Source organism: Citrobacter sp. CK206, from assembly GCF_030333125.1.
Lineage (GTDB): Bacteria > Pseudomonadota > Gammaproteobacteria > Enterobacterales > Enterobacteriaceae > Citrobacter_B > Citrobacter_B koseri.
In genome coordinates, this window is record NZ_JAOWGM010000031.1 from 1 (window position 1) to 57,671 (window position 57,671).

A 57,671-nucleotide genomic window follows, 5' to 3' on the forward strand; every position below is an offset into this window, starting at 1 on the left:
ACTCAGAAGTGAAACGCCGTAGCGCCGATGGTAGTGTGGGGTCTCCCCATGCGAGAGTAGGGAACTGCCAGGCATCAAATAAAGCAAAAGGCTCAGTCGAAAGACTGAGCCTTTTTGCGTTCATGCGTCCGGGCGCAGCCGGATGGCGGCTGCGCCTTATCCGGCCTACGTATGAACCAGATTCAATAACGGATACGGTCTGCCAAGATCGTCTACCTCTGAACGTCCTGTCACTTTAAATCCCATCTTTTTGTAGAACCCAACCGCTTGTTCATTCTGTTCGTTAACGTTGGTTGTTAACTCGGGGGCCAGCGTAAACGCATGCTCAACCAGCAATTTCCCTACGCCGCAGCCACGAACGTCGGGATCGACAAACAGGGCATCCATGTGCTGCCCGGTCAGCAGCATAAACGCGACGGGCTCATCCTGCTCTGTCACTGCCACCCATAACGGCGCTTCTGGTAAAAAAGAACGCACCAGCTCTTCCAGCTCGCTCCGATAGGATGCAGACAGAAAATGGTGCGTAGCATCAACAGAACGACACCAGATAGCAATCAGTTTTTCCCCTTCATCCTGCCGCGATCGGCGAATGCTAATAACCATATTATCTCCTTTTCTTTGTGCTTATATTCTATCGTAAACACCGCCGTGAAACTTTCTCACCTTCAACATGCAGGCTCGACATTAGAAGAATTTCTGGGTATCTTCAGCTATCTGGATGTCTAAACGTTTAAACGTATGTAGTGAGGTTATCAGGTTATGCCAATTCGCGTGCTGGACGAGCTACCCGCCGTCAATTTCTTACGTGAGGAAAACGTCTTTGTTATGACGACATCCCGCGCTTCTGGCCAGGAAATTCGTCCGCTGAAGGTGCTTATCCTCAACCTGATGCCGAAGAAGATTGAAACGGAAAACCAGTTCCTGCGCCTGCTGTCAAACTCACCGCTTCAGGTCGATGTTCAACTCTTGCGGATTGATGCTCGTGAATCGCGTAATACACCGGCAGAGCATCTGAACAACTTCTACTGTAACTTCGAGGATATCTGCGATCAGAACTTCGATGGGCTGATTGTCACCGGCGCGCCTCTGGGTCTGGTGGAATTTAATGATGTTGCGTATTGGCCGCAGATTAAGCAGGTGCTGGAGTGGGCAAAAGATCACGTCACCTCAACGCTGTTTGTCTGTTGGGCGGTACAGGCCGCGCTTAATATTCTCTATGGCATTCCGAAGCAAACCCGCACAGATAAACTTTCCGGCGTCTACGAACATCACATCCTTCATCCTCATGCTTTACTGACTCGTGGTTTTGATGATTCATTCCTTGCTCCGCACTCACGCTATGCCGACTTCCCGGCGGCGCTGATTCGGGACTATACCGACCTTGAGATCCTCGCAGAAACTGAAGATGGAGATGCCTACCTGTTTGCCAGCAAAGATAAACGAATCGCGTTTGTAACCGGTCACCCGGAGTACGATGCCCATACGCTGGCCAGTGAATATTTCCGGGATGTTGAAGCAGGTTTAAGTCCGAATGTACCGTACAACTATTTCCCGAAAAACGATCCGCAAAACAAACCTCGCGCGACCTGGCGCAGCCACGGTAATTTGCTGTTTACCAACTGGCTCAACTATTACGTCTACCAGATCACGCCATATGATCTGCGTCACATGAATCCAACGCTGGATTAATCTTCTGTAGCGCACGATCCTAAAGCGTTTCAGCATGTTGAAACAGGCACCTTCGGGTGCCTTTTTTATTTCTGAAATGCCGCTCATCTTGTAATTAAACTTTATTTTTATTGTTATCAATAAGTTAATTGATAATTAAATTAAAAATGGAAATTGTTTTTGATTTTGGAATTTAATTGAGTAGTCTTAGTTGTGCTGAACGAAAACCACACAACGATCCTTCGTTCGCATTGGGGATGTATTCGGATCAATGACGAGGAGCTGCATAATGAATCAACAGGCAACGACAACCGATGAACTGACCTTTACCAGGCCGCATGGTGAGCAGGAGAAGCAAATTCTGACCGCAGAAGCGGTAGAGTTTCTGACCGAACTGGTGACGCGTTTTACGCCAAAGCGTAACAAACTCCTCGCTGCTCGTATTCAGCAACAGCAGGATATTGATGACGGTAAGTTGCCTGATTTTATTTCGGAAACCGATTCCATTCGTGAGGGTGACTGGAAAATTCGCGGCATTCCTGACGATTTACAGGATCGTCGTGTGGAAATCACCGGCCCGGTAGAACGTAAAATGGTGATTAACGCGCTGAATGCTAACGTGAAAGTGTTCATGGCCGACTTTGAGGATTCACTGGCGCCGGAGTGGAGCAAAGTGATTGATGGCCAGATCAACCTGCGTGATGCGGTGAACGGCACCATCAGCTACACCAACGAAGCCGGGAAAATCTATCAACTCAAGCCGGACCCGGCGTTACTGATTTGTCGCGTACGCGGTTTACACCTGCCGGAAAAACATGTGACCTGGCGTGGTGAAGCCATTCCTGGCAGCCTGTTTGATTTCGCTCTCTACTTTTTCCACAACTATAAAGCGTTGCTGGCAAAAGGCAGCGGCCCGTATTTCTACCTGCCGAAAACTCAGGCCTGGCAGGAGGCAGCCTGGTGGAGCGAAGTCTTCAGCTATGCCGAAGACCGTTTTAATCTGCCGCGCGGCACCATCAAAGCCACCTTGCTGATTGAAACGCTGCCTGCCGTCTTCCAGATGGATGAGATCCTGCACGCGCTGCGTGACCATATTGTTGGTCTTAACTGCGGCCGCTGGGATTACATTTTCAGCTATATCAAAACACTGAAAAATCACCCGGATCGCGTCCTGCCGGACCGTCAGGTGGTGACGATGGATAAACCGTTCCTCAGCGCCTATTCACGGCTGTTGATCAAAACCTGCCATAAGCGCGGCGCATTTGCGATGGGCGGCATGGCGGCGTTTATCCCGAGCAAAGACGCCGAGCGCAACAATCAAGTGCTCAACAAAGTGAAAGCGGACAAAGCGCTGGAAGCCAATAACGGTCATGACGGCACCTGGATCGCGCACCCGGGGCTGGCGGACACCGCGATGACGGTCTTTAACGAGGCGCTGGGCGAAAACCAGAACCAGCTGTTTGTTACCCGTGATGAAGATGCGCCCATTACTGCCGAACAGCTGCTGGCGCCCTGTGAGGGCGATCGTACCGAAGAGGGGATGCGCGCCAATATTCGCGTGGCGGTGCAGTACATCGAAGCATGGATTTCCGGTAATGGCTGCGTACCGATTTATGGCCTGATGGAAGATGCGGCAACGGCTGAAATCTCCCGTACCTCTATCTGGCAATGGATTCATCACGAGAAAACCCTGAGCAACGGCAAACCCGTCACGAAAGCGCTATTCCGCCAGATGCTGGCCGAAGAGATGCTGGTGATCCAGGACGAGTTGGGCGAACACCGCTTCAGCAGCGGGCGCTTTGATGAAGCCGCGCGCCTGATGGAGCAGATCACTACCTCTGATGAACTGATCGATTTCTTGACCCTGCCAGGCTACCGCCTGCTGGCTTAACTCACCACATAACAATATGGAGCATCTGCACATGAAAACCCGTACCCAACAAATCGAAGAGTTACAGAAAGAATGGACGCAACCGCGCTGGGAAGGCATCCGTCGCCCGTATAGCGCGGAGGAAGTGGTGAAATTACGCGGCTCGGTCAACCCGGAATGTACGCTGGCGCAGCTTGGCGCGGCCAAAATGTGGCGTCTGCTGCATGGCGACGCGAAAAAAGGCTACATCAACAGCCTCGGCGCACTGACCGGCGGCCAGGCGCTGCAACAGGCGAAAGCGGGCATTGAGGCGGTCTATCTGTCCGGCTGGCAGGTGGCGGCGGACGCTAACCTGGCCTCCAGCATGTACCCGGATCAGTCGCTGTACCCGGCAAATTCTGTTCCGGCGGTCGTGGATCGGATCAACAACACTTTCCGTCGTGCGGATCAGATCCAGTGGGCATCCGGCATTGAGCCTGGCGATCCGCGCTTTGTCGATTACTTCCTGCCGATCGTTGCCGATGCGGAGGCCGGTTTTGGCGGCGTACTAAACGCGTTTGAACTGATGAAATCGATGATCGAAGCCGGTGCAGCGGCTGTTCACTTCGAAGATCAGCTTGCATCGGTGAAGAAGTGCGGTCATATGGGCGGCAAAGTTCTGGTGCCGACGCAGGAAGCCATTCAGAAACTGGTGGCTGCGCGTCTGGCGGCTGACGTGATGGGCGTACCGACGTTGCTGATTGCCCGTACCGATGCGGATGCGGCAGATCTGATAACCTCCGATTGCGACGCGTACGACAGTGAATTTATTACCGGCGAACGCACCAGCGAAGGCTTCTTCCGCACGCGTGCCGGTATTGAACAGGCGATCAGCCGTGGGCTGGCGTATGCGCCTTACGCAGACCTGGTGTGGTGCGAAACCTCCACGCCGGACCTTGAACTGGCGAAGCGCTTTGCCGATGCCATCCACGCGAAATACCCGGGTAAACTGCTGGCCTACAACTGTTCGCCGTCGTTCAACTGGCAGAAGAACCTGGACGATAAAACCATCGCCAGCTTCCAGCAGCAGCTGTCGGACATGGGCTACAAGTACCAGTTCATCACCCTGGCGGGCATCCACAGCATGTGGTTCAACATGTTCGACCTGGCACATTCCTATGCGCAGGGTGAAGGCATGCGCCACTACGTTGAGAAGGTTCAGCAGCCAGAATTTGCGGCGGCCAAAGACGGTTACACCTTCGTCTCCCATCAGCAGGAAGTGGGGACAGGCTACTTCGACAAAGTGACCACCATTATTCAGGGCGGCACCTCCTCAGTGACGGCATTAACGGGTTCCACTGAAGAATCGCAGTTCTGATCCATGCCGGATGGCGCTTACGCTTATCCGGCCTACCCCGAACCGTAGGCCGGATAAGGCGCTTGCTCCGCCATCCGGCAACCGATGAGGACAAACCATGTCGCGTGGCCTGGAATTACTGATTGCTCAAACCATCCTGCAAGGCTTTGACGCGCAGTATGGTCGATTTCTGGAAGTGACTTCCGGCGCGCAGCAGCGCTTTGAACAGGCCGACTGGCATGCCGTGCAGCAGGCGATGAAAAGCCGTATCCACCTCTACGATCATCACGTTGGTCTGGTGGTGGAACAGTTGCGCTGCATTACTGACGGCAAAAGCACCGATGCGGCCTTTTTACTGCGTGTCAAAGAGCATTACACCCGGCTGTTGCCGGATTACCCGCGCTTCGAGATTGCGGAGAGCTTTTTTAACTCCGTCTACTGTCGGTTATTTGACCACCGCTCGCTCACTCCCGAGCGGCTTTTTATCTTTAGCTCCCAGCCTGAACGCCGGTTTCGCACGATCCCGCGCCCGCTGGCGAAAGATTTCTTCCCCGATCACGGCTGGGAACCGCTGTTGACGCGTATTCTCAGCGATCTACCGCTGCGTTTGCCCTGGCAAAACAAAAGCCGTGATATTCATTATATCATTGCTCACCTGACGGAAACGTTCGGAGCGGAGGCTTTGCACCGCAGCCATTTGCAGGTGGCGAATGAGCTGTTTTATCGCAATAAAGCCGCCTGGCTGGTGGGGAAATTGCTGACCCCAGCCGGCACGTTGCCGTTTTTGCTGCCGATTCATCGCACCGATGAAGGCGAACTGTTTGTCGATACCTGCCTGACCACCACGGCTGAGGCCAGTATCGTGTTTGGTTTTGCCCGTTCCTACTTCATGGTGTACGCGCCGTTGCCCGCCGCGCTGGTTGAGTGGCTGCGTGAGATCTTGCCAGGTAAAACCACCGCCGAGCTGTACATGGCGATTGGCTGTCAGAAGCATGCGAAAACCGAGAGCTATCGCGAGTATTTACTGTATCTGGCGAACAGCGATGAGCAGTTTATTGAAGCGCCCGGTATTCGTGGCATGGTGATGCTGGTGTTTACGCTGCCGGGCTTTGACCGGGTGTTTAAGATCATCAAGGATAGGTTTGCCCCACAAAAAGAGATGTCGGCCGCCCATGTGCGCGCTTGCTATCAACTCGTTAAAGAACACGATCGCGTCGGGCGGATGGCCGATACGCAGGAGTTCGAGAACTTTGTGCTGGAGAAGCGGCGAATCGCGCCAGCGCTGATGACGCTGTTGCGCCAGGAGGCGCCGGAGAAAATCATCGACCTTGGCGATCAGATAGTGATTCGCCATCTCTACATTGAGCGTCGTATGGTGCCGCTGAATATCTGGCTGGAGCAGGTGGAGGGCCAGCAACTGCGTGACGCGATTGAAGAGTACGGCAATGCGATTCGCCAGCTTGCCGCCGCCAACATTTTCCCCGGCGACATGCTGTTTAAAAACTTTGGCGTCACCCGCCACGGGCGCGTGGTGTTCTACGATTACGATGAAATTTGCTACATGACGGAAGTGAATTTCCGCGATATTCCGCAAGCGCGCTACCCGGAAGATGAGCTGGCCAGCGAGCCCTGGTACAGCGTTTCGCCAGGGGATGTTTTCCCGGAAGAGTTTCGCCACTGGCTGTGCGCTGACCCAAGAATTGGGCCGTTATTTGAGGAGATGCACGCCGACCTGTTCCGCGCCGACTACTGGCGGGCGTTACAGACGCGTATCCGCGAAGGGCACGTGGAAGATGTTTACGCCTATCGGCGCAAACAGCGGTTTTGCTTCAGATTTGCGGCTTGACGCCCGGTGGCGCTGCGCTTACCGGGCCTACACGTGACTGTAGGCTGGATAAGGCGCTTGCGCCGCCATCCGGCAAGCCTTGCTTATCTAAACCCGCCGTATGCCAGCGTGACTTCTTTCGCTGCTTTAATCACCATCGCGCCAAACTCGGTGACGCGATCGTCAGTGATGCGGGAAATCGGCCCGGAAATTGAGATCGCGGCAAACGGCTCGCGGTGCTCGTCGTAAATGCACGACGCAACGCAACGCAGGCCAAGCGCGTGCTCTTCATCATCAAAGGAATAACCGCGCTTGCGCGTCTGGGCGAGGTCGTCTTTCAGATGTACCGGCGACACCAGCGTGGCGTGGGTATAGGCATGCAGCCCTTTACGGTGCAGCAGGCCAGTCACCTGCTCTTCGCTGAGTTGCGCCAGAAACGCTTTCCCGGCGCCGGAAGCGTGCATTGGCAGTTTGCCGCCGATGGGCGCAGACATGCGCATCAGCTGTGTGCACTGTACCTGGTCGATAATAATCGCCTGGTGATCGCTCTGATCCAGCACCGCCAGATTGACCGTCTCACCGGAGTCTTCCATCAGTTTGCGCAGGATAGGGTGGACAATCGCCAGCAGATTACGGCTCTGCAAAAAACTGCTGCCGACGATAAACGCATGGGCGCCCACGGCCCAGTGGCCCAGCTCTCCCACCTGTCGCACAAAGCCCTGCTGCTGCATGGTGGTCAACAAACGGTGAGTCGTGGAGTTCGGCAGGCCCGCCTGCTGCGCCAGTTCGGTCAGCGCGACGCTGCCGTTGGATTCGGCAATCCACTCCAGCAGCTTCAGGCCACGGGTCAGCGACTGAACCTGCCCGGTTGCGGGCGCAGTGGCAGCGGCGGGTTTTCTACCGCGTTTCGCGGGGACAGGGGCAACCATGGCGGACTCCTTTTCTGTATCGTGGAAATCATTTTCGTTTTATTAAAATATAATGCAAGAATTCCTGCACTGATCGGAGGAGTGAAGCTGAACATGTCTCATGTTGCCTGTTGTTCTCTTTTCCGCCTGTCGTGTTTATGCCAGTATGGTTTGTTGGCCTTTTTTCGGTCCAGGTTGAGTGTTGTCGGGAGCAAGTCGTGAGCAGCAAAGTTGAACAACTGCGTGCGCAGTTAGATGAACGTATTCTGGTTCTGGATGGTGGCATGGGGACAATGATCCAGAGCTATCGCCTGAGTGAAGAGGATTTTCGCGGCGAGCGTTTTGCTGACTGGCCCTGCGATTTGAAAGGCAACAACGACCTGTTGGTACTCAGCAAGCCGGAGGTGATTACCGCGATTCATCACGCTTACTTTGAGGCGGGTGCGGATATCATCGAAACCAACACGTTTAACTCCACGACGATTGCGATGGCGGATTACCAGATGGAATCCCTGTCGGCGGAAATCAACTTTACCGCTGCGAAACTGGCCCGCGCCTGCGCCGATGAATGGACGGCGCGCACGCCGGAAAAACCGCGCTACGTTGCGGGCGTGCTTGGCCCAACCAACCGCACCGCGTCCATCTCGCCGGACGTGAATGACCCGGCGTTTCGCAATATCTCCTTCGATCAGCTGGTCGCGGCCTATCGCGAATCCACTAAAGCGCTGGTGGAAGGCGGGTCAGACCTGATTCTGATTGAAACCGTCTTCGACACGCTGAATGCGAAAGCTGCCGTTTTTGCGGTGAAAGAAGAATTTGAAGCGCTGGGCGTCGAGCTGCCGATTATGATCTCCGGCACGATTACCGATGCGTCCGGGCGCACGCTCTCCGGCCAGACTACCGAAGCGTTTTATAACTCGCTGCGCCATGCCGAAGCGCTCACCTTCGGTCTTAACTGCGCGCTGGGGCCGGATGAACTGCGCCAGTATGTGCAGGAACTGGCGCGCATTGCCGAATGCTATGTCACCGCACACCCGAATGCCGGTCTGCCTAACGCCTTCGGCGAATACGATCTTGGTGCTAATACGATGGCGAAGCAGATCCGCGAGTGGGCGGAGTCGGGCTTTCTCAATATTGTCGGCGGCTGCTGTGGGACGACGCCGGAACACATTGCCGCGATGAGCCGCGCGGTTGATGGTTTAGCGCCGCGTAAACTGCCCGATATTCCGGTTGCCTGTCGTCTCTCTGGCCTTGAGCCGTTGAATATTGGCGATGACAGCCTGTTTGTAAACGTGGGTGAGCGTACTAACGTTACCGGTTCCGCTAAATTTAAGCGGCTGATCAAAGAAGAGAAATACAGCGAAGCGCTGGATGTCGCCCGCCAGCAGGTGGAGAGCGGCGCGCAGATTATCGATATCAACATGGATGAGGGGATGCTCGACGCCGAAGTCGCGATGGTGCGCTTCCTCAACCTGATTGCCGGTGAGCCGGATATCGCCCGCGTACCGATCATGATCGACTCCTCAAAATGGGAGGTCATCGAAAAAGGGCTGAAATGCATTCAGGGTAAAGGCATCGTTAACTCCATTTCGATGAAAGAGGGCGTGGAAACCTTTATCCACCATGCGAAGCTGCTGCGTCGCTATGGTGCGGCGGTAGTGGTGATGGCCTTTGATGAACAAGGGCAGGCTGATACCCGCGCGCGTAAGATCGAGATTTGCCGCCGGGCGTACAACATTCTCACCAAAGAGGTGGGCTTCCCGCCGGAAGATATTATCTTTGACCCGAACATTTTTGCCGTAGCGACCGGTATCGACGAGCACAACAACTACGCGCAGGACTTTATCGGCGCCTGTGAAGATATCAAACGCGAACTGCCGCACGCGCTGATCTCCGGCGGCGTCTCTAACGTCTCCTTCTCGTTTCGCGGCAACGACCCGGTGCGCGAAGCGATTCATGCGGTGTTCCTCTACTACGCCATCCGTAACGGCATGGACATGGGGATCGTCAATGCCGGGCAACTGGCGATTTATGACGACCTGCCCGCCGAACTGCGCGACGCGGTGGAAGATGTGATCCTCAATCGCCGCGACGATAGCACCGAGCGTCTGCTGGCGCTGGCGGAAAAATACCGTGGCAGCAAAGCCGATGATTCAGCCAATGCGCAACAGGCGGAATGGCGCAGTTGGGAAGTGAAAAAACGCCTTGAGTATTCGCTGGTAAAAGGCATTACCGAGTTTATCGAACAGGATACCGAAGAAGCCCGCCAGCAGGCGACGCGTCCGATCGAGGTTATCGAAGGGCCGCTGATGGACGGTATGAACGTGGTGGGCGATCTGTTCGGCGAAGGCAAAATGTTCCTGCCGCAGGTGGTGAAATCGGCCCGCGTCATGAAGCAGGCGGTGGCGTATCTGGAACCGTTTATTGAAGCCAGCAAAGAGCAGGGCTCCAGCAACGGTAAAATGGTTATCGCCACCGTGAAGGGCGATGTGCATGACATTGGCAAAAACATTGTTGGCGTCGTTTTACAGTGCAACAACTATGAAATCATCGATCTTGGCGTTATGGTGCCGGCAGAAAAAATCCTCAAAACCGCGAAAGAAGTGAATGCGGATTTGATTGGTCTCTCCGGCCTGATTACCCCGTCGCTGGATGAAATGGTCAACGTGGCGAAGGAGATGGAACGTCAGGGCTTCACCATCCCGCTGCTGATTGGCGGCGCGACCACGTCCAAAGCGCATACGGCGGTGAAGATTGAGCAGAACTACAGCGGCCCGACGGTCTATGTCCAGAACGCCTCGCGTACCGTGGGCGTCGTGGCGGCGTTGCTGTCTGAAACCCAGCACGATGAGTTTGTCGCCCGTACCCGTAAAGAGTATGAAACCGTGCGCATCCAGCATGCGCGTAAGAAACCGCGCACGCCGCCGGTGACGCTGGCCGCCGCGCGTGATAATGACCTGGCATTTGACTGGGAAAGCTATACACCGCCTGTCGCTCATCGTCTGGGCGTGCAGGACGTTGAAGCCAGTATCGAAACGCTGCGCAACTACATCGACTGGACGCCGTTCTTTATGACCTGGTCGCTGGCCGGGAAATATCCGCGCATTCTCGAAGACGAGGTGGTAGGCGAAGAAGCGAAACGCCTGTTTAAAGACGCCAACGACATGCTGGATAAACTGAGTGCGGAGAAGACGCTCAATCCGCGTGGCGTGGTGGGGCTGTTCCCGGCAAACCGTGTGGGTGATGATATCGAAATTTACCGCGATGAGACGCGTACCCATGTGCTGGCGGTCAGCCATCATCTGCGTCAGCAAACGGAGAAGGTGGGTTTCGCCAACTATTGCCTGTCTGACTTTGTTGCGCCGAAACAGAGCGGCAAAGAGGATTACATCGGCGCCTTCGCCGTCACGGGCGGTCTGGAAGAGGATGCGCTGGCAGAGGCATTCGAGGCGCAGCATGATGATTACAACAAGATTATGGTCAAAGCGATCGCCGACCGTCTGGCGGAAGCCTTTGCGGAATACCTGCATGAGCGGGTGCGTAAAGTTTACTGGGGCTATGCGGCGAATGAGAACCTCAGCAACGAGGAGCTGATCCGCGAAAACTATCAGGGGATTCGTCCGGCGCCAGGCTATCCGGCCTGCCCGGAGCACACTGAGAAGGGCACCATCTGGCAACTGCTGGACGTGGAAAAACATACCGGCATGAAGCTGACCGAATCCTACGCCATGTGGCCGGGCGCTTCCGTTTCCGGTTGGTACTTCAGCCATCCTGACAGCAAGTACTACACCGTCGCGCAAATACAGCGCGATCAGGTGGAGGATTATGCGCAGCGTAAAGGGATGACGGTCGCGGAGGTGGAGCGCTGGTTGGCCTCCAACCTGGGCTATGATGCTGACTAGTTCATAAAACTGTCATTTTTCCTTACAACAAACAGGGTGCTCATCGGGCGCCCTGTCTCTTTATTGTTTTGAAACCCTTATACTGGAAGAAGGTTCACGGGGCTGCTTGCCGGATGGCGGCGTAAACGCCTATCCGGCCTACAAATATCCCCGTACGCCATCCGGTAAAAAGGCTGAACATCATAATAATGATAAGGAGTACCTGATTCTGTGTTAACTCTGCTACACCTGCTTTCTGCTGTTGCCCTGCTGGTGTGGGGCACCCATATTGTGCGTACCGGCGTGATGCGCGTTTTCGGCGCTCGTCTGCGTACCGTTCTCAGCCGCAGTGTTGAAAAGAAACCGCTCGCCTTCTGCGCGGGTATCGGCGTTACTGCGCTGGTGCAAAGCAGTAACGCCACGACTATGCTGGTGACGTCATTTGTCGCCCAGGATCTGGTCGCCCTGACGCCTGCACTGGTGATTGTGTTGGGGGCCGACGTGGGGACCGCGCTGATGGCGCGTATCCTTACCTTTGATTTGTCATGGTTATCGCCGCTGCTGATTTTCATCGGCGTTATCTTCTTTTTGGGGCGTAAGCAGTCACGCGCCGGACAACTGGGGCGAGTGGGGATCGGTCTTGGCCTGATACTGCTGGCGCTGGAGCTGATTGTGCAGGCGGTGACGCCGATTACTCAGGCGAATGGCGTACAGGTCATCTTCGCCTCGCTGACCGGCGACATCATGCTGGATGCGCTGATTGGCGCCATGTTTGCCATCATCAGCTATTCCAGCCTGGCAGCCGTCCTGCTGACGGCCACGCTGACGGCGGCGGGCATCATATCGTTCCCGGTCGCGTTGTGCCTGGTCATCGGCGCCAACCTCGGTTCCGGCCTGCTGGCGATGCTCAACAACAGCGCAGCCAATGCCGCCGCTCGCCGCGTGGCGCTGGGCAGTCTGCTGTTTAAGCTGGTGGGCAGCCTGATTATCCTGCCGTTTGTCCATGTGCTGGCCGATACGATGGATGCGTTACCGCTGCCAAAATCCGAACTGGTTATCTACTTCCACGTTTTTTACAACCTGGCGCGGTGTCTGGTGATGATTCCGTTCGCCGAACCGATGGCGCGTTTCTGTAAACGTATTATCCGCGATGAACCGGAGCTGGATGCCCATCTGAAGCCTAAACATCTGGATGTCAGCGCGCTGGACACGCCAACGCTCGCGCTGGCCAATGCCGCCCGGGAAGCGCTACGCATTGGTGATGCGATGGAGCAGATGATGGAAGGTCTGAAAAAGGTGATGCACGGCGAGCCGCGCGAAGAGAAAGAGCTGCGCAAGCTGGCGGATGATATCAACGTGCTTTACACCGCCATCAAACTCTATCTGGCGCGGATGCCGAAAGAGGAACTGGCGGAGGAAGAGTCGCGGCGCTGGGCGGAAATCATCGAGATGTCCCTGAACCTGGAGCAGGCCTCGGATATCGTCGAACGGATGGGCAGCGAGATTGCTGACAAGTCGCTGGCGGCGCGGCGGGCGTTTTCCATTGAAGGGCTGAAAGAGCTGGATGCGCTGTATGATCAGTTACTCAGCAACCTGCAACTGGCGATGTCGGTGTTTTTCTCCGGCGACGTCACCAGCGCCCGACGTTTGCGTCGCAGCAAACATCGTTTCCGTATTCTCAATCGTCGTTATTCACATGCGCATGTGGATCGCCTGCACCAGCAGAACGTACAGAGCATCGAAACCAGTTCATTGCATCTGGGACTGCTGGGCGATATGCAACGCCTGAATTCGCTGTTTTGTTCGGTGGCTTACAGCGTGCTGGAGCAGCCGGATGAAGACGACGAGCGGGATGACTATTGATTGCTGATTGCCGGATGGCGGCGTAAAACGCCTTATCCGGCCTACGTTATAAGCACTATCCTGTAGGCCTGATAAGCGTAGCGCCATCAGGCATTTTACATTCTACATAGCGACGATCAGAAGCGATGACCGGCTTCAAGAGGAACCGCTTCTTCACCCGCGTTGAACACATACGTCGTGTTCGGGCCGCCGAGCGTCGCCAGCCCCTTGCTCACCTGAATCCAGTTGCCTTCCGGCAGGCCAATCACCGTTAACTCTGGCGCGACCACCAGCAGCTCGCGAATACGCTGTTCGCGGGTTTCGCCTTTGTGACCTTCCGGCAACGCGTTAGTGAAGTGCGGGTTAATCTGCAACGGGAACAGACCCAGCGCATCAAACCCTTGTGGGTCAACGATCGGCATATCGTTAGTGGTGCGAATGGTCGGACAGGCAAGGTTCGCGCCCGCGCTCCAGCCGATATACAACGCGCCACGCTTAACGGCAGCCACGATGGGCGCCAGCAGCCCACGTTCACGGCTCTCTTTTAGCAACTGGAAAGTGTTCCCACCGCCGACAATCACCACTTCCGCATCGGCAATCGCTGCGACCGGATCGGCGACGCTATGAATACCGGTCACTGAAACGCCGAGCGGCGCAAGGACTGCGGCGGTTTTCGCTGTGTAGTCGTCCCAGGTTTGCGTGACGCCAGCAAACGGGAGAAACACCGCTGAACGGCGGCCATGCAGTTGTTCCGCCACCAGCGGCAGCGCGTGTTCCAGCCAGGCTTTTCCCGGCAGAGTGGAGTTACTCAATAACAGCAGTTCCATGACATCTCCAGTAATCAAAAAGTAAAAACATCCGTGATGCTACCACCGCTCATCTTACCGCTTGCTGATGTGGCTCACGATGTGGTTATCGATATTCTGGAACGCGTCTCGCAGGGGGATTTCGTGATGTCATCGACTTTATGAGCAGCGGTGAGCCGCACTCCTGTCATTCGACGCTTTTTCCCTGACCGCAAGGTGCGGTATATTTCGCTTTTACAGGAGAATTTATGCTGCCCGACTCATCTGTCCGATTAAATAAATACATCAGTGAAAGCGGAATTTGCTCGCGTCGCGAGGCGGATCGCTACATTGAACAAGGGAATGTCTTCATTAATGGCAAACGCGCCACCATTGGCGATCAGGTGATGCCTGGCGACGTGGTGAAGGTGAATGGTCGGTTGATTGAGCCGCGCGAAGCGGAAGATCTGGTCTTTATCGCGCTGAACAAACCGGTAGGGATTGTCAGTACCACGGAAGACAGCGAACGCGATAACATCGTGGACTTCGTGAACCATAGCAAACGTATTTTCCCGATTGGCCGCCTGGATAAAGACTCCCAGGGGCTTATCTTTCTTACCAATCACGGCGATCTGGTTAACAAAATCCTCCGTGCCGGTAACGATCACGAGAAAGAGTATCTGGTCACGGTTGATAAGCCGGTGACGGATGACTTTATTCGCGGTATGGGCGCGGGCGTCCCGATCCTCGGCACGGTGACCAAAAAGTGCAAGGTGAAGAAGGAAGCGCCGTTTGTTTTCCGTATTACCCTGATTCAAGGGCTGAACCGCCAGATCCGCCGCATGTGCGAGCACTTTGGCTATGAAGTGACGAAACTCGAACGCACGCGCATTATGAACGTGAGTTTATCCGGTCTGCCGCCCGGCGAGTGGCGGGATCTGACGGATGACGAACTCATCGCTCTGTTTAAGCTGATCGAAAACTCTTCATCAGAAGCCAAACCGACGTCGAAGGCGAAAGCGAAGCCGAAAACGGCGGGCATTAAGCGTCCGGTGGTGAAAATCGAAAAAACCAATGAGAAAGCGCGCCCGGCGTCAAACGGAAAACGCTTTACCTCGCCGGGGCGGAAGAAGAAAGGGCGTTAACGTCTGCCGCGCGTCGGCGTATTGGCCGACCAGGAAAACGACGCCTCAGTATCTGGTTTATAAGCCTGCTTTTTCTTCAACTGGCGGGCTTTTTTGGCCTCTGCTTCGCGCAGCGCCATTAACTTATCAATGTACTCCTTTTTCACGCTGTTGGTTTCCGCATTCGTGAGCGGACGGCCATGTGCAATGCGCGCGCGATCGAGCAGCGTTTTCAGTTCACGCTGCTCGCGCTCGGTCATCTCTTTTTGGGTGATGCGTGGGAGTGCCATAAATGTACCCTCGGTCAGTCAGATAACCCAGTGTACGGCAAAGTGCAGAGGCTGTGTAGGCCGGATAAGGCGTTAGCCACCATCCGGCGACGTGCACGGATTGCGCCTGATGGCGCTACGCTTATCAGGTCTACACCTTCACCCTATCACGCGGCTTCTCGGCAATCGGCTTGCCTGACCAGTAACCGGCCAGCAGTGAGCCGGAGAGGTTATGCCAGACCGAGAACAGCGCGCCGGGGAGCGCGGCCAGCGGAGAGAAGTAAATTTTACCGAGCGCCGCCGCAAGGCCGGAGTTCTGCATTCCAACTTCAATCGCCAGCGTGCGGCAGGTGGACTCATCAAAGCCAAACAGGCGACCGCCCCAGTAACCGCCGAGCAGACCAATGGTGTTGTGCAGGATCACCGCCACAATTACCACAAAACCAACGGATGCGATATGCGAGGCGGAACCGGCCACTACTGCGCTGATGATCGCCAGAATGCACACCATTGAGAACGCAGGCAGATAAGGCTCCACGGTTTTTACCACGCGAGGAAACAGGTGGTGAATGACCAGCCCAAGCGCGATTGGAACCACGACGATCTGTAAAATGCTGAGCAGCATCCCCATCACATCCACCTGAATATGCGCATCCACATACAGGCGCGTCAGTAGCGGTGTCGCGACCACGCCAACCAGCGTGGAAACCGATGAGATAGTAACCGAAAGCGCCACATCCCCTTTCGCCAGATAGATCATGACGTTAGATGCCGTTCCGCTGGCGACGCTGCCCACCAGTACCATCCCGGCTGAGAGGTCCGGCGGCATGTTAAACAGTATCGCCAGTAGCCAAGCGGCGAGCGGCATCACCAGGTAATGCAGGAAAATACCGGCAGCGACAGGCGCCGGGCGGGAAAGCACGCGTTTAAAGTCGTCGAGCTTAAGGTGTACACCCATGCCGAACATAATCAGCATCAGCAGCGTGGTCACCCACGAGCCAATGGGGGTGAAAGTCGATGGCGTGTAATACGCAATAACAGAGAGCAGCAGCGCCCACAACGGGAACAGCCGGGTGATAACGGATAACATAATAAATTCCTTGCAGTATTGTCGTGTTGTTTAGTTATAAAAAAGCCGGGTTCGAGCCCGGCTATAGGTATTATTTATCGCGTGAGGAAATTTTATTCAAACAAATTATGATGAAGCTTCTGCACGACCTGCTCCGCTTCGGTGCCAGGCACCAGGAAACAGAGGTTATGGCTGGATGCGCCATAGCAAATCATGCGGATATTGAACGGCTCCAGTACACCGAACACTTCTTTACCGACGCCGCAGGCTTTAGACAGATCGTTGCCAATCAGCGCAACCAGCGCGAGATTTTCTTCCACTTCTACCCGGCATAGCGCGGAAAGCTCCATCAGCAAAGACTGCGTCAGCAGCGTGTCGCCCGTTGAAGTGGAACCGGTGGTATCCAGCGTCAGCGCCACGCTCACTTCCGAGGTGGTGATTAAATCTACGGAGATATTGTGCCGCGCCAGAATGCCGAACACTTCCGCCAGGAAACCACGCGAATGCAGCATATTCAGGCTGTGCAGCGTTAACAGCGTCTGTTTGCGGCGTAGCGCCAGCGCGCGGAAGAGCGGTGGGTTTTGGGTTTTATTGCATACCAGCGTCCCGCCCGCTTTTGGATCCTTACTGGAGCCGACGAAAACCGGGATATCGCTGCGTACGGCGGGCAGCAGCGTTGCAGGGTGCAGCACCTTCGCGCCAAAGGTCGCCATTTCCGCCGCTTCTTCAAAGGCGATTTCATCGATACGCTGCGCGGCAGGCACCACGCGCGGGTCGGTGGTGTAGATACCCGGCACATCCGTCCAGATATCGACGCGCGCCGCGTGCAGCGCTTCGGCAAGCAGCGCCGCCGTGTAGTCGCTGCCGCCGCGTCCCAGCGTCGTTGTGCGGCCTTTGCTTTCGCTGCCGATAAATCCCTGGGTGATGACCAGACCCTCTGCCAGGCGTGGGGCAAGCTGTAGCGTGGCCAGCTCCGACAGCGCTGCGATATCCGGTTCCGCGCGGCCAAAACGATCGCTGGTGCGCATCACCTTACGCACGTCAAACCACTGCGCCTGAATATTGCGCTCGCGCAGGATCTCCACAAACAGCAGGGTGGACATCAGCTCGCCGTGACTCACCAGCTCGTCGGTCAGGGCCATTGACGTCGCCAGTGAAGCCGCTTCGGCAAGCGTGGTAATGTTTTCCAGCAGACGCTCGATCTCTTCGCGGATAACGTTCGGGTAACGCAGACGCTCCAGAATATCGAACTGAATTTTACGGATGGCGTCGAGTTTTTCGAAGCGCTCTGGCGGTTCCAGCCCTTCTGCCAGCGCTACCAGCAGATTGGTGATGCCCGCAGAGGCGGAAAGCACCACTAAGCGTGCGTTAGCATCGGAAAGCACCACGTCGGCGCTACGGTTCATGGCGTCAAAATCGGCGACGCTGGTTCCGCCAAATTTGGCGACGACGAGCGGGGAAACAGCAGTTGTCATATCAACCTCGTGTCAGGGAATGAAAAAAGCGACCATGGCACAAGGGCAGAACAGAAACCGGTGCAGGCGCAAATACCGTATTTATAAATAAAATGTGTGGCTGGGACTGTCAACGCCGGGATTATGCGGATTTTTTATGCTGTCCTGGCCTTCAGTAACAGTGCTTATAACGACTATACCCGTCATACTTCAAGTTGCAGATGTGTTGGCTGCACTCAGAAACCCCAGTCACATAGTTATCTATGCTCCTGGGGATTTCTTCCCTTGCCGCCTTCCTGCAACTCGAATTATTTAGGGTATATACTTTTCGCTGCTTTTTATCCGCGTTTGATTCGCGTTCGGGCTAACGGCACTAAAACAATCACACTTTTTTGTGACTGGCGTTACAATCGATCTCAGTCACAATTCTCAAATCAGAAGAGTATTGCTAATGAAAAACATCAATCCGACGCAGACTTCTGCCTGGCAGGCACTACAAAAACACTACGACGACATGAAGGACGTTACTATCGCGGATCTTTTCGCGAAAGATAGCGACCGTTTTACCCGATTTTCCGCGACGTTTGACGATTTGATGCTGGTGGATTTCTCTAAAAACCGCATCACCGAAGAGACGCTGGCGAAATTGCAGGATCTGGCGAAAGAGACCGATCTGGCCGGTGCGATTAAGTCCATGTTCTCTGGCGAAAAAATCAACCGTACCGAAGACCGTGCCGTGCTGCACGTTGCGCTGCGTAACCGTAGCAATACCCCGATTATCGTTGACGGCAAAGATGTGATGCCGGAAGTGAATGCGGTGCTGGAGAAGATGAAAGCCTTCTCTGAAGCGATTATTTCAGGTCAATGGAAAGGTTACACCGGTAAAGCGATCACTGACGTGGTCAACATCGGTATCGGTGGTTCCGACCTGGGGCCGTTCATGGTGACTGAAGCGCTGCGCCCGTACAAAAACCATCTGAATATGCACTTTGTGTCTAACGTCGATGGCACCCACATCGCCGAAGTGCTGAAGAAAGTAAACCCGGAAACCACCCTGTTCCTGGTGGCGTCTAAGACCTTCACAACGCAGGAAACCATGACCAACGCCCACAGCGCGCGCGACTGGTTCCTGAGCACCGCAAATGATGAAAAACACGTCGCGAAACACTTTGCGGCGCTTTCCACTAATGCAAAAGCGGTGGGTGAGTTTGGTATCGACACCGCCAACATGTTCGAGTTCTGGGACTGGGTCGGCGGTCGTTACTCTCTGTGGTCGGCGATTGGCCTGTCTATCATCCTGTCTGTCGGCTTTGACAACTTCGTTGAACTGCTGTCCGGCGCGCATGCGATGGATAAACACTTCTCCACAACACCGGCTGAGAAAAACCTGCCGGTGCTGCTGGCGCTGATCGGTATCTGGTACAACAATTTCTTCGGCGCAGAAACCGAAGCGATTCTGCCGTACGACCAGTATATGCACCGTTTTGCGGCCTACTTCCAGCAGGGCAATATGGAGTCCAACGGCAAGTATGTTGACCGTAACGGCAATGCCGTAGACTACCAGACTGGCCCAATCATCTGGGGTGAACCGGGCACCAACGGCCAGCACGCGTTCTACCAGCTGATTCACCAGGGGACGAAGATGGTGCCTTGCGACTTTATCGCCCCGGCGATAACCCATAACCCGTTGTCCGATCACCATCAGAAACTGCTGTCTAACTTCTTCGCTCAGACCGAAGCGCTGGCGTTCGGCAAATCCCGCGAGGTGGTTGAGCAGGAATATCGCGATCAGGGGAAAGATCCGTCTCAGCTTGAGCATGTGGTGCCGTTCAAAGTGTTCGAAGGCAACCGCCCGACGAACTCCATCCTGCTGCGTGAAATCACGCCGTTTAGCCTGGGGGCGTTGATTGCGCTGTATGAGCACAAAATCTTCACTCAGGGCGCGATCCTGAACATCTTCACCTTCGACCAGTGGGGCGTTGAGCTGGGCAAACAGCTGGCTAACCGTATCCTGCCGGAACTGGGTGATGATAAAGCGATTTCCAGCCATGACAGTTCAACTAACGGTCTGATTAACCGTTATAAAGCATGGCGTGCCTGATGGCGTAACGCCCGGTGGCGCTACGCTTACCGGGCCTACAAACTGATGATGTAACGCCCGGTGGCGCCAGGCTTATCCGGCCTACAAACGGCGCGTCCTGTAGGCCGGATAAGGCGTTCCGCCGCCATCCGGCAGAAAAGTGATATATCTGTAATTAGAGCCGATATTATTATCGGCTTTTTTATAAGATAATTCCGGTTGTCTGTGCTATTCCGCAAAAATTTATATTGAGCTTAATCCTAAAATAATGAATAACCCGTAAGTTACTCGGTGTTATTTTCAGAGTATACGGATAATAAATATTGCATTGTTTTATTTTAATATAATGTTTTTAAAGGATATTTAATTATAATATAAGTGCCATTCCAGCCAAAAGTTTAATTATCCTAAAACCGCCTCGCTATTTAGACCTGTCGCAATCCACATGCTTTAGTTGTGTATACTCGATCCCGCCTGAATCGTTTTTCGGGTAAATCTCCATTCATTCAATGAAGGGATATTGTGATGAAAAAAGCTCTGTATGGCATTTTTGCCATATCTGCGCTTGCGGCGACTTCTGTCTGGGCCGCCCCCGTTCAGGTGGGTGAAGCAGCAGGGTCGGCGGCGACGTCGGTATCCGCGGGAAGTTCCTCCGCGACCAGCGTCAGCACCGTAAGCTCGGCGGTGGGCGTCGCTCTGGCGGCGACCGGCGGTGGCGATGGTTCTAATACCGGAACCACTACCACCACAACCACCAGTACCCAGTAACACCGGTACGTTTAATCATAACCACACTTCGGTGTGGTTATTTTAGCTTGCCTGAACCTGTGTGACTTCCTGGCCGGGGCCACCCGGCAATAATGCGGAGAAGAGTCGTGAAGCGACCTGGAATTATCATCATTTGCCTGCTGTTACAGGCTTGCTCAGCCACTACTAAAGGTCTGGGTAATTCGCTGTGGGACAGTCTGTTCGGTACGCCGGGCGTACAACTGACGGACGATGACATTCAAAACATGCCTTATGCCAGCCAGTACATGCAGCTCAATGGCGGGCCGCAGCTGTTTGTGGTGCTCGCTTTCGCAGAGAACGGGCAGCAGAAATGGGTGACGCAGGATCAGGCCACCATCGTGACTCAGCATGGTCGCCTGATTAAAACCCTGCTCGGCGGCGACAATCTGATCGGTGTGAATAATCTGGCGGCTGACCCATTGGCCAGACCGGCACAAATCGTAGATGGCGCAACGTGGACGCGCACGATGGGCTGGACGGAACATAAACAGGTGCGTTACGCCACCGCCCGCTCGGTCTTCAAATGGGATGGCACTGACAGCATTAAGGTCGGTAGCGATGTAACCGCCGTTCGCGTACTGGATGAAGAGGTTACAACCGACCAAGCGCGCTGGCATAACCGCTACTGGATCGACAGCGAAGGGCAAATCCGCCAGTCGGAACAGTATCTGGGGGCGGACTACTTCCCGGTGAAAACCACGCTCATTAAGGCGGCAAAACAATGATGAAACAGACCATTGCAGCGCTGGCCCTGAGTTTGTGCGCTTCCTCATCTTTTGCCGCAGGCACCGTGAAGGTGTTTGCCGCAGGCAGCACTGAACCGAAGACGCTCACCGGCGCGGAACATCTGATCGATCTGGTCGGGCAGCCGAAACTGGCGAACAGCTGGTGGCCTGGCGCGGTTATCAGCGAAGAGCGGGCTACCGCCACGGCGCAGCGCCAGCAGCAGGAATTATTGAACCGCCTGGCTGCGTTTGGCGCAGAGAAAAGCGGCGATGACGCCGCCGCAATCAATACGCTGCGCCAGCAGGTGGAGACGTTAAAAGTGACCGGCAGACAGCTCGTTAACCTTGACCCGGATACCGTGCGCGTCAGCGAACGGGGCAATCCGCCGTTGCAGGGCCATTACACGCTGTGGGTTGGCGGGCAGCCGACGGATATTACGCTGTTTGGATTGGTTAGCCAGCCGGGTAAACGGCCCTTCAGCCCAGGGCGGGACGTGGCCAGCTACCTTGATGAGCAAAGCCTGCTCAGCGGGGCGGATCGCAGCTATGCGTGGGTTGTCTATCCCGACGGACGCACGCAGAAAGCGCCGGTCGCTTACTGGAACAAGCGTCACGTTGAGCCGATGCCTGGCAGCATCATTTTTGTCGGTCTTACGGATTCTCTATGGAGCAACACGCCGGATGCGCTTAACGCCGACATTCTTCGTACTCTGACGCAGCGGATACCCGAATAATGAAAAAAACACATCTGCTCAGCTTACTGGCGCTGGGCATCAGCGCAGCCTGCCATGCCGAAACATATCCGGCCCCCATTGGGCCGTCACAATCTGACTTCGGCGGCGTGGGGCTGCTGCAAACGCCAACGGCGCGAATGGCGCGGGAAGGGGAGATGAGCCTGAACTATCGTGATAACGATCAGTATCGCTACTACTCCGCGTCGATACAGTTGTTCCCGTGGCTGGAAACCACGCTGCGCTATACCGACGTGCGTACCAGACAATACAGCAGCGTGGAGTCGTTTTCCGGCAACCAGACCTACAAAGACAAAGCCTTCGACCTGAAACTGCGGTTATGGGAAGAGAGCTACTGGATGCCGCAGGTGGCGGTCGGCGCAAGGGATATCGGCGGGACGGGGCTGTTTGATGCGGAATACATTGTGGCGAACAAAGCCTGGGGGCCGTTTGATTTCTCGCTCGGTCTTGGCTGGGGTTATCTGGGCACCAGCGGCAACGTGAGCAATCCGTTTTGCTCATACAGCGATAAATTCTGTCACCGCGATAACAGTTATAAACAGGCCGGTTCCGTCAACGGCAGCGATATGTTCCACGGGCCAGCGTCGCTGTTTGGCGGGGTGGAGTATCAAACGCCCTGGCAGCCGCTGCGCCTGAAACTGGAGTATGAAGGCAACAATTATCAGCAGGATTTCGCGGGTAAGCTGGAGCAGAAGAGCAAGTTTAACGTCGGCGCCATTTACCGCGTTACCGATTGGGCCGACGTTAACCTCAGCTATGAACGCGGCAACACCTTTATGTTTGGCGTGACGCTGCGGACAAACTTCAACGATTTGCGCCCATCGTATAACGATAACGCGCGACCGAAATATCAGCCTGAACCGCAGGACGCCATCCTGCAACACTCGGTCGTCGCTAACCAGTTGACGCTGCTGAAATACAACGCCGGACTGGCGGACCCTAAAATTCAGGTGAAAGGCGATACGCTGTACGTCACCGGCGAGCAGGTGAAATACCGTGACTCGCGGGAAGGGATCGAACGCGCGAATCGGATCGTCATGAACGATCTGCCAGAAGGGGTCCGCACGATCCGCGTGACGGAAAACCGTCTCAATATGCCGCAGGTCACTACGGAAACCGATGTCGCCAGCCTGAAACGCCATCTGGAAGGCGAGCCATTAGGATACGAGACCCCACTGGCGCAAAAACGTGTGGAGCCGATCGTGCCGGAAACAACCGAGCAGGGTTGGTATATCGATAAATCGCGCTTTGATTTCCATATCGATCCGGTGTTGAACCAGTCTGTCGGCGGCCCGGAAAATTTCTATATGTACCAGCTTGGCGTGATGGGGACGGCGGATCTGTGGGTAACGGATCATCTGCTTACCACCGGCAGTTTGTTTGCCAATATCGCCAACAACTACGACAAATTTAACTACACCAATCCACCGAACGATTCGCATCTTCCGCGTGTGCGTACCCATGTGCGTGAATATGTGCAGAACGATATCTATGTGAATAACCTGCAAGCCAACTACTTCCAGTACCTCGGCAACGGTTTCTACGGCCAGGTTTACGGCGGTTATCTGGAGACCATGTACGGCGGCGCAGGGGCGGAGGTGCTGTATCGCCCGGTCGACAGCAACTGGGCGTTTGGTCTTGACGCTAACTACGTGAAACAGCGTGACTGGCGTAGCGCGCAGGATATGATGAAATTCACCGATTACAGCGTGAAAACCGGCCACTTGACCGCCTACTGGACGCCGTCGTTCGCGCAGGATGTGCTGGTGAAAGCGAGCGTCGGTCAATATCTGGCTGGCGACAAGGGCGGTACGCTGGAAATCGCGAAACGCTTTGACAGCGGCGTGGTGGTTGGCGGCTATGCCACGATCACCGATGTGTCGCCGGACGAGTACGGGGAAGGGGATTTCACCAAAGGCGTGTACGTGTCGGTGCCGTTGGATCTCTTCTCGTCCAGCCCAACCCGCAGCCGCGCAGCGATTGGCTGGACGCCGCTGACGCGTGACGGCGGTCAGCAGCTTGGCCGGAAGTTTGGTCTGTACGATATGACCAGCGACCGCAACGTGAATTTCCGCTGATCGAGCCGTTTGCCAGCCGGATGGCGCTACGCTTATCCGGCCTACAAACCGCATCCATTGTAGGCCGGGTAAGGCGTTTACGCCGCCATCCGGCAATTTACTACGCTTCCCGCGGCGATCACTGTGCCGTCGCTTTTCCCTTCTCTTTGAAACATGCCGTGACAGAGATCATTCTCCGCTGACCTTTGCTGCACAAAACATAAACAAAAAATATAGATCTCCGTCACATTTTTGCGTTATACAGGAACCTTGCTACTGAGAAAGAGGGTGCTGCTATGACGTCACTATCTCGTCCACGCGTGGAGTTTATCTCCACGATCCTACAGACCGTGCTGAATCTTGGGCTGTTAAGTCTGGGCCTGATCCTGGTCGTTTTCCTCGGTAAAGAGACCTTACATCTGGCGGATGTGCTGTTCGCGCCGGAGCAAACCAGCAAATACGAGCTGGTGGAAGGGCTGGTGGTCTACTTTCTCTACTTTGAGTTTATTGCGTTGATTGTGAAGTATTTCCAGTCAGGTTTTCATTTCCCGCTGCGCTACTTTGTCTATATCGGGATCACCGCGATTGTGCGCCTGATCATCGTCGATCATAAATCGCCGATGGATGTGCTGATCTACTCTGCGGCGATCCTGTTATTGGTGATCACCCTGTGGTTATGTAATTCGAAACGGTTAAAACGGGAATAAAAAAAGGCGCTCCGAGGAGCGCCGAAGAACAGTCACAAGTTGGGATAATATAAGTTGAGGGTTGCAGTGGCATTGCCCGTTTCCGGGCAGGTACATCAATGAAACTTAGCCTTTCACACCGCCTGCCGTCAGGCCGTTGACCAGCCAACGCTGGGCCAGCAGGAACACCAGCGTGATCGGGATGGCGGACAACACGGCTGCGGCGGCAAAATCACCCCACAGATAGTTTTGCGGGTTGAGGTACTGCTGCATACCTACCGCCAGGGTATAGCTGTTTACATCACGCAGTAACAGCGAGGCGACAGGAACTTCAGTGATGGCGGCAATGAACGACAGAATAAAGACCACCGCCAGAATCGGCACCGAGAGCGGCAGCAGCACCAGGCGGAAAGCCTGCCACGGCGTCGCGCCATCCAGCGCCGCCGCTTCTTCCAGCGAACCGTCGATGGTTTCGAAATAGCCTTTAATCGTCCAGACGTGCAGCGCAATCCCGCCCAGGTAAGCGAAAATCACCCCGCCGTGGGTATTCAGACCGATAAACGGAATGTACTGGCCGAGACGGTCGAACAACGCGTACAACGCCACCAGTGACAGCACCGCCGGGAACATCTGGAAAATCAGCATCCCTTTGAGCAACGTCGCTTTGCCGGGAAAGCGCATACGGGCAAACGCGTAAGCGCAGGTCGTAGAGAGCGCCACGATGCCAATGGCGGTGATCGCCGCGACTTTGATCGAGTTCCACAGCCATAACAGAACCGGGAAGGGGGGCGGCGTGACACGGCCATCAGCGTGTTCCACGCTGAAGCCCAATGCCAGCCGCCAGTGCTCCCAGGAGATGCGTTCCGGGATCAGGCTCCCGGTTGCGAAGTTGCCTTCACGCAGCGAAATGGCGACGACCATCAGCAGCGGGAACATGATTGCTGCGATAAAAATCAGCAGCCCTAAGTGCGTGATAAAGAGACGCAGCTTTTGAGATTTGGGTTGAACCATTGCCATTGTTGTTATCTCCCTTAATCAAACTTCATACGCGTGGCTTTCAGGTTCACGATGGCCAGCGCGCCAACCAGCAGGAAGATCAGCGTGGCGATCGCGGCCGCCAGACCGAAGTCCTGGCCCCCGCCGCCTTCAAAGGCGATGCGGTAGGTGTAGCTCACGAGCAGGTCGGTATAACCGGCTGGCGTAGTGGTGCCGAGGCGGTCCGGGCCGCCGTTGGTCAGAAGCTGAATCAGTACGAAGTTGTTAAAGTTAAAGGCAAAGCTGGCGATCATCAGCGGCGTCAGCGGCTTAATCAGCAGCGGGAATGTAATCTTAAAGAAGTTCTGGAACGGCCCCGCGCCGTCCATTGCCGACGCTTCGTACAGATCGTCTGGAATCGCTTTCAGCAGGCCCATGCAGAGGATCATCATGTACGGATAGCCCAGCCAGGTGTTGACGATAATGACCATCGTGCGGGCGGTGTTCGGGTCGCTGAACCAGGCCGGTTTGAGGCCAAACAGCGCGCTCAGCATCATGTTGATCTCACCAAAGCTCTGGTTGAACAAACCTTTGAAGATCAGAATCGAGATGAACGATGGCACCGCATACGGCAGAATCAGCAGCACGCGGTAAATCGCTTTACCTTTCAGCGCTTCCCACTGTACGAGGCAGGCCAGCACCATCCCAACCGCCACGGTCAGCAGCACGGTGAGAACGGAGAACACCACGGTCCAGACGAAGATCGCGAAGAACGGTTTCTGGATGCCCTCGTCAGTAAAGACGCGGGAGAAATTGTCCCAGCCGATGGTCACGGTGTAGCCTGGGCTCAGTTTTTCGTCGCCCCAGTTGCCGTCCGCGTTGATGGCCTGATAGTAGCCAATATCGTTGTTTGGCCGGTACGCCACGCCGCTCTGGTTATTTGTCAGCGTGCCGTCGCTGGCAAGGGTATAGAGCGGCCGGGTACCGGAAAACTGGCGCAGCGAGCTCATGATGACCTTGCTTTCATCGGGTAAAACGGCGGTAAGCTGGTTCAGCGCCTGACGATTTTGGGTGATGATGCGCAGGTTGGCGCGTTCACCGGTCGGCAGCGCGTCAGCCTCTTTCAGTTGCAGTTTTTGTTCGCCGCCGAATTTAAAGGCGTCGGAGAGATAATTCTTGCCGGTTTCGCCGTCGGTGAGGGCCAGTTGCCACTCGTCACCCGCCGGATACAGGCCAAAGTTATAGGTTTTGCCCGCCTGATAAGAACGATCCATCAGCACCTGCTGGGCGCGTTCAAAGGTGAGCTGGTTGGTGCTGCTGTAGTTGGTAAAGGCGATGGCGATAGTGCAGACCAGCGGGAACAGGACAAACAGCCCCATGCCGGCCATACCCGGATAAACATAGCGCCAGGCATAGGTTTTACGATTCGCGAAAATATACAGGCCAGCAGAGCTTAAAATCAGCGTCATGATGGCAAACAGGTACTCCCCTTGTGCGTACATTAAAACTACAAGGTAACCCACCAGCAGGCCCAGCAGACCAATCGCTGACCACTTCAGCGCGTCGCTTTGCCACCAATGTTTCTTTTTAATGACATCCATGGGGATCTTCCTCTACAACTTTGAAATCCTGTAGGTCAGCGTGCCTGATGGCGCTGCGCTTCTCCGGCCTACCTGCTCTGTAGGCCGGAGAAGGCATTGATGCCACCATCCGGCACACGACCTGAACATTACTTGGTGATACGTCCCTGCGCGTCTTTCAGCGCGGCGTCGACAGTCTGACGACCGCTGGCAGCGTTGATAACTGCCGTACGAACCGCATACCAGAAGGCTGACATCTGTGGAATGTTCGGCATGATTTCGCCTTTCTGGGCGTTATCCATCGTGGCGGCGATACGCGGATCTTTCGCTAACTGATCCTGGAAAGATTTCAGCGCAACCGCGCCCAGCGGCTTGTCCTTGTTCACGTCGTCCAGACCCTGATCGGTCAGCAGGTAGTTTTCGAGGAACTCTTTCGCCAGTTCTTTGTTCGGGCTGGCGGCGTTAATGCCCGCGCTCAGCACGCCAACGAACGGTTTAGACGGTTTGCCTTTGAATGTCGGCAGCAGTGTCACGCCGTAATTGATTTTGCTCTTGTCGATGTTTGACCACGCCCACGGACCGTTGATGGTCATCGCCGTTTCGCCTTTGTTAAAGGCGGCTTCCGCGATGGAGTAATCGGTATCGGCGTTCATGTGTTTGTTTTTGATCATATCGACCAGGAAGCCCAGACCGGCTTTCGCCCCTGCGCTGTCTACGCCGACATCTTTCACGTCATACTTACCGTTCTCAAACTTGAACGCGTAACCGCCATCGGCGGCAATCAGCGGCCAGGTGAAGTACGGTTCTTGCAGGTTGAACATCAGCGCGCTCTTACCTTTCGCTTTCAGCTCTTTATCCAGCGCCGGGATCTCTTCCCAGGTTTTCGGCGGGTTAGGAACGAGGTCTTTGTTGTAAATCAGGGACAGCGCTTCAACCGCGATCGGGTAGGCGATCAGCTTGCCGTTGTAACGCACCGCATCCCAGGTGAACGGATAGAGCTTGTCCTGGAACGCCTGGTCTGGGGTGATCTCAGCCAGCAGGCCAGACTGTGCGTAGCCGCCAAAACGGTCATGCGCCCAGAAGATGATGTCCGGGCCGTCACCGGTGGCCGCAACCTGAGGGAATTTCTCTTCCAGCTTGTCCGGGTGCTCAACGGTGACTTTAATGCCAGTGTCTTGTTCGAATTTTTTGCCCACTTCAGCGAGGCCGTTGTAGCCTTTGTCGCCGTTAATCCAGATAACCAGCTTACCTTCTTCAATCTTGGCGAGAGCCGAGGCGGAAAACATCATCGTCGTCAGTGCGGACAATGCGAGGATGCGTGCGCCAGTTTTGATTTTCATATCTCCCATCCTTTTTGGTGATGTGCTCGTGGATACACAGAGGTGGCTTAACGGTATCTAGTTTCTTTATACGACAACCTCTTTCCATCCTCCTTACCCCTACGCCCCACCCCTTCTTTATGTGATCTGTGTTGCATAAATGTGAGTAATGCGTGTTGGCGCACATAAAAACACCGCGATTTTTGCAGGTGACATCACGAAATTCCTCGGCGGGGCGCGGCCCGGGTCTCAGACGCTGCTCCCTCATCCTCCCGCCTCCTCCCCCATAAAAAAGCCGGGGGGTGGAGGATTTACGCAATCAAGGGATAACGCATAGTCAGGCCATCATGAATGTTGCTGTCGATGACAGGTTGTAACGAAGGGAGAAGGGCATGGCGAGCGTACAGCTGCGAAATGTAACGAAAGCCTGGGGTGACGTGGTGGTATCGAAAGATATCAATCTCGACATTCACGAAGGGGAATTCGTGGTGTTTGTCGGACCGTCAGGCTGCGGGAAATCGACCTTGCTGCGTATGATCGCCGGACTTGAAACCATCACCAGCGGAGATCTATTCATTGGGGAAGCCCGTATGAACGACATCCCGCCCGCCGAACGCGGCGTGGGGATGGTTTTCCAGTCCTATGCGCTCTATCCCCACCTGTCCGTGGCAGAAAACATGTCTTTTGGTTTGAAGCTGGCGGGGGCCAAAAAAGAGGTGATGAATCAGCGTGTGAATCAGGTGGCGGAAGTGCTGCAACTGGCGCACCTGCTGGAGCGCAAGCCGAAAGCGCTCTCCGGCGGCCAGCGCCAGCGCGTGGCGATAGGCCGCACGCTGGTGGCGGAACCGCGCGTGTTCCTGCTTGATGAGCCGCTGTCTAACCTCGATGCCGCCCTGCGCGTGCAGATGCGTATCGAAATCTCCCGCCTGCATAAGCGTCTGGGCCGCACGATGATTTACGTCACCCATGATCAGGTCGAAGCGATGACGCTGGCCGACAAAATCGTGGTGCTGGATGCCGGCCGCGTGGCGCAGGTCGGTAAGCCGCTGGAGCTGTACCACTATCCGGCGGATCGCTTCGTCGCAGGTTTTATCGGTTCCCCGAAAATGAACTTCCTGCCGGTGAAAGTCACCGCGACCGCTATCGAGCAGGTGCAGGTTGAGCTGCCGAACCGCCAGAACGTCTGGCTGCCGGTAGAAAGCAACGGCGTTCAGGTCGGAGCAAATATGTCTTTAGGTATTCGTCCAGAGCATCTGCTGCCCAGCGACATCGCCGATGTCACCCTGGAAGGCGAGGTTCAGGTCGTCGAACAACTTGGTCACGAAACACAAATTCATATCCAGATCCCCGCCATTCGTCAAAACCTGGTTTACCGCCAGAACGACGTGGTGTTGGTAGAAGAGGGTGCCACATTCGCTATCGGTCTGCCGCCAGAGCGTTGCCATCTGTTCCGTGAAGATGGTTCCGCATGCCGTCGGCTGCATAAGGAGCCGGGCGTTTAAGGTCCCCATTAAAAAAACAAAACGCAAAACCATTCGAGGATGCATCAAGGCGGCAAGTGAAAAAACACCGCCAACAAAGAGGCAGTCCGAAGGGGGACGCGTTTAAAGAAAAGCAATGATCTCAGGAGATAGAATAATGATTACTCTGCGCAAACTTCCTCTGGCGGTTGCCGTCGCAGCAGGCGTTATGTCTGCTCAGGCAATGGCAGTGGATTTCCATGGTTATGCTCGTTCCGGTATCGGCTGGACGGGTAGTGGCGGCGAACAACAATGTTTCCAGGCAACTGGCGCTCAAAGTAAATACCGTCTTGGTAACGAATGTGAAACCTATGCGGAATTGAAACTGGGTCAGGAAGTGTGGAAAGAAGGCGACAAGAGCTTTTATTTCGACACTAACGTGGCCTACTCCGTAGCGCAACAGAATGACTGGGAAGCAACCGATCCGGCGTTCCGTGAAGCCAACGTGCAGGGTAAAAACCTGATTGACTGGCTGCCAGGCTCCACCATCTGGGCGGGTAAGCGCTTCTATCAGCGTCATGACGTTCACATGATCGACTTCTACTACTGGGATATTTCTGGTCCTGGTGCGGGTATCGAAAACATCGACCTGGGCTTCGGTAAACTGTCTCTGGCAGCGACCCGCTCTCAGGAAGCCGGTGGTTCCTACACCTTCAGCAGCCAGGATATTTACAACTCTTCTAAAGACACCGCCAACGACGTCTTCGACGTGCGTTTAGCCGGTCTGGAAACGAACCCGGACGGCGTGCTGGAACTGGGTGTCGACTATGGTCGCGCAAACACCACTGACGATTATCGTCTGGCTGACGGCGCATCTAAAGACGGCTGGATGTTCACTGCTGAACATACCCAGAGCATGCTGAAGGGCTACAACAAGTTTGTGGTTCAGTACGCCACTGACGCGATGACCACGCAGGGTAAAGGTATTCCTCAGGGTTCCTTCACTGGCGTGGACGACAGTAGCAACACAGTTAATAACGACATCAACAACAATGGTTCTCTGGTGCGTATCCTCGACCACGGTGCAATCTCTCTGGGGGATCGCTGGGATTTGATGTACGTCGGTATGTATCAGGACATTGATCGCGACGACAACAACGGCACAACCTGGTACACCGTGGGCGTGCGTCCGATGTTCAAATGGACGCCGATCATGAGCACCCTGCTGGAAGTGGGTTACGACAACGTGAAATCTCAGCGTACCAGCGACACCAACAACCAGTACAAAATCACCCTGGCGCAACAATGGCAGGCTGGCGACAGCATCTGGTCCCGCCCGGCTATCCGTCTCTTCGCAACCTACGCGAAGTGGGATGAGAAGTGGGGCTATGACAACGGTATCGCTTATAAAGATACCAGTGCCACAACTTACAGCCGTGGCGACAACGATGAGTGGTCCTTCGGCGCCCAGATGGAAATCTGGTGGTAATACGTGACATAACGAGGGGGGCGCAAGTCCCCCGGTAACGAGATGCAGGCCGGATAAGGCGTAGCCGCTATCCGGCATTATCTGCACCGTTTCTCGCGGTTTAGCGCGCTATTGCCTGGCCACCGTTGAACCCGTGCTATCTGAGGTGATAACAATGAAAATGAAGAAAAGTCTCGTCGCCCTTTGTTTATCGGCGGGGTTGCTGGCAAGCGCGCCAGGCATCAGCCTGGCGGATGTAAACTATGTTCCGCAAAACACCAGCGCAGCGCCTGCGATTCCGACCGCCGCACTACAACAACTCACCTGGACGCCTGTCGACCAGTCCAGTACGCAGTCCACACAGCTTTCTACCGGTGGTCAGCGGCTTGACGTCGCCGGTATTACAGGCCCGGTTGCCGCGTATAGCGTACCGGCGAACATCGGTGAGCTCACGCTGACATTGAGCAGCGAAGTTAACAAACAAACCAGCGTATTTGCACCGAACGTGCTGATTCTCGACCAGAACCTGACGCCTTCAGCGTATTTCCCCAGCAGCTACTTTACCTACCAGGCCCCCGGCGTGATGAGCGCGGATCGTCTGGAAGGGGTGATGCGCCTGACGCCCGCGCTGGGCCAGCAGAAGCTGTACGTTCTGGTGTTTACCACCAATAACGATCTCCAGCAGACCACCACGCTGCTTGACCCGGCAAAAGCGTATGCGAAAGGTGTGGGTAATGCCGTCCCGGATGTTCCCGATCCGATCGCGCGCCACACGACTGATGGCCTGCTGAAACTGAAAGTGAAAACCAACAGCAGTTCCAGCGTACTGGTTGGCCCGCTGTTTGGTTCTTCCGGTCCGGGACCTGTCACCGTCGGCAACACTGCGGCACCGGCGACCGCCTATACCGCACCAGCCGTTGCCGCGCCAGCGCCTGCCCCGGCGAAGAAAAGCGAGCCAATGCTGAACGACACGGAAAGCTACTTCAACAATGCGATTAAGGACGCGGTAGCGAAAGGTGACGTTGATAAAGCTCTGAAACTGCTTGATGAAGCCGAACGCCTGGGATCGACATCTGCCCGTTCCACGTTTATCAGCAGTGTAAAAGGCAAGGGGTAAGCGTCTCCCCACATTGCTGATTTTGCAACAACTGGTGCGTCTCCTGGCGCACCTTTTTTTTAGCATTCCATGCGAGTTGTTACACTTCTGTTGCGCAACCGATCACTTAATTATGTTTACGCCTCCCGTAATCTCTTTTCTGCGATACAATGCCTTTACGTTATGAAACGGAGAGTACGGCATGTCACACCCTGCGTTAACGCAACTGCGTGCGCTGCGCTATTTTAAAGAGATTCCTGCGCTGGATTCCCGGTTGCTCGACTGGTTACTTCTGGAAGATTCCATGACCAAACGTTTTGAGCAAGAAGGGAAACGGGTAAGCGTGACATTGCTTCGGGAAGCGTTTGTTGGTCCACATGAAGTGGCTGAAGAGGTGGCGCTGCTACCGGTCGAATCCCGCTACTGGTTACGTGAAATTTTGTTATGTGCAGACGGCGAACCCTGGCTTGCCGGGCGTACCGTCGTGCCTGAATCAACGTTGTGCGGCCCTGAGCTGGCCTTACAAAATCTGGGAAAAACGCCGTTAGGGCGCTACCTGTTTACATCATCAACGTTGACCCGAGATTTTATTGAGATTGGTCGTGATGCCGCACTGTGGGGGCGTCGTTCCCGCCTGCGTCTGAGCGGTAAGCCGCTGATGCTTACCGAGCTGTTTTTGCCCGCATCACCGTTGTATTAAGAGGAAAACAAAATGGAGTGGAGTCTGACGCAGAATAAGCTGTTGGCGTTTCACCGCCTGATGCGTACGGATAAGCCAATCGGCGCCTTACTGCTGCTCTGGCCGACATTATGGGCGCTGTGGGTAGCGACGCCGGGAGTACCGCAACTGTGGATTCTGGCGGTGTTTGTCGCCGGGGTCTGGTTAATGCGCGCCGCCGGTTGCGTGGTCAACGATTATGCCGATCGTAAGTTTGATGGACATGTGAAACGCACGGCCAACCGACCGTTGCCCAGCGGGGCGGTCACGGAGAAAGAGGCGCGCACGCTGTTTGTCGTACTGGTAGCGCTCTCCTTCCTGCTGGTGTTAACGCTGAATACGATGACCATTCTGCTGTCGATTGCGGCGCTGGCGCTGGCGTGGGTCTATCCCTTCATGAAGCGTTACACCCATTTGCCGCAGGTTGTGCTGGGCGCGGCGTTCGGCTGGTCTATTCCTATGGCGTTTGCAGCGGTGAGTGAGTCCGTGCCGCTGAGCTGCTGGCTGATGTTCCTGGCCAATATCCTCTGGGCGGTAGCCTACGACACGCAGTACGCGATGGTTGACCGGGACGACGATCTGAAAATCGGCATTAAATCGACGGCCATTCTGTTCGGGCGACATGACAAACTTATTATCGGGATTTTGCAGATTGCGGTGCTGGCGCTAATGGCGCTGATTGGCTGGCTGAACGGGCTGGGTTGGGGGTATTACTGGTCGGTGCTGGTGGCCGGCGCGCTGTTTGTGTATCAGCAGAAACTGATTATCGGGCGCGAACGTGAAGCCTGTTTTAAAGCGTTTATGAACAATAACTACGTCGGCCTGGTGCTGTTTTTAGGGCTGGCGATGAGTTACGTTGGCTGAAAAAAAGCCCGGTAGCGCTTACCGGGCCTACATAACATATTGCGCAGAACATAGGCCGGGTAGGGCGAAGCCGCCACCCGGCTTTTTATTGTCACTCGCCCTGCGTTGCGCTCTCAATGGTCAGACGCACATCCGACGTGATCAAATCAGCCAACATCTGATACACCTTCATCGTCTGCTCAGGCTCGGCGTCTCCGGTATCGCTGATGTATTTCTCATCACGCAGAGTCAACACCAGGGAACTGAACACCGCTTTATCGAAGAACTCCGGCGCGTTAATGCCGTGCAGAACGGAAAGACGTTGCGCGACCGTGCGGCTCTCTTTTTCCAGCGTACCGCGGTTGATCGACGGATTCGCGCTCAGCAGCCAGAAGGTGATGGCATAGCGTTGCAGCGTTTCGCGCGCGCCAGCCGCCAGCAGTTGCAGCGTGCGAGAATGTGCCGGATTGATATGCAGCTCATCGTTCTGTACGGCGATCAGCCCCTGACGTTGCATCTCACTGCTCAGCGCGTCAATCACGCTGGCAAGCTCATCGTGTTCCCAACGCAGGAACAGTTCCGCTTTCAGCATCGGATAGAGCACGTCAACATGCTGCATCAGCGCGTCACGCGAGATGTGGCGGTGCTGGGTAATGATGGCCGCCATCAGGGAAGGCAGAACCAGCATATGCGCGATGTTGTTGCGATAGTAGGTCATCAACACGGCCTGCTCGCGCGGCAGAATGATGATATCGCCGATGGTGTCTTTCTCGACCTCAAACTTGTTCATTTGCAAGGCGTGGTCGATCAGTTCACTGGCGCTCTGCGCAGGAACCGTAGAATCCGCCGCGTACGGCACGTTGCGCAGCAGACTCAGATAGCAGTCGAGCTGTTCAGTCAGCTGCTCACGGGTCAGAGAGCGCTGGCGGGAAGCCAGCAGCGCGGTGCAGCACAGGTTCATGGCGTTGGCCGCACCGGCGTTGTTAATGCGCACCATCAGATCGGCGGCAATGTTATTCACCGTCGGTGTCAGCCAGGCCGGGCGGATAGACTCGATAGGATCAATGGATTCACGCCACTCCGGCACATGCTGGTTGAGGTAAGTCATCAATGGCATCGGTTCGCCAAAGTTGACGTAGCCCTGGCCCAGATTACGCAGTTTGCTTAAACCACGCAGCATTTGCGGCAGGCTCTCTTTCTCTTTCGTCGCGCCACGCAGCTCTTTGGCGTAAGTACCCACTTCCATCACATGCTCATAGCCGATGTAGATCGGCACCAGCGTGATAGGACGCGTGCCGCCGCGCAACATCGCCTGAATGGTCATCGACAGCGTGCCGGTTTTCGGGTCGAGCAGACGACCGGTACGCGAGCGACCGCCTTCGACAAAATACTCAACCGAGTAACCACGGCTGAACAGCTCGCCCAGGTATTCGCGGAAAACGGTGGAGTAGAGCTTGTTGCCCTTGAAGGTACGACGAATAAAGAACGCGCCCAGACGGCGGAAAATCGGACCCGCCGGCCAGAAGTTCAGGTTGATGCCCGCAGCGATATGCGGCGGCACCAACCCCTGGTGATACAGCACGTAGGAAAGCAGCATATAGTCCATATGGCTGCGGTGGCAGGGCACATAGACAATTTCATGCCCGTCGTGCGCCAACTGACGAACGCGCTCGGCGTTATGGACGTTAATCCCCTGATAAAGACGGTTCCAGGTAAAGCCCAGAATACGGTCGGTCAGACGGATCATCTCGTAGGAGAAGTTGGCGGCAATCTCTTCCATCAGCGCAATGGCGTTTTGCTGCGCCTTTTCATGGGAGATTTTTTTGCTGCGCGCTTCATCTTCCACGGCGCGAGCGATGGCTTTTGAAGCCAGCAGCTTGTTAAACAGATCCTGACGGGCTGGCAGACGCGGCCCGACCGCCGCCAGACGTTGACGGGCGAAGTGCATACGCGCCACGCGCGCCAGTTTCTGCGCTATTGTCTTGTCAGTGCCGTGTTCGTCAGCCATCCGACGCAAAGACACGGACGGCGAGAAACGAACAAAGCTGTCACGTCCCAGCCAGGAGATGGCAAAGAATTTCTGCACGCCGTTCAGCATACGTAAAGGCGGGTTCTCTTCTCCTTTTTCGCGCCCCGGAGAGCGGCCAAACATCACCGATACCGGCACCATTTGCACATCCAGATCGGGATTGCTGCGGTGGAGATCGAGATAGTTGTGGAAAAGCTTAATGGACTCTTCTTTTGGCGTGTAATAGGTGAAGACACGCGGCCCGCCGTGAATAAAGACATAACGCGGCAGCAGCGTTCCGTCGATCTCCAGCGGCTCCAGCGGGTCGGGAAGATCGTGCGCCAGACACTGGGCGCGCAGCGTCAGCAGGTCTGCTTTGGAGTTGTACGGCAATACGTACATAATAGGGCGCGATGTATCAAGCCCCAACTCCGGGGCAGGATCTGCCGGAATAGACTTGCTTTTTACCAGCACGCTTAATGGTAAATTCAGTAATTTGTAGTAAATTCGTGGCCAGCCGGACATAAACGATGTAAAGCCTCTGGTTAATAATGCAAATGCGCTGCAAGGATATCAGAAAGTCTGGTGAATTTCTGGTGTATCCCGTCATACTTCGCGCTGCGTTGCCGTCGCCCGAATCATACGGGCCAACGATATAATTTCATTGACGCTAATAATGCAAAAAGGTTCTTTTAATGGCCAATAATACCACTGGATTCACCCGAATCATTAAAGCCGCAGGCTATTCCTGGAAAGGTTTTCGCGCCGCATGGGTCAACGAAGCGGCGTTTCGCCAGGAAAGCATCGCCGTGCTGGCAGGTGTGCTGATTGCCTGCTGGCTGGATGTGGATGCCATTACTCGCGTACTGCTGATTGGTTCTGTGATGCTGGTGATGATTGTTGAAATCCTTAACAGCGCCATTGAAGCTGTTGTTGACCGTATTGGCTCTGAATACCATGAACTCTCCGGCCGCGCGAAGGACATGGGGTCTGCGGCGGTGCTACTGTCTATTTTCGTCGCGCTGATGACCTGGGGTCTCCTGCTATGGTCACATTTCCGCTAAGGTTTTTTCGATAAAGATTCCATAACGGTATAAAACTCCTGTTTTCTGCGCAGTTTATGGTTCCAAAATCACCTTTAGCTGTATATACTCACAGCATAACTGTATATACACCCAGGGGGCGGAATGAAAGCGTTAACGGCCAGGCAGCAAGAGGTGTTTGATCTCATTCGGGATCACATCAGCCAGACAGGTATGCCACCAACGCGTGCGGAGATCGCGCAGCGTTTGGGGTTCCGTTCCCCAAACGCCGCTGAAGAACACCTGAAAGCGCTGGCGCGTAAAGGGGTGATTGAAATTGTTTCCGGCGCATCGCGCGGTATTCGCCTGCTTCTGGACGAAGAAGAAGGGTTGCCGCTGGTCGGTCGTGTCGCCGCCGGTGAACCGCTGCTGGCGCAGCAGCATATCGAAGGCCATTATCAGGTCGATCCCTCGCTGTTTAAACCCAATGCTGATTTTCTGCTGCGCGTTAGCGGCATGTCGATGAAAGATATCGGAATTATGGACGGCGATCTGCTGGCGGTGCATAAAACCCAGGATGTCCGTAACGGCCAGGTGGTTGTGGCGCGTATTGACGATGAAGTCACGGTAAAACGCCTGAAAAAACAGGGCAATAAAGTTGAACTTTTGCCAGAAAACAGCGAATTTAAACCGATCGTGGTTGACCTGCGTGAGCAGAGCTTCACCATCGAAGGACTGGCGGTAGGCGTTATCCGTAACGGTGAATGGCTGTAATCAGGCGCTGGCACAACGCCTGATGGCGCTGCGCTTATCAGGCCTACAAATATCCCCGTAGGCCGGATAAGGCATTTACGCCGCCATCCGGCAAATGTACCCATAGAACCGTAGGCCGGATAAGGCATTTACGCCGCCATCTGGCAAATGTGCCCATAGTACCGTAGGCCGGATACGGCGTTTATGCCGCCATCCGGCAAATGTACCCGTAGTACCGTAGGCCGGATAAGGCGTTTACGCCGCCATCCGGCAAATGTACCCGTAGTACCGTAGGCCGGATAAGGCGTTTACGCCGCCATCCGGCGATTAATCGATTGGTTTATTTGACTTTTTCTCAGGCTCATCTGCATGCCTTTCTTCACATCCTCTGACAAAGCACTCTGGCGCCTCGCCTTACCCATGATTTTTTCCAATATCACCGTCCCCTTACTGGGTCTGGTGGATACGGCTGTTATTGGTCATCTTGATAGCCCCGTCTATCTGGGTGGTGTTGCCATTGGCGCAACCGCAACCAGCTTCCTTTTCATGCTGTTGCTCTTCTTACGCATGAGCACTACCGGGTTAACGGCGCAGGCCTTTGGCGCGAAAAATCCGCAAGCGCTGGCGAGAGCGTTGGTGCAACCACTCATCCTGGCGCTGAGCGCGGGGGCGCTGATTGCGCTGCTGCGCACGCCGATTATCGATCTGGCATTGCATATCGTTGGCGGTAGCGAAGCGGTGCTGGAGCAGGCAAGACGATTTCTGGCGATCCGCTGGCTGAGCGCCCCGGCATCTCTGGCTAATCTGGTTTTGCTTGGTTGGCTGCTTGGCGTTCAGTACGCCCGTGCGCCGGTTATCCTGCTAATTGTCGGGAATATCCTGAACATCGTCCTCGACCTGTGGCTGGTTATGGGGTTGCACATGAACGTGCAAGGGGCTGCGCTGGCGACGGTCATCGCCGAATATGCCACGCTGTTAATTGGTCTGCTGATGGTACGCAAAGTCCTTCGTTTGCGCGGTGTCTCTCCCGGTATGTTGAAACAGGCCTGGCGCGGGAACTTCCGTCGTTTGCTGGCGCTTAATCGCGACATCATGCTGCGTTCGCTGCTGCTGCAACTCTGTTTTGGCGCAATCACGGTACTGGGCGCCCGTATGGGAAGCGATATCATTGCGGTGAATGCCGTTCTTATGACGTTGTTGACCTTTACTGCCTATGCGCTGGACGGCTTCGCCTATGCGGTAGAAGCCCATTCGGGTCAGGCTTATGGCGCGCGGGACGGCAGCCAGCTACTGGACGTATGGCGGGCGGCGTGTCGCCAGTCGGGAATTGTGGCGCTGCTGTTTGCGCTGGTTTATGTGCTGGCGGGGGAGTACATCATCGCCCTGCTGACTTCGCTGCCGCAGATTCAGCTTCTGGCCGATCGCTATCTTATCTGGCAGGTGATTCTGCCGCTGGTGGGCGTCTGGTGCTATTTGCTGGACGGTATGTTTATCGGGGCGACGCGGGCGGCTGAAATGCGTAACAGCATGGCTGTCGCCGCAGCCGGGTTTGCGCTCACCCTACTGACGATACCGCTGCTGGGGAACCACGGACTGTGGCTTGCGCTAACCGTTTTTCTGGCGCTTCGTGGGCTTTCTCTGGCATTTATCTGGCGGCGACACTGGCGAAAAGGGACCTGGTTTGCCTGAGTCCGGTGGTTAAAAACTCTGAATTAAAAAACGAAGGCCGAATCACTGACTACAATTAATCCCACGTTCAGCAGAAAACGTAATGCGTTTGAGCGACGTTCTCCCGCTATTCACAACCGAACGATGAGGACTTGATGATGAATAAAGACGAAATCGGCGGCAACTGGAAACAGTTTAAAGGTAAAGTGAAAGAGCAATGGGGCAAACTGACCGATGATGATATGACAGTCATCGAAGGTAAGCGTGATCAACTGGTGGGTAAAGTCCAGGAACGCTATGGTTACGCAAAAGATGAGGCGGAAAAAGAAGTGAAAGAATGGGAAAACCGTAACGACTACCGCTGGTAATCAACTTCTCCTGCCCGTGAGTACAAGGACGTACTCCCCTCTGTTCAACGTACTTGCTTTGGGCGGCGTCTGCGGATTAGCCGCCCGATTTATTTAACGTGGTTTCTTCTTCACCAAAATAGAATGGTCGTGCTGGCATTCGCCGGGGTGGCGACAGGCTTCGACTTCCACACACGCCGGGCATAACCCGTGTGCTTCAATCACGTTATGGCGCAGAGCGAACCCCATTTTTGCCGCCAGCGTATGCATAATGTCTTCCACGCCTTCAGCACACTCCTCTTTTACCACACCACAACGGTCGCAGATAAACATGGCCGAGCTATGGGTCGGCTGATCGAACAGGTGACAGAGCATGTAGCTGTTGGTGGATTCGACCTTGTGAACAAAACCCTGCTCAAGCAGAAAATCGAGCGCACGATACACCGTCGGCGGTTTGGCCTGCGGCTCCGTTTCACGCAGCAGATCCAGCAGGTCATAGGCGCTGATCGCGCCTTCCTGTAGGCTCATCAGACGCAACACTTCGAGGCGCTGGGGTGTCAGCCGCACATTGCGTTGCGCACAGAGTTTTTCAGCTTGCGCTAAAAGCTCTTGCGTGGTGGTATTTTCCATGTGGCACCTCGGATTGCGTGAAAGGTTAATCTTCTACTTTACCATGTTCTGCGTGAAACGCCGAGAAGCAGCTCATAACACAGCTCTGGTTGCTACACATAACCGTTTCATGCAAAAAACAATACCTGCACGGCGGCGCGTCTGTCACTGGTTTCTGTAAGTGGGTAAATTGAACCGGGAGGAATAGTCCATAGCGTCACTGGACTTTCACCCGGTGGTATTATTTTCTATCATTGAACGGTTATCTATTAACGCTAATCGTATTATTAAAATTGCTCAGTAAAATTATCATGAAACTTAAGTGAGGACCTTTTATAAGCGTTCACCTATGAAAATTTTATGATATTCATGTTCAGTATGCTTTAAGGGTATTTATTGTTCTGCTTTTTATTTGTAACATTATTATTCTTAAATCGTGGTGGCAATACGTTATTTTTTGACGATGCACAAAATATCACTGTCCCCAGAGAATTACTCTCATAAAAGTGGTGTAATAAATCAGGGGCACAAATGGGTGATATTATTTATGTAACCATTGAGGGTGAGCATCAAGGGGATATTTCCTCTGGTTGTGGAACCACAACTTCAGTGGGGAATCGTTGGCAGCAGGGACATGAAGATGAAATTTTCGTTTTTAGCCTTACGCAGGGGATATCAAACACTGGAATGGGGGTGAAGCATCAGGGGCTGTCCTTTAGCAAAGTAATTGACAGGGCGTCACCGTTACTGACAAATGCGATCAATAATAATGAAAATCTTAAAATGCGCTTTGATATTTATCGGATCAATAGATTTGGCCGGTGGGAGAAGTATTATGTCATTAAACTGAGAGGGGCAAGATTAAATCGGCTGGTATCTGAATCACGGCAAAATAGTTTGGATTATGAATATATTTCGCTGGATTATGATTATATTCATTGTCAGCATCTTCTCGCTGGTACTGAGTTCGATTACCTTGTTACGCCTGAACGATATAATCAGCTCTTTCCAGTGGCGCAGGTTATATCCCCTCCCCCGGAGCCGGAGAAACGAAAGGTCACGCTGGTGCTGGGGATCTTCTTCGATGGTACGGGCAATAACGCGGTCAATACGCGAAATATGCTGGCGGCTTGTACCGCGCAGCATTTTGACATTGATAACCCTGATGCGGAAAGAATTCTCCAAAAGAGTGCTTCCGAAAAAATGGGGCTGAGTGGTACGGAGGCAACCAGCTACTACGGGTACTATACAAATATACACTGGCTAAATGAATTGTACTTGCAACGATTTCCTGCTGACGGGAAATATATTCAACATGCCGTATATATTGAGGGCATAGGTACGCAGGCTGGTGAAGCGGACAGTATGATCGGCTTAGGGCTTGGCACGTCTGATTACGGTGTAATCGCTAAAACTGACGATGCGGTAGCGCAACTGGCTGAAGCAATAAAAACCGCATTAAACCAATTTGATGGTGGATTTATTGTTACTTCGTTGCTGTTTGATATTTTTGGCTTCAGTCGCGGTGCGGCAGCGGCTCGTCATTTTGCTAATCGCGTACAGTCAGAAGATGGCGCAATTGTGAATGCCATTAATGCTGGCATGGTAAAACAGGTCTACACGGGGAAACCTGCAGGAAAGACCCGCTTCATGGGTATTTTTGATACCGTCACGGCCGTTGGAACTCCCTTTAATGGTCTGAATCCACACAGCGCTGATACGGGCGACGTCAATATTCGTTTGCGGCCCGGCGTGGCGCAAAAAGTTTTCCATATCACCGCTCAGCATGAATGTCGCTATAACTTTGCGCTTAACAGCGTGGCACCTGCCTGGCCGGAGATAACCTTACCCGGAGTACATTCCGACATTGGCGGCGGTTACCTGCCTAAAACGCGTGAGGATCTGTTTCTTACCCGCCCGCAGGTGGGCACTTTACCATCAAATCAGCCTGATGAACGTTCCGGCGCTTACCAGAAGACCATGGCACAACTACCGGTTCTGGAAGCCTCTCCTGCTATCGCACCGATTATTCGTACTAATGAAATCACCCCTGAAGTTTGGTCAGACGACTATGCCGCTACTGACCGTTATGGTCAGATGCAAAAGCGCAGCTTTGCCGCACTGACGCTGCGCCAGCGTATTGTCCGAAATGACTGGTCGAAGGTAATTCTGCGGGTGATGGTCGATGCGGCGAAGGAGGCGGGGGTGATGTTTGAACCCCTTGAGAACAAAAAAGATATTCAGATTCCAGGTGAGCTTCTCACTTTCTATGAACATGCGACAAGGATAGGTAAATCCGCGCGTTTGAGACAGACAGCAATCGGTTTTTCCGGGCAAGACATTGAAATTATCGCCAAAACCTATATCCACTGTTCAGCAAACTGGAATGCCGTCGCCGTAAGTAAAACGGGTAAACCACAAGGCGGGGTTTCTGCTTCTGAAACGATCGGCTTCGTTAACCGGCCTGATGTCGGATGGCTCAGAACAGTTTACAACATGGACGGGAAACAATGATGAACGCACGACGGTTACATATTCTGGCAGTCCTGCTGGCGCTGGCGGGGTGCAGTCACCCGCAGACGTATCCCTTACAGTCGAAGCAGGCCGCCAGCGGCGACTGGTCTTTACCCTACGGTAAATGGAGTTTTTCTTTTATCACCCCCTGGCAGTTACCTGCAGATGTAACACAAGCGCGGATAATTGATACTGACGGGTATCTCTATACTTTTAACACGGTTGACCATACGGACAGAGATCCGGATTCAGTTAACAAATGGAAGACAAATCTCCATAGGGGAGGGGTGACTTTTAACAAAGTTAATAAACCGCCACAGTATATGATCTTCTGTTGGGATTCGCTCATTGACCATCAGACCTACGAAACCCGCGTGATGTTTTCTCCTGCCATATGGCAGAGGATGAAGACCCCAGCAGACCATACTGATCGTTCAGGAGCTCCTTTCTGGTACAACAATATTCTGTTCGGCCTTGCGCCTGGTGGCAAGGTCAGGATCTGGTTCCCTGATGTGGGCGATTATCCTGCCATCCCCGTAACGCCCCGGAAAATCCACACCCTGTCGGGTAATGAACTGACGATCTGTAAGGAGGGGGCAAACAGCGACTTCCTGCGCGAATACCGTTATTCCAGCGATACAGAAGCGTTTATCAAAGGAAAAACCTACCCCTACGGGGAGTGGTAATAACAGGGACGGGAAACAATGATGAGCACACGATGGTTACGTATTCTGGCAGTCCTGCTGGCGCTGGCGGGGTGCAGTCACCCGCAGACGTATCCCTTACAGTCGAAGCAGGCTGCCAGCGGCGACTGGACATTGCCCTACGGGAAAGGGAGTTTTTCTTTTATCACCCCCTGGCAGTTGCCTGCATATGTTACACAAGCGCGGGTAATCGATACTGACGGCTATCTCTATACCTTTTACACGCTGGACTCAACATCCCGTGACCCAGTTTCCATTGATAAATGGGGCGATATTCTGTATGGCGGAAGCGTTAATTTCAATAAAATCAACAAGCCTCCGCAGTTTATTGTGTTCTGCTGGGATTCCTTAATCGATCGCCGGACTTATGAAACCCGCGTGATATTTTCACCAGCAATGTGGCAGCGTATGAAGACACCTGCCGATCATCTGTTTGGCGGGGAGCCTCTGTGGTACAACAATATTCTGTTCGGCCTTGCGCCTGGCGGCAAGGTCAGGATCTGGTTCCCTGATGTGGGCGATTATCCGGCCATCCCCGTAACGCCCCGGAAAATCCACACCCTGTCGGGTAATGAACTGACGATCTGTAAGGAGGGGGCAAACAGCGACTTCCTGCGCGAATACCGTTATTCCAGCGATACAGAAGCGTTTATCAAAGGAAAAACCTACCCCTACGGGGAGTGGTAATAACAGGGACGGGAAACAATGATGAACACACGAACAGTTATGATTCAGGCATTATTTCTCATGGCATCTTTTTAACCTCAATGTGCCATCTGCGTGCGGGTGTTTCTCTATGCTATAGTAGGCCATATCTCATTCCATTCTCCTCTGTAGGCTCCCATTTTTAGGGGGCTGTCAGAGGTACCGAGAATGCAAAAATACGTTAAAAAGTTTAAAAATGCATCAAAATAAAGAGTCACAAAACACGTTGCAAACCAACGTGATGCCAGAGAAATTAGCCCTGTACCCTGCTCATCGTTTTTCTATCGCGCCGATGCTCGACTGGACGGACAGACATTGCCGCTACTTCCTGCGTCTGCTGTCTCGCCAGACGTTGCTCTATACCGAGATGGTAACAACCGGGGCGATCATTCATGGTAAAGGCGACTATCTGGCATACAGCGAGGAAGAGCATCCGGTGGCGTTGCAGCTTGGCGGCAGCGATCCGTCGGCGCTGGCGCAATGCGCGAAACTAGCGCAGGCGCGAGGATATGACGAAATTAACCTCAACGTAGGCTGCCCGTCTGACCGTGTACAAAACGGCATGTTTGGCGCCTGTCTGATGGGAAATGCGCAACTGGTGGCGGATTGCGTGAAGGCGATGCGGGACGTAGTGTCGATCCCGGTAACGGTCAAAACCCGTATCGGTATTGACGATCAGGATAGCTACGAATTTCTCTGTGACTTCATCAATACGGTCGCCGGTAAAGGCGAATGCGAGATGTTTATTATCCACGCGCGCAAGGCCTGGCTCTCCGGGCTCAGTCCGAAGGAAAACCGCGAGATCCCGCCGCTGGATTACCCGCGCGTTTACCAGTTAAAGCGTGACTTCCCGCATCTGACCATGTCCATCAACGGCGGTATTACGTCGCTGGAAGAGGCGAAAGCGCATCTGGAGCATATGGATGGTGTGATGATCGGGCGCGAAGCCTATCAAAACCCGGGCATTCTGGCCTCCGTTGACCGTGAGATCTTTGGCGCGACCACGGCGGATGCCGATCCTGTGGCTGTCGTTCGCGCCATGTATCCGTACATTGAGCGTGAACTGAGCCAGGGGACATACCTCGGGCATATTACCCGTCATATGCTGGGGCTGTTTCAGGGGATTCCTGGCGCGCGCCAGTGGCGCCGTTATCTGAGCGAAAATGCCCATAAAGCAGGCGCCGACATTGACGTGCTGGAACATGCGCTGAAACGGGTGGCGGATAAGCGTTAAGTTCTCACTAAAAGTTAGTCAATTTCACCACGCCCTGCGCACAGTCGCGGGGCGTTTTGTTTGCAAATCAATAGATTAATTTTGGCATGTTTCTTGTAATGGTCTGAATATGTCGGCCCGCAAAGCGCTACGCCACCGGGCATTCCATATTCAGGGGGAATCATGCTGGAACTACTTTTTGTGATGGGCTTTTTTATCATGCTGATGGCCACCGGCGTGTCATTGTTGGGAATTCTGGCCGCGCTGATGGTGGCGACCGCCGTGATGTTCCTGGGCGGCATGTTTGCGTTGGTGATCAAACTGCTGCCGTGGTTGCTGTTGGCTGTTGCCGTGGTGTGGGCCATCAAAGCGGTAAAAACGCCAAAAATCCCACAGTATCAGCGCAATAACCGTCGGTTTTACTAAGGTATTGTGCAGAGGATCACAACCTGTAACTTTCTTCTTAGAAGCAAATAGGAATTGATTATCAAATCTGTCACTATTGCGCGGCTAATGAATTCATCGAGCTGTACCCTACATACAGCCGAACTAAAAAAGAAAGGGCTTCCCATGTGGAAGCCCTAATTCTTTTCCCCGTCATACTACGGAATGAGCAGGCTCGATCCCTGCGTTGCCCGGCTTTCCAGCACCTCATGCGCGCGCTGCGCATCTTTCAACGCGTATTTCTGATTCTCCGCAACCTCGACTTTTATCACGCCGCTGGCAATCAGTGAAAACAGCTCGTTGCTGGCTTCGGTCAATTCATCGCGACTGGTGATGTAACCCTGGAGAGAAGGGCGAGTGACGTACAGCGAGCCTTTTTGGTTCAGGATGCCTAAGTTAACGCCGGTCACAGGGCCGGAAGCGTTACCAAAACTCACCATCAGCCCCCGGCGTTGCAGGCAATCCAGCGACGCTTCCCAGGTATCTTTCCCGACTGAATCGTAAACCACCCGTACTTTTTTGCCGCCGGTAATCTCTTTCACCCGTTCAGCGATATTTTCTTCACGATAATTAATCACTTTCCATGCGCCAGCCTGTAAGGCAATTTGCGCTTTCTGCGCGCTGCCTACCGTGCCGATAAGTTTCGCGCCCAGCGCTTTAGCCCACTGGCAGGCGATAAGGCCCACGCCCCCGGCGGCGGCATGGAACAAAAACGGTTCGTCGGGTTTAACCTCATAGGTTTTGCGCAGCAGATAAAAGACCGTTAATCCTTTCAGAAAAGAGGCGGCAGCCTGCTCGAAAGAGATCGCTTTAGGGAGAATGGCGGCCTTATCGGCGGGAACATTGTGTACCGAACTGTAAGCCCCGAGCGCAGACTGGGCATAAACGACGCGGTCGCCCGCTTTAATATGTTTAACGTTGCTGCCGACTTTACTCACCACGCCCGCCGCTTCGGTGCCCAACCCGCTGGGCAGGGATGGCGGTGGATAGAGCCCACTGCGAATATAGGTATCAATGTAGTTGATGCCAATCGCTTTATTTTCGACCTGGATTTCGTTTTCCGCCGGGTCTACAGGGGTAAAGTCCACTGCTTTCAGGACGTCAGGGCCACCGTGCTTGTGAAATTCAATTCGTGTTGCCATGCTTCCTCCAGAACGTATCGTAAGGGTCCACTTATATGGTAAAGTTTCGACCCATTCTTTATCTCGGTAACTCCATTCACTATGGCAGGAAATAAACCCTTCAACAAACAACAGACTGATGCGCGTGACCGTGATTTGCAGGTTGACGGGCTGAAAGTACCGCCGCACTCGATTGAAGCGGAACAGTCGGTGTTGGGCGGTTTAATGCTGGATAACGAACGCTGGGACGATGTTGCCGAACGCGTAGTGGCGGATGACTTTTATACCCGGCCGCACCGGCATATTTTTACCGAAATGCACCGTTTGCAGGAGATGGGGAAACCCATTGACCTGATCACGCTGGCGGAGTCACTGGAAATTCAGGGGCAACTGGACAGCGTTGGCGGTTTTGCTTACCTGGCGGAGTTATCCAAAAATACGCCAAGTGCGGCGAACATCAGCGCTTATGCGGATATTGTCCGCGAACGTGCCGTTGTTCGCGATATGATTTCCGTCGCCCATGAAATTGCCGATGCGGGTTACGATCCGCAGGGGCGCAACAGTGACGAGCTGCTGGATCTCGCGGAATCTCGCGTTTTCCAGATTGCGGAAAACCGCGCCAATAAAGACGAAGGCCCGAAAAGCATCGATCAAATCCTCGATGCGACCGTGGCGCGCATTGAAACCCTTTTCCAGCAGCCGCATGACGGTGTGACAGGGGTCGATACCGGTTATCAGGACTTAAACAAAAAAACCGCCGGTTTGCAGCGCTCGGATCTGATCATCGTTGCGGCGCGTCCGTCGATGGGTAAAACGACATTTGCGATGAACCTCTGCGAAAACGCCGCGATGTTGCAGGAGAAACCGGTACTGATCTTCAGTCTGGAGATGCCCGGCGAACAGATTATGATGCGTATGCTGGCGTCGCTGTCGCGCGTGGACCAGACGCGCATTCGTACGGGTCAGCTGGATGACGAAGACTGGGCGCGTATTTCCGGTACGATGGGCATCCTGCTGGAGAAGCGCAATATGTATATTGACGATTCATCCGGCCTGACGCCGACGGAAGTTCGCTCGCGCGCCCGTCGTATCTACCGTGAACATGGCGGGTTAAGCCTGATCATGATCGACTACCTGCAACTGATGCGCGTGCCGTCGCTCTCCGATAACCGTACGCTGGAAATCGCGGAAATCTCTCGCTCGCTGAAAGCGCTGGCAAAAGAGCTACAGGTGCCGGTGGTGGCGCTGTCGCAGCTTAACCGCTCTCTGGAACAACGCGCCGATAAACGTCCGGTCAACTCGGATCTGCGTGAATCCGGCTCCATCGAGCAGGATGCCGACTTAATCATGTTTATCTATCGTGACGAGGTTTATCACGAAAACAGCGACTTAAAAGGCATCGCAGAAATTATTATTGGTAAACAACGTAACGGCCCAATCGGTACGGTACGTCTGACGTTTAACGGGCAATGGTCGCGTTTTGATAACTATGCGGGACCGCAATACGACGACGAGTAAATCTCCTTCATCATTCACGCCGCAGATGCGTTGACTGCGCCCGCTTACCCCTTCGGGGACAGCGCGTTTTGTCCTGCAACGCGAATGATTTTGGCGATTCTTTTTATAAGGAATTCAAATGCAAGCGGCAACTGTAGTCATTAACCGCCGCGCTCTGCGACACAATCTGCAACGTCTGCGTGAACTGGCGCCTGCCAGCAAGCTGGTTGCGGTCGTGAAAGCGAACGCTTACGGACACGGTCTTCTGGAGACCGCGCGAACGCTCCCTGATGCCGACGCTTTTGGCGTCGCCCGCCTTGAAGAAGCCCTGCGCCTGCGGGCGGGTGGGATCACGCAGCCCATTCTGTTGCTGGAAGGTTTTTTTGAAGCCACCGATCTGCCAGTCATCTCTGCACAGCATCTGCATACCGCCGTGCATAACGAGGAACAGCTTGCCGCGCTGGAAGCCGCCGGGCTGGATGAGCCGGTAACGGTGTGGATGAAACTGGATACGGGAATGCATCGTCTGGGCGTGCGTCCTGAAAAAGCCGAAGCGTTTTATCAACGGCTTACGCAGTGTAAAAATGTGCGCCAGCCGGTAAATATCGTCAGCCATTTCGCCCGCGCCGATGAGCCGGAATGCGGTGCGACCGAGCAGCAACTCGATATTTTTAATACCTTCTGCGAAGGTAAACCGGGGCAACGCTCCATCGCCGCTTCCGGCGGCATCCTGTTGTGGCCGCAGTCTCATTTTGACTGGGCGCGACCGGGCATCATCCTCTACGGCGTCTCGCCGCTGGAAAATCAGTCCACTGGCGAAGATTTTGGCTGCCAGCCGGTCATGTCGCTAATCTCCAGCCTCATTGCCGTTCGCGAGCATAAAGCGGGCGAACCGGTAGGTTACGGCGGCACATGGATCAGCGAGCGCGATACGTGTCTGGGCGTGGTTGCTATGGGCTATGGCGATGGTTATCCGCGTGCGGCGCCGTCCGGTACGCCGGTGCTGGTTAACGGTCGGGAAGTGACGATTGTCGGTCGCGTGGCGATGGACATGATCTGCGTCGATTTAGGCCCTCAGGCGCAGGACAAAGCAGGCGATCCGGTCATTTTGTGGGGTGAAGGTCTGCCCGTTGAGCGCATTGCGGAAATAACAAAAGTGAGTGCTTACGAACTTATCACGCGCCTGACATCAAGGGTTGCGATGAAGTACATTGATTAAATGCGTGCCGGGTGGCGCATTGATCCCAGGCCGGATAAGGCGGATACCCCGCCATCCGGCGATATTCACATCAACATCCTCTCGATCTTCTCTCGCTTCCGGTTTATTGTGTTTTAACCCCCTGCCTGTAAACCTGGAGAACCACAGCGTGTTTCAAAAAGTTGACGCCTACGCTGGCGACCCGATTCTTTCGCTTATGGAGCGTTTCAAAGAGGATTCGCGTAGCGACAAAGTGAATCTCAGCATCGGTCTGTATTACAACGAAGAGGGCATCATTCCTCAGCTTAAAGCCGTTGCCGAAGCGGAAGCCCGGATTAATGCGCAGCCGCACGGCGCGTCGCTGTACCTGCCAATGGAAGGTCTCAATACCTATCGCCATACCATTGCGCCGTTGCTGTTTGGCGCCGATCATCCGGTTCTTCAGCAGCAACGCGTGGCGACAATTCAGACGCTGGGCGGTTCCGGCGCGCTGAAGGTAGGGGCGGATTTCCTGAAACGTTATTTTCCTGAATCCGCCGTGTGGGTCAGTGACCCGACCTGGGAAAACCACATCGCAATTTTTGAAGGCGCTGGTTTCGAAGTAAGTACTTACCCCTGGTATGACAACGCCACTAACGGCGTACGTTTCAACGACTTGCTGGCGACCCTCAACACTTTGCCTGCCCGCAGCATTGTGCTGCTGCATCCGTGCTGCCATAACCCGACCGGTGCTGATTTAACCCATTCGCAGTGGGATGCGGTTATTGAGATCCTGAAAGCGCGCGAGTTGATTCCGTTCCTCGACATTGCCTATCAGGGATTTGGCGCCGGTATGGAAGATGATGCCTACGCGATTCGCGCCATTGCCAGCGCCGGATTGCCCGCGCTGGTCAGTAACTCTTTCTCGAAGATCTTCTCGCTGTATGGCGAACGTGTGGGCGGGCTTTCGGTGGTCTGTGAAGACGCTGAGGCCGCAGGCCGCGTGTTGGGTCAGCTCAAAGCCACCGTGCGCCGTAACTACTCCAGCCCGCCGAATTTTGGCGCGCAGGTGGTTGCCGCCGTACTGAACGATGAGGCGCTAAAAGCCAGCTGGCTGGCGGAAGTGGAAGCAATGCGTACGCGTATCCTGGCGATGCGTCAGGAACTGGTGAATGTCCTGAATGCCGAGATACCGGGCCGTAACTTTGATTATCTGCTGCAACAGCGCGGCATGTTCAGCTATACCGGCCTGAGCGCTGCACAGGTGGACCGTCTGCGTGATGAGTTCGGCGTCTACCTGATCGCCAGCGGACGCATGTGCGTGGCGGGTCTGAATTCCGGCAATGTCCAGCGCGTGGCGAAGGCGTTTGCTGCGGTGATGTAAGTGATTGTGTTGCCGGATGGCGGCGTTGCCTTATCCGGCCTACAAAGCAGCCCGTAGGCCCGGGGGCGACCTGCCGGATGGCGGCGTTGCCTTATCCGGCCTACAAAGCAACTCGTAGGCCCGGTAAGCGGTAGCGCCACCGGGCGAGCAGCGCTGCCCCTCCATTCATATGTGATCATCCTCTTTTTCTGTAACAAAACCGCAGAAAATTCTTCCTTTCACCTGCCGCTGGGGTTATGGTCAGAGAGTTTTTTGACCAGTCAATATAATTAAAAATCATAACTAACTGACTATTTAGGGAAAAATATGCGCAAGATAACCTTGGCCTTGAGCGCCTTTTGTTTACTTTTCACGTTAAATAATTCAGCAATCGCCCTGGCGTCCTCGCCGTCGCCGCTAAATCCTGGCACCAACGTTGCGAAACTCGCCGAGCAATCTCCCATCCACTGGGTCTCTGTCGCGCAGATCGAAAATAGCCTGGCGGGTCGTCCTCCCATTGCTGTCGGGTTTGATATTGATGACACCGTGCTGTTTTCCAGCCCTGGCTTCTGGCGCGGCAAAAAAGTCTATTCGCCAGAAAGCGAGGATTATCTGAAAAATCCGGCATTCTGGGAGAAGATGAACAACGGCTGGGATGAGTTCAGCATTCCGAAAGAGGTGGCGCGTCTGCTTATTGATATGCACGTCCGGCGTGGCGACAGCATCTTTTTTGTCACGGGGCGGAGCCAGACGAAAACCGAAACCGTCTCGAAAACGCTGGCTGATGATTTCCACATTCCCGCAGCCAATATGAATCCTGTGATTTTTGCAGGCGACAAGCCGGGCCAGAACACCAAAACGCAGTGGCTACAGGAGAAAAATATCCGCATCTTCTACGGCGACTCCGACAATGACATTACGGCAGCCCGTGACGCGGGCATTCGTGGCATCCGCATCCTGCGCGCCTCCAACTCTACCTATAAACCGTTGCCGCAGGCCGGCGCGTTTGGGGAAGAGGTGATTGTGAACTCGGAATATTAAAACCGGCGGAACCTTTTGCCCCAGGACTGATAAAACGCATTAGCGTCGCCATCAGGCAATAAGCGGCACGGGTGCCGGATGGCGGTGCAGGCACCTTATCCGGCCTACAGTGACATCATCCGGCAAGATTCTCAATCGCTGTTTTTTTGAACAAAATTGAGCTGCTGGCTTTTACCTTTGGCGGACTTGCTGCAAACTGAGTAAGAGACGTTCTCAGTGGGGCAATATGCTTAAAAGGGGAATAAGAAGATGACCAATTCGGAGTTACTGCAATATTGCATGGCAAAAACAGGCGCGGAACAGAGCGTTCACAGTGACTGGAAAGCCACACAAATCAAGGTTGAAGATGTGCTTTTTGCCATGGTGAAAGAGGTGGAAAATCGCCCGGCGGTATCTTTGAAAACCAGCCCTGAACTGGCGGAGTTGCTGCGCCAGCAACACAGCGATGTGCGACCAAGCCGACATCTTAATAAAGCGCACTGGAGCACCGTCTACCTGGATGGTTCGCTACCGGATTCGCAAATCTATTATCTGGTGGATGCCTCTTATCAACTGGCGGTAAGTACCCTGCCGGAGGACAAGCGTAAGCTGTTGGTGCAGCCGTGAGCCGTTTTGCCGGATGCGGCGCAAGCGCCTTATCGAGCCTACAAACTATTACGCATATTCTGTAGGCCCGATAAGCGCAGCGCCATCGGGCATTATTACAGCATTGGCTTGAGGAAACGGGCAGTATGTGACGCTTCACACTCTGCGACCGTTTCCGGCGTCCCGGAAACAAGAATTTCGCCGCCGCCGCTGCCGCCTTCCGGGCCGAGATCGACAATCCAGTCCGCCGTCTTAATGACGTCCAGGTTGTGCTCAATCACCACAATGGTGTTGCCCTGATCGCGCAACTGGTGCAGCACGTCCAGCAGTTGCTGAATATCGGCAAAATGCAGACCGGTGGTCGGTTCATCCAGAATGTACAGCGTCTGCCCGGTGCCGCGTTTCGACAATTCACGCGCCAGCTTCACGCGCTGTGCTTCACCGCCGGAGAGCGTGGTGGCGGACTGACCGAGACGGATGTAGGTCAGACCCACGTCCATCAACGTTTGCAGCTTACGCGCCAGCGCCGGAACGGCGTCAAAAAATTCGCGCGCTTCTTCGATGGTCATATCCAGCACTTCGTGGATAGTCTTGCCCTTGTACTTAATCTCCAGCGTTTCGCGGTTATAGCGCTTGCCTTTGCACTGGTCGCACGGTACGTAAATATCCGGCAGGAAGTGCATTTCAACCTTGATGACGCCGTCGCCCTGACAGGCTTCGCAACGCCCGCCGCGCACGTTAAAGCTGAAACGTCCCGGCGTATAGCCGCGTGAGCGTGATTCCGGCACGCCAGCGAACAGCTCACGTACGGGCGTAAACACGCCGGTATACGTTGCCGGGTTAGAGCGCGGCGTACGGCCAATCGGACTCTGGTCGATGTCGATGACTTTGTCGAAATGCTCCAGCCCCTGAATATCACGATACGGCGCAGGTTCCGCAATGGTCGCCCCGTTTAACTGGCGCTGGGCAATCGGGAACAGTGTGTCGTTGATAAGCGTAGACTTACCCGACCCGGATACGCCGGTGATACAGGTAAACAGGCCAACCGGCAGCGTCAGGGTGACGTCTTTCAGGTTGTTGCCGCGCGCGCCGGTCAGCTTCAGCACTTTCTCCGGGTTCGCGGGAACGCGCTGTTTCGGCACTTCAATCTTGCGTTTGCCGCTCATGTACTGGCCGGTGAGGGATTCCGGCACCGCCATAATCGCCTCCAGCGGCCCTTCGGCCACGACCTGACCGCCGTGTACGCCAGCGCCGGGGCCGATATCGATCACATGGTCGGCGGCGCGGATGGCGTCTTCGTCATGCTCCACCACAATCACGGTATTGCCGAGATTACGCAGGTGAATCAGCGTTCCCAGCAAACGTTCGTTATCGCGCTGATGGAGACCGATAGACGGCTCATCCAGCACATACATCACGCCTACCAGCCCCGCGCCAATCTGGCTGGCCAGACGGATACGCTGGGCTTCGCCGCCGGACAAGGTCTCTGCCGAACGGGACAGCGTCAGGTAGTTGAGGCCGACGTTTACCAGGAACTTGAGGCGGTCGCCAATCTCTTTGAGGATCTTCTCAGCAATCTTTGCACGCTGGCCTGCGAGCTTGAGATTATTGAAGAAGTCCATCGCATGGCCGATGCTCATGTCGGAGATCGCAGGCAGCGGAGTATTCTCGACGAAGACATGACGAGCTTCACGGCGCAGACGCGTGCCTTCACAACTGGCGCACGGACGGTTGCTGATGAATTTAGCTAACTCTTCACGTACCGCGCTGGACTCCGTCTCTTTGTAACGGCGCTCCATGTTGTGCAGCACGCCTTCGAACGGATGGCGACGCACGGAGGTGTCGCCACGATCGTTGATGTATTTGAACTCGATGCTCTCTTTGCCGGAACCGTACAGAACGACTTTATGCACGTTCTGACTCAGACTTCCCCACGGCGCTTCCACGTCGAACTTATAGTGTTCCGCCAGCGATTTCAGCATCTGGAAGTAATAGAAGTTACGGCGATCCCAGCCGCGAATCGCGCCGCCAGCCAGAGAAAGCTCCGGGTTCTGGATCACGCGATCGGGATCGAAATATTGCTGTACGCCGAGGCCGTCACAGGTCGGGCAGGCTCCCGCCGGGTTGTTGAACGAGAACAGACGCGGTTCCAGCTCGCGCATACTGTAGCCGCAAATTGGGCAGGCGAAGTTGGCGGAAAAGAGCAGTTCTTCCGCTTTCGTATCGTCCATATCCGCGACGATCGCGGTGCCGCCGGAGAGTTCCAGTGCGGTTTCAAAAGATTCCGCCAGGCGCTGGGACAGATCGCTACGGACTTTGAAACGATCGATCACGACCTCAATGGTGTGTTTCTTTTGCAGCTCCAGCTTCGGCGGATCGGAGAGATCGCAGACCTCGCCATCAATACGGGCGCGGATGTAGCCCTGGCTGGCCAGGTTTTCCAGCGTTTTGGCGTGCTCGCCTTTGCGCTCTTTAATAATGGGCGCCAGCAGCATCAGGCGTTTGCCTTCCGGCTGAGACAGCACGTTATCCACCATCTGGCTGACGGTTTGCGCCGCCAGCGGGACGTCATGATCCGGGCAGCGCGGTTCACCCACGCGGGCGAACAGCAGACGCAGATAGTCATGTATTTCGGTAATTGTACCTACCGTAGAGCGCGGGTTATGGGATGTCGATTTCTGCTCAATTGAGATAGCGGGCGACAGCCCCTCAATATGGTCGACATCTGGTTTTTCCATCAAAGACAGAAACTGACGCGCATACGCGGAAAGGGATTCAACGTAACGACGCTGCCCTTCGGCATACAAGGTGTCAAAAGCGAGCGAGGATTTGCCAGAACCCGAAAGCCCGGTGACGACAATCAGTTTGTCGCGCGGGATGACGAGGTTGATGTTTTTGAGATTATGGGTGCGGGCGCCCCGAACTTCGATCTTATCCATTCACCTTTCCCGGATTAAAACGCTTTTTCCCGGCCGCATGGCGCTACCGGCGATCACAAACGGTTAATTATGACACAACTCAACCTGAATGGATATACAGTATTGGAATGCAAAACACAGGCTACTGTGTAACAATGTCCGCCCAAGGTTGTTTACTGGAATCAGCCTCGCATCGTAGTAAAAACGCTATTGGTAATGCTACAATCGCGCGTTTACACTTATTCAGAAACGTTTTTCAGGAGACTCGATCATGGCCAGCAGAGGCGTAAACAAGGTGATTCTCGTCGGTAATCTGGGCCAGGACCCGGAAGTACGCTACATGCCAAATGGTGGCGCAGTTGCCAACATTACGCTGGCTACTTCCGAATCCTGGCGTGATAAGCAGACCGGTGAGATGAAAGAGCAGACGGAATGGCACCGCGTTGTGCTGTTCGGCAAACTGGCGGAAGTGGCCAGCGAATATCTGCGTAAAGGTTCTCAGGTTTACATTGAAGGTCAGTTGCGTACCCGTAAATGGACCGATCAGTCCGGTCAGGACAAATACACCACTGAAGTGGTGGTCAACGTGGGCGGCACCATGCAGATGCTGGGTGGCCGTCAGGGCGGTGGCGCTCCGGCTGGCGGCAATATGGGCGGCGGTCAGCAGCAGGGCGGTTGGGGTCAGCCTCAGCAACCGCAGGGCGGCAACCAGTTCAGCGGCGGCGCGCAGTCCCGTCCGCAGCAACAATCCGCTCCGGCACCGTCTAACGAACCGCCAATGGATTTCGACGACGACATCCCGTTCTGATGAATTTAAAAAGCTCCCTTCACGGGAGCTTTTTTTTTGGCTGAAATAGCGTGCAATTAAATAGCAGGCTTGTCAGTTTTGTCACCGGACGTAAATATATCTACAGACTTTATGGGTTATTTCCTTTCTTGCTTATGATCAAAAAAGACAGGGTATTATTGATTATTATTCCCCCGTTATTTTGGTCAAATGAATGCTGAATCTTGCCAGGTCTTTTCAGGGATATGTGATTAGCCTGTCAGCTAACTTAAGGAAATCATCATGAATAAAGTTATTTTAATGCCCGTTGATATTCTGGCGATGGATCTCTCTGACAAAGCCATTGCCTATGCTGATCATATGGTGGACAAAGAAAACGGCGTGATCCATCTGCTGCATGTGTTCCCTAAACTGGGTACCTCCCCAATGCGTGGTTTTGCCTCGGATATCAGAAAATACGAGGAATACATGACGAATGATGCGCAAGAGAAAATGCTTAACCTTGCGAGAAAATTCAAAACGCCGTTGGAGAATATTCGTTTTGAAGTCCGTCATGGCAATATTCGTGATGAAGTAAATAACGCGGTAGAAGCGCATAACGCCGAGATGATTATCA

Annotated in this window: 47 protein-coding genes and 1 rRNA gene (1 of these 48 running past the window's edge); 35 read left to right on the forward strand and 13 right to left on the reverse strand. The window is 54.4% G+C overall.

What is annotated here, in order from left to right; translation table 11 throughout:
* A 5S ribosomal RNA gene (gene rrf, locus OGX81_RS22175) occupies positions 1-73 on the forward strand; the annotation flags it as partial.
* A gap of 92 nt (positions 74-165) precedes the next feature.
* On the opposite strand, the gene OGX81_RS21090 is transcribed toward rrf, so the two are convergent.
* A complete protein-coding gene (locus OGX81_RS21090) occupies positions 166-603 on the reverse strand; it encodes an acetyltransferase (RefSeq protein WP_058668401.1) in 438 nt (145 codons plus the stop codon).
* A 156-nt stretch (positions 604-759) separates the two neighbouring features.
* On the opposite strand from OGX81_RS21090, the gene metA reads away from it, so the two are divergent.
* The 4 genes from metA to aceK all read left to right on the forward strand — a co-directional run bounded on the left by metA (position 760) and on the right by aceK (position 6,720).
* Positions 760-1,689: a homoserine O-acetyltransferase MetA gene (metA, locus tag OGX81_RS21095; RefSeq protein ID WP_012134677.1), complete on the forward strand. Its 930-nt coding sequence runs from the start codon at positions 760-762 to the stop codon at positions 1,687-1,689.
* Between the two features lie 268 nt (positions 1,690-1,957).
* Positions 1,958-3,559 carry a malate synthase A gene (aceB, locus tag OGX81_RS21100; RefSeq protein ID WP_104867915.1) on the forward strand — a complete coding sequence of 534 codons (1,602 nt, stop codon included), beginning with the start codon at positions 1,958-1,960 and terminating at the stop codon, positions 3,557-3,559.
* A gap of 31 nt (positions 3,560-3,590) precedes the next feature.
* The gene (aceA, locus tag OGX81_RS21105) at positions 3,591-4,895 is read left to right on the forward strand and encodes an isocitrate lyase (protein WP_024130843.1); all 1,305 of its coding nucleotides are present in this window, start codon (positions 3,591-3,593) and stop codon (positions 4,893-4,895) included.
* A 97-nt stretch (positions 4,896-4,992) separates the two neighbouring features.
* On the forward strand, positions 4,993-6,720 hold the full coding sequence (aceK, locus tag OGX81_RS21110) for a bifunctional isocitrate dehydrogenase kinase/phosphatase (protein ID WP_012134674.1): 1,728 nt from the start codon (positions 4,993-4,995) through the stop codon (positions 6,718-6,720).
* An 83-nt stretch (positions 6,721-6,803) separates the two neighbouring features.
* Here the strand turns inward: aceK and iclR are convergent, their stop codons facing one another.
* Complete coding sequence (gene iclR / locus OGX81_RS21115) at positions 6,804-7,628, reverse strand: glyoxylate bypass operon transcriptional repressor IclR (RefSeq protein ID WP_047459716.1); 825 nt, start codon at positions 7,626-7,628, stop codon at positions 6,804-6,806.
* A gap of 197 nt (positions 7,629-7,825) precedes the next feature.
* Between iclR and metH the strand changes: the two genes are divergently transcribed.
* The gene (metH, locus tag OGX81_RS21120) at positions 7,826-11,509 is read left to right on the forward strand and encodes a methionine synthase (protein WP_104867914.1); all 3,684 of its coding nucleotides are present in this window, start codon (positions 7,826-7,828) and stop codon (positions 11,507-11,509) included.
* A gap of 210 nt (positions 11,510-11,719) precedes the next feature.
* A complete protein-coding gene (locus tag OGX81_RS21125) occupies positions 11,720-13,351 on the forward strand; it encodes a Na/Pi cotransporter family protein (RefSeq protein ID WP_024130841.1) in 1,632 nt (543 codons plus the stop codon).
* Positions 13,352-13,467: 116 nt separating this feature from the next.
* Here OGX81_RS21125 and pepE read toward each other — a convergent pair whose 3' ends face one another.
* Positions 13,468-14,157: a dipeptidase PepE gene (gene pepE, locus OGX81_RS21130; RefSeq protein ID WP_104867913.1), complete on the reverse strand. Its 690-nt coding sequence runs from the start codon at positions 14,155-14,157 to the stop codon at positions 13,468-13,470.
* Positions 14,158-14,384: 227 nt separating this feature from the next.
* On the opposite strand from pepE, the gene rluF reads away from it, so the two are divergent.
* Positions 14,385-15,260 carry a 23S rRNA pseudouridine(2604) synthase RluF gene (gene rluF / locus OGX81_RS21135; RefSeq protein WP_012134668.1) on the forward strand — a complete coding sequence of 292 codons (876 nt, stop codon included), beginning with the start codon at positions 14,385-14,387 and terminating at the stop codon, positions 15,258-15,260.
* On the opposite strand, the gene OGX81_RS21140 is transcribed toward rluF, so the two are convergent.
* From OGX81_RS21140 to lysC, 3 genes are all read right to left on the reverse strand, one after another.
* Complete coding sequence (locus tag OGX81_RS21140; RefSeq protein WP_012134667.1) at positions 15,257-15,529, reverse strand: YjbD family protein; 273 nt, start codon at positions 15,527-15,529, stop codon at positions 15,257-15,259. The two genes, rluF and OGX81_RS21140, sit on opposite strands and share 4 nt — an antisense overlap.
* A gap of 130 nt (positions 15,530-15,659) precedes the next feature.
* Positions 15,660-16,598, reverse strand: a complete 939-nt coding sequence (gene panS, locus OGX81_RS21145) for a ketopantoate/pantoate/pantothenate transporter PanS (protein ID WP_047459702.1) — start codon at positions 16,596-16,598, stop codon at positions 15,660-15,662.
* Between the two features lie 92 nt (positions 16,599-16,690).
* On the reverse strand, positions 16,691-18,052 hold the full coding sequence (gene lysC, locus OGX81_RS21150; protein ID WP_104867912.1) for a lysine-sensitive aspartokinase 3: 1,362 nt from the start codon (positions 18,050-18,052) through the stop codon (positions 16,691-16,693).
* Positions 18,053-18,482: 430 nt separating this feature from the next.
* On the opposite strand from lysC, the gene pgi reads away from it, so the two are divergent.
* From pgi to psiE, 6 genes are all read left to right on the forward strand, one after another.
* Entirely contained in the window at positions 18,483-20,132 is a 1,650-nt protein-coding gene (pgi, locus tag OGX81_RS21155; RefSeq protein WP_012134663.1) for a glucose-6-phosphate isomerase, read from the forward strand.
* Positions 20,133-20,636: 504 nt separating this feature from the next.
* Positions 20,637-20,879 carry an exopolysaccharide production protein YjbE gene (gene yjbE, locus OGX81_RS21160; protein WP_012134661.1) on the forward strand — a complete coding sequence of 81 codons (243 nt, stop codon included), beginning with the start codon at positions 20,637-20,639 and terminating at the stop codon, positions 20,877-20,879.
* A 107-nt stretch (positions 20,880-20,986) separates the two neighbouring features.
* A complete protein-coding gene (locus OGX81_RS21165) occupies positions 20,987-21,625 on the forward strand; it encodes a YjbF family lipoprotein (protein ID WP_049012005.1) in 639 nt (212 codons plus the stop codon).
* Positions 21,622-22,359: a capsule biosynthesis GfcC family protein gene (locus OGX81_RS21170; protein WP_104867911.1), complete on the forward strand. Its 738-nt coding sequence runs from the start codon at positions 21,622-21,624 to the stop codon at positions 22,357-22,359. The genes OGX81_RS21165 and OGX81_RS21170 overlap by 4 nt, the downstream gene beginning before the upstream one ends.
* Positions 22,359-24,455 (forward strand): YjbH domain-containing protein, encoded by a 2,097-nt coding sequence (locus tag OGX81_RS21175; protein ID WP_104867910.1) that lies wholly within the window; start codon positions 22,359-22,361, stop codon positions 24,453-24,455. The genes OGX81_RS21170 and OGX81_RS21175 overlap by 1 nt, the downstream gene beginning before the upstream one ends.
* Positions 24,456-24,730: 275 nt before the next feature.
* The gene (gene psiE, locus OGX81_RS21180; RefSeq protein WP_012907714.1) at positions 24,731-25,141 is read left to right on the forward strand and encodes a phosphate-starvation-inducible protein PsiE; all 411 of its coding nucleotides are present in this window, start codon (positions 24,731-24,733) and stop codon (positions 25,139-25,141) included.
* Between the two features lie 105 nt (positions 25,142-25,246).
* On the opposite strand, the gene malG is transcribed toward psiE, so the two are convergent.
* The 3 genes from malG to malE all read right to left on the reverse strand — a co-directional run bounded on the left by malG (position 25,247) and on the right by malE (position 29,015).
* The gene (gene malG, locus OGX81_RS21185) at positions 25,247-26,137 is read right to left on the reverse strand and encodes a maltose ABC transporter permease MalG (RefSeq protein ID WP_012134654.1); all 891 of its coding nucleotides are present in this window, start codon (positions 26,135-26,137) and stop codon (positions 25,247-25,249) included.
* A gap of 14 nt (positions 26,138-26,151) precedes the next feature.
* Complete coding sequence (gene malF / locus OGX81_RS21190) at positions 26,152-27,696, reverse strand: maltose ABC transporter permease MalF (RefSeq protein ID WP_104867909.1); 1,545 nt, start codon at positions 27,694-27,696, stop codon at positions 26,152-26,154.
* Positions 27,697-27,824: 128 nt separating this feature from the next.
* Positions 27,825-29,015, reverse strand: coding sequence for a maltose/maltodextrin ABC transporter substrate-binding protein MalE (gene malE / locus OGX81_RS21195; protein WP_024130838.1), 1,191 nt, complete (start codon positions 29,013-29,015; stop codon positions 27,825-27,827).
* A gap of 371 nt (positions 29,016-29,386) precedes the next feature.
* Here malE and malK point away from each other — a divergent pair, with 371 nt between their 5' ends.
* The 5 genes from malK to ubiA all read left to right on the forward strand — a co-directional run bounded on the left by malK (position 29,387) and on the right by ubiA (position 34,600).
* A complete protein-coding gene (gene malK, locus OGX81_RS21200; protein ID WP_012134650.1) occupies positions 29,387-30,496 on the forward strand; it encodes a maltose/maltodextrin ABC transporter ATP-binding protein MalK in 1,110 nt (369 codons plus the stop codon).
* A 133-nt stretch (positions 30,497-30,629) separates the two neighbouring features.
* Entirely contained in the window at positions 30,630-31,943 is a 1,314-nt protein-coding gene (locus OGX81_RS21205; protein WP_077956889.1) for a maltoporin, read from the forward strand.
* 154 nt (positions 31,944-32,097) lie between these two features.
* Positions 32,098-33,039: a maltose operon protein MalM gene (gene malM / locus OGX81_RS21210; protein ID WP_104867908.1), complete on the forward strand. Its 942-nt coding sequence runs from the start codon at positions 32,098-32,100 to the stop codon at positions 33,037-33,039.
* A gap of 181 nt (positions 33,040-33,220) precedes the next feature.
* Positions 33,221-33,718: a chorismate lyase gene (ubiC, locus tag OGX81_RS21215; RefSeq protein ID WP_012134646.1), complete on the forward strand. Its 498-nt coding sequence runs from the start codon at positions 33,221-33,223 to the stop codon at positions 33,716-33,718.
* Between the two features lie 12 nt (positions 33,719-33,730).
* On the forward strand, positions 33,731-34,600 hold the full coding sequence (ubiA, locus tag OGX81_RS21220) for a 4-hydroxybenzoate octaprenyltransferase (RefSeq protein WP_049011994.1): 870 nt from the start codon (positions 33,731-33,733) through the stop codon (positions 34,598-34,600).
* A 91-nt stretch (positions 34,601-34,691) separates the two neighbouring features.
* On the opposite strand, the gene plsB is transcribed toward ubiA, so the two are convergent.
* A complete protein-coding gene (plsB, locus tag OGX81_RS21225) occupies positions 34,692-37,112 on the reverse strand; it encodes a glycerol-3-phosphate 1-O-acyltransferase PlsB (protein WP_104867907.1) in 2,421 nt (806 codons plus the stop codon).
* Positions 37,113-37,282: 170 nt separating this feature from the next.
* Here plsB and OGX81_RS21230 point away from each other — a divergent pair, with 170 nt between their 5' ends.
* The 4 genes from OGX81_RS21230 to OGX81_RS21245 all read left to right on the forward strand — a co-directional run bounded on the left by OGX81_RS21230 (position 37,283) and on the right by OGX81_RS21245 (position 40,398).
* Complete coding sequence (locus OGX81_RS21230) at positions 37,283-37,651, forward strand: diacylglycerol kinase (RefSeq protein ID WP_012134643.1); 369 nt, start codon at positions 37,283-37,285, stop codon at positions 37,649-37,651.
* Between the two features lie 123 nt (positions 37,652-37,774).
* Complete coding sequence (gene lexA, locus OGX81_RS21235) at positions 37,775-38,383, forward strand: transcriptional repressor LexA (RefSeq protein ID WP_012134642.1); 609 nt, start codon at positions 37,775-37,777, stop codon at positions 38,381-38,383.
* A gap of 348 nt (positions 38,384-38,731) precedes the next feature.
* On the forward strand, positions 38,732-40,051 hold the full coding sequence (gene dinF, locus OGX81_RS21240) for an MATE family efflux transporter DinF (protein WP_104867906.1): 1,320 nt from the start codon (positions 38,732-38,734) through the stop codon (positions 40,049-40,051).
* Between the two features lie 137 nt (positions 40,052-40,188).
* Positions 40,189-40,398, forward strand: coding sequence for a CsbD family protein (locus OGX81_RS21245; protein WP_024130835.1), 210 nt, complete (start codon positions 40,189-40,191; stop codon positions 40,396-40,398).
* A 93-nt stretch (positions 40,399-40,491) separates the two neighbouring features.
* Here OGX81_RS21245 and zur read toward each other — a convergent pair whose 3' ends face one another.
* Positions 40,492-41,007 (reverse strand): zinc uptake transcriptional repressor Zur, encoded by a 516-nt coding sequence (gene zur, locus OGX81_RS21250; RefSeq protein ID WP_104867905.1) that lies wholly within the window; start codon positions 41,005-41,007, stop codon positions 40,492-40,494.
* Between the two features lie 510 nt (positions 41,008-41,517).
* Here zur and OGX81_RS21255 point away from each other — a divergent pair.
* The 5 genes from OGX81_RS21255 (at position 41,518) to pspG (ending at position 46,548) form a co-directional block, all read left to right on the forward strand.
* Positions 41,518-43,500, forward strand: coding sequence for an Hcp family type VI secretion system effector (locus tag OGX81_RS21255; protein ID WP_104867904.1), 1,983 nt, complete (start codon positions 41,518-41,520; stop codon positions 43,498-43,500).
* On the forward strand, positions 43,497-44,186 hold the full coding sequence (locus tag OGX81_RS21260; protein ID WP_104867903.1) for a DUF2931 family protein: 690 nt from the start codon (positions 43,497-43,499) through the stop codon (positions 44,184-44,186). Before OGX81_RS21255 ends, OGX81_RS21260 begins: the two co-directional genes overlap by 4 nt.
* 18 nt (positions 44,187-44,204) lie before the next feature.
* The gene (locus tag OGX81_RS21265) at positions 44,205-44,891 is read left to right on the forward strand and encodes a DUF2931 family protein (protein ID WP_104867902.1); all 687 of its coding nucleotides are present in this window, start codon (positions 44,205-44,207) and stop codon (positions 44,889-44,891) included.
* A gap of 214 nt (positions 44,892-45,105) precedes the next feature.
* On the forward strand, positions 45,106-46,143 hold the full coding sequence (dusA, locus tag OGX81_RS21270; RefSeq protein WP_110123652.1) for a tRNA dihydrouridine(20/20a) synthase DusA: 1,038 nt from the start codon (positions 45,106-45,108) through the stop codon (positions 46,141-46,143).
* Between the two features lie 162 nt (positions 46,144-46,305).
* On the forward strand, positions 46,306-46,548 hold the full coding sequence (gene pspG, locus OGX81_RS21275; RefSeq protein WP_104867900.1) for an envelope stress response protein PspG: 243 nt from the start codon (positions 46,306-46,308) through the stop codon (positions 46,546-46,548).
* A 176-nt stretch (positions 46,549-46,724) separates the two neighbouring features.
* Here pspG and OGX81_RS21280 read toward each other — a convergent pair whose 3' ends face one another.
* Positions 46,725-47,708 (reverse strand): quinone oxidoreductase, encoded by a 984-nt coding sequence (locus OGX81_RS21280; RefSeq protein ID WP_012134630.1) that lies wholly within the window; start codon positions 47,706-47,708, stop codon positions 46,725-46,727.
* An 81-nt stretch (positions 47,709-47,789) separates the two neighbouring features.
* Here OGX81_RS21280 and dnaB point away from each other — a divergent pair, with 81 nt between their 5' ends.
* The 5 genes from dnaB to OGX81_RS21305 all read left to right on the forward strand — a co-directional run bounded on the left by dnaB (position 47,790) and on the right by OGX81_RS21305 (position 53,371).
* Complete coding sequence (gene dnaB / locus OGX81_RS21285; RefSeq protein WP_012134629.1) at positions 47,790-49,205, forward strand: replicative DNA helicase; 1,416 nt, start codon at positions 47,790-47,792, stop codon at positions 49,203-49,205.
* A 118-nt stretch (positions 49,206-49,323) separates the two neighbouring features.
* Entirely contained in the window at positions 49,324-50,403 is a 1,080-nt protein-coding gene (gene alr, locus OGX81_RS21290) for an alanine racemase (RefSeq protein WP_049011986.1), read from the forward strand.
* A gap of 148 nt (positions 50,404-50,551) precedes the next feature.
* Positions 50,552-51,745: an aromatic amino acid transaminase gene (tyrB, locus tag OGX81_RS21295; RefSeq protein ID WP_071257673.1), complete on the forward strand. Its 1,194-nt coding sequence runs from the start codon at positions 50,552-50,554 to the stop codon at positions 51,743-51,745.
* A gap of 306 nt (positions 51,746-52,051) precedes the next feature.
* Positions 52,052-52,765, forward strand: a complete 714-nt coding sequence (gene aphA, locus OGX81_RS21300) for an acid phosphatase AphA (RefSeq protein WP_012134616.1) — start codon at positions 52,052-52,054, stop codon at positions 52,763-52,765.
* A 249-nt stretch (positions 52,766-53,014) separates the two neighbouring features.
* Positions 53,015-53,371 carry an MmcQ/YjbR family DNA-binding protein gene (locus OGX81_RS21305; protein WP_012134615.1) on the forward strand — a complete coding sequence of 119 codons (357 nt, stop codon included), beginning with the start codon at positions 53,015-53,017 and terminating at the stop codon, positions 53,369-53,371.
* 95 nt (positions 53,372-53,466) lie between these two features.
* Here the strand turns inward: OGX81_RS21305 and uvrA are convergent, their stop codons facing one another.
* Complete coding sequence (gene uvrA, locus OGX81_RS21310) at positions 53,467-56,289, reverse strand: excinuclease ABC subunit UvrA (RefSeq protein ID WP_012134614.1); 2,823 nt, start codon at positions 56,287-56,289, stop codon at positions 53,467-53,469.
* A gap of 250 nt (positions 56,290-56,539) precedes the next feature.
* Between uvrA and ssb1 the strand changes: the two genes are divergently transcribed.
* The gene (ssb1, locus tag OGX81_RS21315) at positions 56,540-57,076 is read left to right on the forward strand and encodes a single-stranded DNA-binding protein SSB1 (protein WP_047459655.1); all 537 of its coding nucleotides are present in this window, start codon (positions 56,540-56,542) and stop codon (positions 57,074-57,076) included.
* 261 nt (positions 57,077-57,337) lie between these two features.
* A protein-coding gene (locus OGX81_RS21320; protein ID WP_012134612.1) for a universal stress protein crosses the window boundary here: on the forward strand, positions 57,338-57,671 show its 5' portion. 98 nt of this gene lie beyond the right edge of the window; the window shows 334 of its 432 coding nt (coding positions 1-334); the start codon lies at positions 57,338-57,340; the stop codon falls past the right edge of the window.

Coding starts and splice junctions, on each gene's coding strand:
- OGX81_RS21090 (WP_058668401.1), bottom strand. CDS start 603: ATGGTTATTAGCATTCGCCGATCGCGGCAGGATGAAGGGGAAAAACTG.
- metA (WP_012134677.1), top strand. CDS start 760: ATGCCAATTCGCGTGCTGGACGAGCTACCCGCCGTCAATTTCTTACGT.
- aceB (WP_104867915.1), top strand. CDS start 1,958: ATGAATCAACAGGCAACGACAACCGATGAACTGACCTTTACCAGGCCG.
- aceA (WP_024130843.1), top strand. CDS start 3,591: ATGAAAACCCGTACCCAACAAATCGAAGAGTTACAGAAAGAATGGACG.
- aceK (WP_012134674.1), top strand. CDS start 4,993: ATGTCGCGTGGCCTGGAATTACTGATTGCTCAAACCATCCTGCAAGGC.
- iclR (WP_047459716.1), bottom strand. CDS start 7,628: ATGGTTGCCCCTGTCCCCGCGAAACGCGGTAGAAAACCCGCCGCTGCC.
- pepE (WP_104867913.1), bottom strand. CDS start 14,157: ATGGAACTGCTGTTATTGAGTAACTCCACTCTGCCGGGAAAAGCCTGG.
- rluF (WP_012134668.1), top strand. CDS start 14,385: ATGCTGCCCGACTCATCTGTCCGATTAAATAAATACATCAGTGAAAGC.
- OGX81_RS21140 (WP_012134667.1), bottom strand. CDS start 15,529: ATGGCACTCCCACGCATCACCCAAAAAGAGATGACCGAGCGCGAGCAG.
- panS (WP_047459702.1), bottom strand. CDS start 16,598: ATGTTATCCGTTATCACCCGGCTGTTCCCGTTGTGGGCGCTGCTGCTC.
- lysC (WP_104867912.1), bottom strand. CDS start 18,052: ATGACAACTGCTGTTTCCCCGCTCGTCGTCGCCAAATTTGGCGGAACC.
- pgi (WP_012134663.1), top strand. CDS start 18,483: ATGAAAAACATCAATCCGACGCAGACTTCTGCCTGGCAGGCACTACAA.
- yjbE (WP_012134661.1), top strand. CDS start 20,637: ATGAAAAAAGCTCTGTATGGCATTTTTGCCATATCTGCGCTTGCGGCG.
- OGX81_RS21170 (WP_104867911.1), top strand. CDS start 21,622: ATGATGAAACAGACCATTGCAGCGCTGGCCCTGAGTTTGTGCGCTTCC.
- OGX81_RS21175 (WP_104867910.1), top strand. CDS start 22,359: ATGAAAAAAACACATCTGCTCAGCTTACTGGCGCTGGGCATCAGCGCA.
- psiE (WP_012907714.1), top strand. CDS start 24,731: ATGACGTCACTATCTCGTCCACGCGTGGAGTTTATCTCCACGATCCTA.
- malG (WP_012134654.1), bottom strand. CDS start 26,137: ATGGCAATGGTTCAACCCAAATCTCAAAAGCTGCGTCTCTTTATCACG.
- malF (WP_104867909.1), bottom strand. CDS start 27,696: ATGGATGTCATTAAAAAGAAACATTGGTGGCAAAGCGACGCGCTGAAG.
- malE (WP_024130838.1), bottom strand. CDS start 29,015: ATGAAAATCAAAACTGGCGCACGCATCCTCGCATTGTCCGCACTGACG.
- malK (WP_012134650.1), top strand. CDS start 29,387: ATGGCGAGCGTACAGCTGCGAAATGTAACGAAAGCCTGGGGTGACGTG.
- malM (WP_104867908.1), top strand. CDS start 32,098: ATGAAAATGAAGAAAAGTCTCGTCGCCCTTTGTTTATCGGCGGGGTTG.
- ubiC (WP_012134646.1), top strand. CDS start 33,221: ATGTCACACCCTGCGTTAACGCAACTGCGTGCGCTGCGCTATTTTAAA.
- ubiA (WP_049011994.1), top strand. CDS start 33,731: ATGGAGTGGAGTCTGACGCAGAATAAGCTGTTGGCGTTTCACCGCCTG.
- plsB (WP_104867907.1), bottom strand. CDS start 37,112: ATGTCCGGCTGGCCACGAATTTACTACAAATTACTGAATTTACCATTA.
- OGX81_RS21230 (WP_012134643.1), top strand. CDS start 37,283: ATGGCCAATAATACCACTGGATTCACCCGAATCATTAAAGCCGCAGGC.
- lexA (WP_012134642.1), top strand. CDS start 37,775: ATGAAAGCGTTAACGGCCAGGCAGCAAGAGGTGTTTGATCTCATTCGG.
- dinF (WP_104867906.1), top strand. CDS start 38,732: ATGCCTTTCTTCACATCCTCTGACAAAGCACTCTGGCGCCTCGCCTTA.
- OGX81_RS21245 (WP_024130835.1), top strand. CDS start 40,189: ATGAATAAAGACGAAATCGGCGGCAACTGGAAACAGTTTAAAGGTAAA.
- zur (WP_104867905.1), bottom strand. CDS start 41,007: ATGGAAAATACCACCACGCAAGAGCTTTTAGCGCAAGCTGAAAAACTC.
- OGX81_RS21255 (WP_104867904.1), top strand. CDS start 41,518: ATGGGTGATATTATTTATGTAACCATTGAGGGTGAGCATCAAGGGGAT.
- OGX81_RS21260 (WP_104867903.1), top strand. CDS start 43,497: ATGATGAACGCACGACGGTTACATATTCTGGCAGTCCTGCTGGCGCTG.
- OGX81_RS21265 (WP_104867902.1), top strand. CDS start 44,205: ATGATGAGCACACGATGGTTACGTATTCTGGCAGTCCTGCTGGCGCTG.
- dusA (WP_110123652.1), top strand. CDS start 45,106: ATGCATCAAAATAAAGAGTCACAAAACACGTTGCAAACCAACGTGATG.
- pspG (WP_104867900.1), top strand. CDS start 46,306: ATGCTGGAACTACTTTTTGTGATGGGCTTTTTTATCATGCTGATGGCC.
- OGX81_RS21280 (WP_012134630.1), bottom strand. CDS start 47,708: ATGGCAACACGAATTGAATTTCACAAGCACGGTGGCCCTGACGTCCTG.
- dnaB (WP_012134629.1), top strand. CDS start 47,790: ATGGCAGGAAATAAACCCTTCAACAAACAACAGACTGATGCGCGTGAC.
- alr (WP_049011986.1), top strand. CDS start 49,324: ATGCAAGCGGCAACTGTAGTCATTAACCGCCGCGCTCTGCGACACAAT.
- aphA (WP_012134616.1), top strand. CDS start 52,052: ATGCGCAAGATAACCTTGGCCTTGAGCGCCTTTTGTTTACTTTTCACG.
- OGX81_RS21305 (WP_012134615.1), top strand. CDS start 53,015: ATGACCAATTCGGAGTTACTGCAATATTGCATGGCAAAAACAGGCGCG.
- uvrA (WP_012134614.1), bottom strand. CDS start 56,289: ATGGATAAGATCGAAGTTCGGGGCGCCCGCACCCATAATCTCAAAAAC.
- ssb1 (WP_047459655.1), top strand. CDS start 56,540: ATGGCCAGCAGAGGCGTAAACAAGGTGATTCTCGTCGGTAATCTGGGC.